Annotated in this window: 51 protein-coding genes (2 of these 51 cut by a window edge); 20 read left to right on the top strand and 31 right to left on the bottom strand. The window is 35.2% G+C overall.

All coding sequences use genetic code 11. From position 1 onward, the window contains the following. The 5 genes from BOQ64_RS18700 to BOQ64_RS18680 form a co-directional block, all read right to left on the bottom strand. Positions 1 to 442, bottom strand: partial view of a rhomboid family intramembrane serine protease gene (locus BOQ64_RS18700; protein WP_129057249.1) — the 5' portion only. Its footprint begins 200 nt before the window's first position; the window shows 442 of its 642 coding nt (coding positions 1-442); the start codon lies at positions 440 to 442; its stop codon lies off the left edge, out of view. 43 nt (positions 443 to 485) lie between these two features. Then, positions 486 to 3,077, bottom strand: coding sequence for a DNA gyrase/topoisomerase IV subunit A (locus tag BOQ64_RS18695; RefSeq protein ID WP_129057248.1), 2,592 nt, complete (start codon positions 3,075 to 3,077; stop codon positions 486 to 488). Between the two features lie 8 nt (positions 3,078 to 3,085). Further along, complete coding sequence (locus BOQ64_RS18690; protein WP_228448468.1) at positions 3,086 to 3,505, bottom strand: hypothetical protein; 420 nt, start codon at positions 3,503 to 3,505, stop codon at positions 3,086 to 3,088. Between the two features lie 85 nt (positions 3,506 to 3,590). Then, on the bottom strand, positions 3,591 to 5,477 hold the full coding sequence (locus BOQ64_RS18685) for a DNA topoisomerase IV subunit B (RefSeq protein WP_129057247.1): 1,887 nt from the start codon (positions 5,475 to 5,477) through the stop codon (positions 3,591 to 3,593). 171 nt (positions 5,478 to 5,648) lie between these two features. Then, on the bottom strand, positions 5,649 to 6,188 hold the full coding sequence (locus BOQ64_RS18680; RefSeq protein ID WP_129057246.1) for a DUF2867 domain-containing protein: 540 nt from the start codon (positions 6,186 to 6,188) through the stop codon (positions 5,649 to 5,651). A 371-nt stretch (positions 6,189 to 6,559) separates the two neighbouring features. On the opposite strand from BOQ64_RS18680, the gene BOQ64_RS18675 reads away from it, so the two are divergent. The 3 genes from BOQ64_RS18675 (at position 6,560) to BOQ64_RS23225 (ending at position 8,195) form a co-directional block, all read left to right on the top strand. Beyond that, positions 6,560 to 7,708 (top strand): methionine aminotransferase, encoded by a 1,149-nt coding sequence (locus BOQ64_RS18675; protein WP_129057245.1) that lies wholly within the window; start codon positions 6,560 to 6,562, stop codon positions 7,706 to 7,708. A gap of 111 nt (positions 7,709 to 7,819) precedes the next feature. Further along, positions 7,820 to 8,014, top strand: coding sequence for a bacteriocin (locus BOQ64_RS18670; RefSeq protein ID WP_129057244.1), 195 nt, complete (start codon positions 7,820 to 7,822; stop codon positions 8,012 to 8,014). 28 nt (positions 8,015 to 8,042) lie between these two features. Then, positions 8,043 to 8,195, top strand: a complete 153-nt coding sequence (locus BOQ64_RS23225) for a hypothetical protein (RefSeq protein WP_164975849.1) — start codon at positions 8,043 to 8,045, stop codon at positions 8,193 to 8,195. A gap of 77 nt (positions 8,196 to 8,272) precedes the next feature. On the opposite strand, the gene BOQ64_RS18665 is transcribed toward BOQ64_RS23225, so the two are convergent. Further along, positions 8,273 to 9,037, bottom strand: a complete 765-nt coding sequence (locus tag BOQ64_RS18665) for an SDR family NAD(P)-dependent oxidoreductase (protein ID WP_129057243.1) — start codon at positions 9,035 to 9,037, stop codon at positions 8,273 to 8,275. 87 nt (positions 9,038 to 9,124) lie between these two features. Then, entirely contained in the window at positions 9,125 to 10,063 is a 939-nt protein-coding gene (locus tag BOQ64_RS18660) for a helix-turn-helix domain-containing protein (RefSeq protein WP_129057242.1), read from the bottom strand. Between the two features lie 572 nt (positions 10,064 to 10,635). On the opposite strand from BOQ64_RS18660, the gene BOQ64_RS23220 reads away from it, so the two are divergent. Further along, positions 10,636 to 10,794, top strand: coding sequence for a hypothetical protein (locus tag BOQ64_RS23220; RefSeq protein ID WP_164975848.1), 159 nt, complete (start codon positions 10,636 to 10,638; stop codon positions 10,792 to 10,794). 36 nt (positions 10,795 to 10,830) lie between these two features. Beyond that, complete coding sequence (locus BOQ64_RS18650) at positions 10,831 to 10,995, top strand: bacteriocin (RefSeq protein WP_129057240.1); 165 nt, start codon at positions 10,831 to 10,833, stop codon at positions 10,993 to 10,995. A gap of 187 nt (positions 10,996 to 11,182) precedes the next feature. Here BOQ64_RS18650 and ychF read toward each other — a convergent pair whose 3' ends face one another. The 5 genes from ychF to BOQ64_RS18625 all read right to left on the bottom strand — a co-directional run bounded on the left by ychF (position 11,183) and on the right by BOQ64_RS18625 (position 16,915). Continuing rightward, positions 11,183 to 12,274, bottom strand: coding sequence for a redox-regulated ATPase YchF (gene ychF / locus BOQ64_RS18645; RefSeq protein ID WP_129057239.1), 1,092 nt, complete (start codon positions 12,272 to 12,274; stop codon positions 11,183 to 11,185). Positions 12,275 to 12,677: 403 nt separating this feature from the next. Then, the gene (locus tag BOQ64_RS18640) at positions 12,678 to 14,291 is read right to left on the bottom strand and encodes a glycoside hydrolase family 10 protein (protein WP_129057238.1); all 1,614 of its coding nucleotides are present in this window, start codon (positions 14,289 to 14,291) and stop codon (positions 12,678 to 12,680) included. Between the two features lie 141 nt (positions 14,292 to 14,432). Continuing rightward, positions 14,433 to 16,238, bottom strand: coding sequence for a translational GTPase TypA (gene typA / locus BOQ64_RS18635; protein ID WP_129057237.1), 1,806 nt, complete (start codon positions 16,236 to 16,238; stop codon positions 14,433 to 14,435). Positions 16,239 to 16,372: 134 nt separating this feature from the next. Continuing rightward, the gene (locus BOQ64_RS18630; protein ID WP_129057236.1) at positions 16,373 to 16,561 is read right to left on the bottom strand and encodes a hypothetical protein; all 189 of its coding nucleotides are present in this window, start codon (positions 16,559 to 16,561) and stop codon (positions 16,373 to 16,375) included. Between the two features lie 102 nt (positions 16,562 to 16,663). Continuing rightward, positions 16,664 to 16,915 carry a DUF1294 domain-containing protein gene (locus BOQ64_RS18625; protein WP_129057235.1) on the bottom strand — a complete coding sequence of 84 codons (252 nt, stop codon included), beginning with the start codon at positions 16,913 to 16,915 and terminating at the stop codon, positions 16,664 to 16,666. Between the two features lie 140 nt (positions 16,916 to 17,055). On the opposite strand from BOQ64_RS18625, the gene BOQ64_RS18620 reads away from it, so the two are divergent. Then, complete coding sequence (locus BOQ64_RS18620; protein WP_129057234.1) at positions 17,056 to 17,412, top strand: hypothetical protein; 357 nt, start codon at positions 17,056 to 17,058, stop codon at positions 17,410 to 17,412. Positions 17,413 to 17,525: 113 nt separating this feature from the next. On the opposite strand, the gene BOQ64_RS18615 is transcribed toward BOQ64_RS18620, so the two are convergent. Continuing rightward, positions 17,526 to 18,203, bottom strand: coding sequence for a YceI family protein (locus BOQ64_RS18615; RefSeq protein ID WP_129057233.1), 678 nt, complete (start codon positions 18,201 to 18,203; stop codon positions 17,526 to 17,528). 297 nt (positions 18,204 to 18,500) lie between these two features. Between BOQ64_RS18615 and BOQ64_RS18610 the strand changes: the two genes are divergently transcribed. The 5 genes from BOQ64_RS18610 to BOQ64_RS18595 all read left to right on the top strand — a co-directional run bounded on the left by BOQ64_RS18610 (position 18,501) and on the right by BOQ64_RS18595 (position 22,849). Next, the gene (locus BOQ64_RS18610) at positions 18,501 to 18,659 is read left to right on the top strand and encodes a bacteriocin-like protein (RefSeq protein WP_129057232.1); all 159 of its coding nucleotides are present in this window, start codon (positions 18,501 to 18,503) and stop codon (positions 18,657 to 18,659) included. A gap of 177 nt (positions 18,660 to 18,836) precedes the next feature. After that, positions 18,837 to 18,998 (top strand): bacteriocin-like protein, encoded by a 162-nt coding sequence (locus BOQ64_RS23215; RefSeq protein ID WP_164975847.1) that lies wholly within the window; start codon positions 18,837 to 18,839, stop codon positions 18,996 to 18,998. A gap of 96 nt (positions 18,999 to 19,094) precedes the next feature. Continuing rightward, positions 19,095 to 19,760, top strand: coding sequence for an O-methyltransferase (locus tag BOQ64_RS18605; RefSeq protein WP_129057231.1), 666 nt, complete (start codon positions 19,095 to 19,097; stop codon positions 19,758 to 19,760). A gap of 103 nt (positions 19,761 to 19,863) precedes the next feature. After that, the gene (locus BOQ64_RS18600) at positions 19,864 to 21,987 is read left to right on the top strand and encodes a Tex family protein (protein WP_129057230.1); all 2,124 of its coding nucleotides are present in this window, start codon (positions 19,864 to 19,866) and stop codon (positions 21,985 to 21,987) included. A 229-nt stretch (positions 21,988 to 22,216) separates the two neighbouring features. After that, complete coding sequence (locus tag BOQ64_RS18595; RefSeq protein ID WP_129057229.1) at positions 22,217 to 22,849, top strand: HAD family hydrolase; 633 nt, start codon at positions 22,217 to 22,219, stop codon at positions 22,847 to 22,849. Between the two features lie 135 nt (positions 22,850 to 22,984). Here BOQ64_RS18595 and BOQ64_RS18590 read toward each other — a convergent pair whose 3' ends face one another. Together BOQ64_RS18590 and BOQ64_RS18585 are read right to left on the bottom strand one after the other, a co-directional pair. Continuing rightward, a complete protein-coding gene (locus BOQ64_RS18590) occupies positions 22,985 to 24,556 on the bottom strand; it encodes a M20/M25/M40 family metallo-hydrolase (RefSeq protein ID WP_129057228.1) in 1,572 nt (523 codons plus the stop codon). Between the two features lie 353 nt (positions 24,557 to 24,909). After that, a complete protein-coding gene (locus tag BOQ64_RS18585) occupies positions 24,910 to 25,086 on the bottom strand; it encodes a histone H1 (protein WP_027381692.1) in 177 nt (58 codons plus the stop codon). A 343-nt stretch (positions 25,087 to 25,429) separates the two neighbouring features. Between BOQ64_RS18585 and BOQ64_RS18580 the strand changes: the two genes are divergently transcribed. Beyond that, the gene (locus BOQ64_RS18580; protein WP_228448467.1) at positions 25,430 to 26,890 is read left to right on the top strand and encodes a M1 family aminopeptidase; all 1,461 of its coding nucleotides are present in this window, start codon (positions 25,430 to 25,432) and stop codon (positions 26,888 to 26,890) included. A gap of 56 nt (positions 26,891 to 26,946) precedes the next feature. Here the strand turns inward: BOQ64_RS18580 and BOQ64_RS18575 are convergent, their stop codons facing one another. Further along, on the bottom strand, positions 26,947 to 28,359 hold the full coding sequence (locus BOQ64_RS18575; RefSeq protein WP_129057226.1) for a PLP-dependent aminotransferase family protein: 1,413 nt from the start codon (positions 28,357 to 28,359) through the stop codon (positions 26,947 to 26,949). Between the two features lie 116 nt (positions 28,360 to 28,475). Here BOQ64_RS18575 and BOQ64_RS18570 point away from each other — a divergent pair, with 116 nt between their 5' ends. From BOQ64_RS18570 to BOQ64_RS18560, 3 genes are all read left to right on the top strand, one after another. Continuing rightward, entirely contained in the window at positions 28,476 to 28,988 is a 513-nt protein-coding gene (locus tag BOQ64_RS18570; RefSeq protein WP_129057225.1) for a hypothetical protein, read from the top strand. Positions 28,989 to 29,082: 94 nt separating this feature from the next. Then, positions 29,083 to 29,994: a helix-turn-helix domain-containing protein gene (locus BOQ64_RS18565; RefSeq protein WP_129057224.1), complete on the top strand. Its 912-nt coding sequence runs from the start codon at positions 29,083 to 29,085 to the stop codon at positions 29,992 to 29,994. Between the two features lie 89 nt (positions 29,995 to 30,083). Further along, positions 30,084 to 31,289 carry an MFS transporter gene (locus BOQ64_RS18560; RefSeq protein ID WP_129057223.1) on the top strand — a complete coding sequence of 402 codons (1,206 nt, stop codon included), beginning with the start codon at positions 30,084 to 30,086 and terminating at the stop codon, positions 31,287 to 31,289. Between the two features lie 112 nt (positions 31,290 to 31,401). Here the strand turns inward: BOQ64_RS18560 and BOQ64_RS18555 are convergent, their stop codons facing one another. Further along, positions 31,402 to 32,523, bottom strand: a complete 1,122-nt coding sequence (locus BOQ64_RS18555; protein WP_228448466.1) for a lactonase family protein — start codon at positions 32,521 to 32,523, stop codon at positions 31,402 to 31,404. Positions 32,524 to 32,846: 323 nt separating this feature from the next. Between BOQ64_RS18555 and BOQ64_RS18550 the strand changes: the two genes are divergently transcribed. Then, complete coding sequence (locus tag BOQ64_RS18550; RefSeq protein ID WP_129057221.1) at positions 32,847 to 33,206, top strand: prevent-host-death protein; 360 nt, start codon at positions 32,847 to 32,849, stop codon at positions 33,204 to 33,206. 204 nt (positions 33,207 to 33,410) lie between these two features. On the opposite strand, the gene BOQ64_RS18545 is transcribed toward BOQ64_RS18550, so the two are convergent. Continuing rightward, complete coding sequence (locus BOQ64_RS18545; protein WP_129057220.1) at positions 33,411 to 34,295, bottom strand: heparin lyase I family protein; 885 nt, start codon at positions 34,293 to 34,295, stop codon at positions 33,411 to 33,413. Between the two features lie 286 nt (positions 34,296 to 34,581). Between BOQ64_RS18545 and BOQ64_RS18540 the strand changes: the two genes are divergently transcribed. Further along, a complete protein-coding gene (locus tag BOQ64_RS18540) occupies positions 34,582 to 35,817 on the top strand; it encodes a YaiO family outer membrane beta-barrel protein (protein WP_129057219.1) in 1,236 nt (411 codons plus the stop codon). 9 nt (positions 35,818 to 35,826) lie between these two features. On the opposite strand, the gene BOQ64_RS18535 is transcribed toward BOQ64_RS18540, so the two are convergent. The 9 genes from BOQ64_RS18535 to BOQ64_RS18495 all read right to left on the bottom strand — a co-directional run bounded on the left by BOQ64_RS18535 (position 35,827) and on the right by BOQ64_RS18495 (position 47,351). Beyond that, the gene (locus tag BOQ64_RS18535; RefSeq protein WP_129059793.1) at positions 35,827 to 39,261 is read right to left on the bottom strand and encodes a sulfatase-like hydrolase/transferase; all 3,435 of its coding nucleotides are present in this window, start codon (positions 39,259 to 39,261) and stop codon (positions 35,827 to 35,829) included. Next, complete coding sequence (locus BOQ64_RS18530) at positions 39,255 to 39,914, bottom strand: hypothetical protein (RefSeq protein ID WP_129059792.1); 660 nt, start codon at positions 39,912 to 39,914, stop codon at positions 39,255 to 39,257. The genes BOQ64_RS18535 and BOQ64_RS18530 overlap by 7 nt, the downstream gene beginning before the upstream one ends. Positions 39,915 to 40,099: 185 nt before the next feature. Further along, complete coding sequence (locus BOQ64_RS18525; RefSeq protein ID WP_129059790.1) at positions 40,100 to 40,321, bottom strand: hypothetical protein; 222 nt, start codon at positions 40,319 to 40,321, stop codon at positions 40,100 to 40,102. Between the two features lie 7 nt (positions 40,322 to 40,328). Continuing rightward, positions 40,329 to 40,685, bottom strand: coding sequence for a response regulator transcription factor (locus BOQ64_RS18520; protein WP_129057214.1), 357 nt, complete (start codon positions 40,683 to 40,685; stop codon positions 40,329 to 40,331). 14 nt (positions 40,686 to 40,699) lie between these two features. Next, positions 40,700 to 44,593 carry a response regulator gene (locus BOQ64_RS18515; RefSeq protein WP_129057213.1) on the bottom strand — a complete coding sequence of 1,298 codons (3,894 nt, stop codon included), beginning with the start codon at positions 44,591 to 44,593 and terminating at the stop codon, positions 40,700 to 40,702. A 530-nt stretch (positions 44,594 to 45,123) separates the two neighbouring features. Then, a complete protein-coding gene (locus tag BOQ64_RS18510; RefSeq protein WP_129057212.1) occupies positions 45,124 to 45,456 on the bottom strand; it encodes a helix-turn-helix domain-containing protein in 333 nt (110 codons plus the stop codon). Then, positions 45,432 to 45,851: a transposase gene (locus BOQ64_RS18505; RefSeq protein WP_129057211.1), complete on the bottom strand. Its 420-nt coding sequence runs from the start codon at positions 45,849 to 45,851 to the stop codon at positions 45,432 to 45,434. Before BOQ64_RS18505 ends, BOQ64_RS18510 begins: the two co-directional genes overlap by 25 nt. A 31-nt stretch (positions 45,852 to 45,882) precedes the next feature. Continuing rightward, the gene (locus BOQ64_RS18500) at positions 45,883 to 46,356 is read right to left on the bottom strand and encodes a hypothetical protein (RefSeq protein WP_129057210.1); all 474 of its coding nucleotides are present in this window, start codon (positions 46,354 to 46,356) and stop codon (positions 45,883 to 45,885) included. 101 nt (positions 46,357 to 46,457) lie between these two features. Next, the gene (locus tag BOQ64_RS18495) at positions 46,458 to 47,351 is read right to left on the bottom strand and encodes a hypothetical protein (RefSeq protein ID WP_129057209.1); all 894 of its coding nucleotides are present in this window, start codon (positions 47,349 to 47,351) and stop codon (positions 46,458 to 46,460) included. Positions 47,352 to 47,709: 358 nt separating this feature from the next. Here BOQ64_RS18495 and BOQ64_RS18490 point away from each other — a divergent pair, with 358 nt between their 5' ends. After that, entirely contained in the window at positions 47,710 to 50,694 is a 2,985-nt protein-coding gene (locus BOQ64_RS18490; RefSeq protein ID WP_129057208.1) for a two-component regulator propeller domain-containing protein, read from the top strand. Beyond that, on the top strand, positions 50,687 to 51,325 hold the full coding sequence (locus BOQ64_RS18485; protein ID WP_129057207.1) for a response regulator transcription factor: 639 nt from the start codon (positions 50,687 to 50,689) through the stop codon (positions 51,323 to 51,325). Before BOQ64_RS18490 ends, BOQ64_RS18485 begins: the two co-directional genes overlap by 8 nt. Before the next feature lie 115 nt (positions 51,326 to 51,440). On the opposite strand, the gene BOQ64_RS18480 is transcribed toward BOQ64_RS18485, so the two are convergent. From BOQ64_RS18480 to BOQ64_RS18465, 4 genes are all read right to left on the bottom strand, one after another. Next, on the bottom strand, positions 51,441 to 52,121 hold the full coding sequence (locus BOQ64_RS18480; protein ID WP_129057206.1) for a hypothetical protein: 681 nt from the start codon (positions 52,119 to 52,121) through the stop codon (positions 51,441 to 51,443). A 44-nt stretch (positions 52,122 to 52,165) separates the two neighbouring features. Continuing rightward, positions 52,166 to 52,576, bottom strand: a complete 411-nt coding sequence (locus BOQ64_RS18475; RefSeq protein WP_129057205.1) for a hypothetical protein — start codon at positions 52,574 to 52,576, stop codon at positions 52,166 to 52,168. Positions 52,577 to 53,162: 586 nt separating this feature from the next. Continuing rightward, complete coding sequence (locus BOQ64_RS18470; protein ID WP_129057204.1) at positions 53,163 to 53,666, bottom strand: ankyrin repeat domain-containing protein; 504 nt, start codon at positions 53,664 to 53,666, stop codon at positions 53,163 to 53,165. A gap of 5 nt (positions 53,667 to 53,671) precedes the next feature. Beyond that, positions 53,672 to 55,195 (bottom strand): catalase, encoded by a 1,524-nt coding sequence (locus BOQ64_RS18465; RefSeq protein WP_164975845.1) that lies wholly within the window; start codon positions 55,193 to 55,195, stop codon positions 53,672 to 53,674. Positions 55,196 to 56,018: 823 nt separating this feature from the next. Between BOQ64_RS18465 and BOQ64_RS18460 the strand changes: the two genes are divergently transcribed. Continuing rightward, positions 56,019 to 57,671, top strand: partial view of a two-component regulator propeller domain-containing protein gene (locus BOQ64_RS18460; RefSeq protein WP_129057202.1) — the 5' portion only. Its footprint extends 1,335 nt past the window's final position; only the first 1,653 of its 2,988 coding nucleotides appear in the window; the start codon lies at positions 56,019 to 56,021; its stop codon lies beyond the right edge, outside the window.

Here is a 57,671-nt window from a genome sequence, read left to right as displayed (position 1 = left end):
AATATCCGAAATACAGGGTTCCAAATAACCATCCCGGTAAAAAGTTTACACTGATTTCATTTGGGGCCATCGCTATGGAAGCAAAAATGATTCCCGAAACGGCTCCTGAAGCTCCAATTGCAGAGTACCAAGGCTGTTTCTGATAAATCTGTAAACTGAATAAGTTCCCAAGGATCATTGATCCGAAATAGATAATCAGAAATCCTATTTGTCCAAAGAAATGCACCACCACACCCTGAAAAAAGTACAGGGAAAGCATATTAAAAAACAGATGCATAAAATCTGCGTGTAAAAATGCAGAACTTATCAGTCTTATGTATTCTTTACGGTTTGCAATGGCACCTACATTGAATTTATATTTCTCAAATAAAACCGTATTGTTGAAACCCATATAACTAAAAATACAAGTGACCGCAATGATAATCAAAACAAATATATCCATCTGATGTTTGTTATTTTATTCTTAAATGTAAATTTATAAAAACCTATTCAGTTTCATTAGCTCCATCTTCCTGGAACAGATCTCCGATAATTCCACCCTCTTCATCCATATCTCCTGTTGGTTCCGGATCTTCATATACTTCCGGCTCCTCTTCTACAGGTTCAGGAATGGTAATATTGATGGCTTTTACTTTAAATTTTGTGAATTGGTTTCCAATGGCTTTTATTCCTTTTACGGTAATAAATTCGTCAATATTAATAGTTTCCGGATCACGCTCTTTCCCTTTATCCTTTGCAAAAATGATTTCTGCTGTAGCATCATTGGCTACAATTACATTTTCTATAAATGATTTCGGGTGTTCAGATGGCATGAAGGTCTGTATATTTACCGTATTTTCCAGCAAGAATCTCTTGATGAAATAAATATCTTTTTCCCCGTCATAGTAGATACACGTAATAGGCTGTTCAGGCTTCCATTTTTCCAATACCAGATATTCATCATCAAAACGGTTCCCTAAATCAAAGGAAACAAGTTTTACTTCTCCATTGGTATTGATGGTTAATATTTTATCATCTCCTTTGAAACTCCCTAATAAAGTACCTCTTACATCAGCATTCAGTCTTCTTACCGTATCATCAAACCAGATTCTTCTTGGAGCGAGTGTAGAAACACCTTCTTCTTTAAGGTCTACTTTCTTCACTGCATATTTGGTCACCAGATTTCCTTTGGAATCACGTCCTTTAATCGCAAGATCAGAGAAATTGATTTCCATTTTATTCTTTCTGATTCTAGGGTTTGGTTTTAAAAGAACCGTAACGGTTTCTGCTTCACCATTCGGGTTGGCTGAAAAATATAGGGTTTCTGAACCTTTTTTATCTGAAGCTAAAGGATAATCTGTATTCCTTGTTACTCCGGTTACAGAGAAACGCTTCATATAGTAAGGACCTTCCCTTCCTTCACGATAGATCATGTTATAAACCGTTCTCTTATCGTTTTTCTTCCATACGGCAACGTGCAGAATATCTTTTCCGATAAAAGTTTTGGCTTCCACTTTTACCACCTTCATGCTGCCATCTTTTCTGAAAGTAATGATGTCATCAATATCAGAACAGTCAAACATATACTGATCTTTCTTCAGTGATGTTCCGATGAAGCCTTCTTCAAAGTTGGCATAGAACTTCTCATTGGCTACTGCTACTTTGGTTGCATCAATGGTATCAAAGATTCTAAGTTCTGTTTTTCTCTGCCTGTCTTTTCCGTATTTCTTCTGGATATTCAGATAATATTCAATAGCATAGGCTGTCAGGTTGGCAAGGTTGTGTTTTACCTGCTCAATTTGACCTTCAAGAGAGGCAATATTTTCTTTAAATTTATCTAAATCGAATCTTGAAATTCTCTTGATTCTGATCTCTGTTAATTTTAAAATATCTTCTTCTGTTACCGCTCTTAAAAGATGTTTGGTATGAGGTTTTAATCCTTTATCAATGGTTTTCAGAACATCTTCCCAGCTCTTCACTTCTTCGATGTCGTGATAGATCCTGTTTTCGATGAAGATTCTTTCCAATGAGGAGAAATGCCAGCTTTCCTGTAATTCATGAAGCTCGATCTCAAGTTCTTTATTCAGTAATTCTTTGGTATGTTCTGTATTTCTTCTTAAGATCTCAGAAACATTCAGGAACATAGGCTTATCTCCAACAATTACACAGGCATTCGGAGAAATCGTAACCTGACAATCTGTAAATGCGTACAATGCATCGATCGTTTTATCAGGAGACATATCATTATGAAGATGGATCAGAATTTCTACTTTATCTGAAGTATTATCTTCAATTTTTTTAATCTTAATCTTTCCTTTTTCGTTGGCTTTTAACACAGAATCTATAAGATCGCTCGTCGTTTTTGAAAACGGAAGCTCGGTAATCATCAAAGTGTGTTTATCCACCTGATTGATTCTTGCTCTGGCTCTTACTTTTCCACCTCTATGACCGTCATTGTATTCAGAAACATCTAAGAAACCTGCTGTAAGGAAATCCGGATATAGCTCAAACTTTTTACCTTTTAAATGAGCAACAGAAGCATTAATTAATTCATTAAAGTTATGAGGAAGAATTTTTGTAGAAAGCCCTACTCCGATTCCTTCAACTCCCTGCGCCAAAAGCAACGGGAATTTCACAGGCAAATCTATCGGTTCGTTATTTCTTCCGTCATAAGATTTCGTCCATTCTGTCGTTTTAGGATTAAAGACTACTTCCAGAGCAAAAGGTGTTAATCTGGCTTCAATATATCTCGCCGCCGCTGCAGAGTCACCTGTATAGATATTTCCCCAGTTTCCTTGGGTGTCTATCAAAAGTTCTCTCTGCCCGATTCCTACCATGGCATCCGTAATAGAAGCATCACCATGTGGGTGATATTTCATCGTATTTCCTACGATATTGGCCACCTTATTGTAACGGCCGTCTTCCAGTTCCCGCATAGAGTGCATAATTCTTCTCTGAACGGGCTTTAGCCCATCAAATATTGAAGGAATGGCTCTATCCAAAATCACATAGGAAGCATAATCCAGAAACCAGTCTTTATAGAGACCGGAAACCTTCTTTAAGCTTTCACCCTCATGCGAATATTCTTCTGTCGTCATCTGTTATATTAATCTTTTTTCTCTTTATTAGCTTTTACAACTTTATTCAGAGAGAGTTTTAAATCATTTACTTCTTTTCCGCTCAAATAAGAGATCTGGTATTTCAGGATGGTAGATCCATTATTCTTACTTGAAACGGTAATGTATAGTCTTTTGATAAAGAGTATACTGATTACATCATATTTTACCAGCTTATACTTTGGAAACTCATCATGAAGAGGCTTGCTTAAAAAGGGAATAATATTCCTGTTTTTAAAATGCAGTGCTTCTCCATCACTGTCGTATTCAAAAATCTGTCGGCCGTTAAGATAAAAGATTATCAGCAATAATAGGGGAACAAGAACCATCAGATAGCTTTCGCTTCCTAGTATATGAAACCTGTACTTATTGACTAAAAATCCGGCTATTCCAAACACAACTATCATCATCAATAGCGTGTTTATAAAGTTGTAAACTGGTGCTTTACTACGGTTACTTAATCTCATTGTGATTCTTTGGTGTCATGAACAATGTTTAACTGTCTATTTCATCAAGAATGTGTTTTTTATCAATATCAGAATCATCTTCCACCACCAAGTTCTCAAGGATGAAAGTCTGTCTATCAGGTGTATTTTTTCCCATATAAAACTCCAGTAACTGGTCTATGGTCTGGTCTTTCCCCACTACCACAGGCTCTAAACGGATATCTTTACCAATGAAATGTTTAAATTCATCCGGTGAAATTTCACCCAGTCCTTTGAATCGTGTAATCTCAGGGTTTTTCCCAAGTTCATTCAATGCTTTTACTCTTTCTGTTTCTGAATAGCAGTATCGGGTCTCTTTTTTATTTCTCACCCTGAATAATGGAGTCTGAAGGATATAAAGGTGACCGTTTTTAATCAGATCCGGGAAGAACTGCAGGAAGAATGTAATCATCAACAGACGGATGTGCATACCATCCACATCGGCATCGGTTGCAATAATTACCTGATTGTATCTCAGGTCTTCCAAACTTTCTTCAATATTTAAAGCAGCCTGAAGAAGGTTGAATTCCTCATTTTCGTATACCACTTTTTTGGTCAGTCCGTAGCAGTTCAGAGGCTTTCCTTTTAACGAGAATACAGCCTGTGTTTCAACATCTCTTGACTTGGTGATAGACCCGGATGCGGAATCTCCCTCAGTAATAAAGATCTGTGTATCTCCTTTTCTTTCAGCTTTCTGATCGTTATAATGCTGTCTGCAGTCGCGCAGCTTTTTATTATGCAGAGATACTTTTTTAGCTCTTTCTCTGGCCAGTTTCTGAATTCCGGAAAGTTCTTTTCTCTCTCTCTCAGAGATCAGAATCTTTCTTTGAATGGCTTCAGCTATTTCAGGATTCTTATGTAAAAAATTATCCAGTTTACTTTTAAGGAAATCAATAATAAAAGTTCTTACGGTTGGTCCGTTAGGCCCCATATCATTGGATCCCAGTTTTGTTTTGGTCTGAGATTCGAAAACCGGCTCTTCTACATTGATGGAAATCGCTGCAATGATTGATTTTCTGATATCAGAAGCATCAAAACTTTTATTGAAAAACTCACGGATTGTTTTCACATATGCTTCACGGAAAGCATTCAGGTGAGTACCACCCTGTGTTGTATTCTGCCCATTAACGAATGAAAAGTAAGTTTCCGTCTGTGATTTATCAGAATGGGTAATGGCCACTTCAATATCTTCATCTTTTAAATGAACAATCGGATAAAGGATATCGCTTTCCAGTTCTTCTTCTAAAAGGTCTTTCAGACCGTTTTCAGAAAAGTAGGTTTCACCATTAAACAGTATTTTCAGTCCCGGATTCAGATACGCATAGTTGCGGAGCATTCTTTCGATATACTCTTTTCTGTATTTGAAATGCTGGAAGATTTCTCCATCGGGAATAAATGAAATTTCAGTTCCGTTTCTGTCTGAAGTTTCCTTTTCATCAAAGTCTTCTTTGATCATACCGCGAGAGAATTCTGCGGCCTTCATTTTCCCATCACGGAAAGAGCGTACTCTAAAATAGTCTGAAAGGGCATTTACAGCTTTTGTACCCACCCCGTTCAGTCCGACAGATTTTTTGAACGCTTTACTGTCGTATTTACCTCCGGTATTCATTTTGGAAACAGCATCGATCATCTTTCCCAATGGGATTCCACGACCAAAGTCACGGATGGTAACTTTGCCGTCATCCAGCTTTATTTCAATTCTTTTTCCGGCTCTCATCCTGAACTCATCAATGGAGTTATCCAGGATTTCTTTAAGTAAAATGTAAATACCGTCATCGGCAGATGAACCGTCACCCAGCTTCCCGATGTACATGCCGGGACGCAGACGGATATGTTCCTGCCAATCGAGGGTTCTGATATTCTCTTCGGAGTAGGTTGGATTTATTTCTTGTGACATATATGATTTCAGCAAACATACAAAAGTACGAAATTGTCCAAAATTATCCGAATTTTAATCTTCCTTTTTTATCAACTTTCTTCCTGAAATATGTATTTACATTACAAAAAAGTAGACTTAATTAAATAAAGGCTAAATGTCTGTATTTCGATATTTACCCTCTGAAAATTATTACTTGGCATTTTCCAGCTTACCGATTATATTTTTAAGCATAGCCGGAACAATAAGTTGATGAAAGGGGCGTACCGGTAAAAAATACAATACTCCCAACCAGTTATGGAACTTAACCGTGGTGGAAATGGTTAAAGAATTTTCATCCTGCCCACCCTGATTTTTATCAAATAAAAGAGAGACTCTAAAATCTAAATGTTTATCATCTTCACCCAGTATAATTTCATTATTGGTTTTATTAAATACCTTAAAAATTCCAATATGCTCTCCTACTTCCCCTGTAAAACTTTCGGCTTCTTTCACCGGATCAGTTTCAGCACCAGTTTTCAGTCCAAACCATTTAACTACCTTATTTCTGAAAGCAAACATTTTCTTTCCCCATGTTGGTCCGCATGTAAAAAAAGCTTTTCCAATTTGGGCAATATCGAAATTTTGTCCATTTCCTACCAATCCCCCCACAAAACTATCTGCATAATCAAACTTTTCTTTTCCCTGGAACAAAATGGATGTTGTAGGAAACTCAATCTTCTTAATTTTCATTGCTATTGGTTTTTAAATTATTTTCAGCATAACAAATGTAAGCATCTCTAAACATATTTAAAAGCAAATTGTTACATTTTCCAAACAAACGTTTAAATTTATTCTATACAGCAAAAAACCGAAGGAAATTGTTGGGAAAATACTAAGATTTCCACCCTAAATAATTCTCATTGATTTTACTGATTATGCAGATACCAGAAAAGCTTTTATAATGCCACGAATGCACGAATGATTTTTATTAATGCATAAATCTATAATGGCTATCTGGTTAAAGAAATCAAATTTCATTACATGGATTGCATAAATAAGATTTAAATAAGATCCGTTGTAAATAATTCATTAAATTCGGTATCAACAAAATCTGTTTTTTTATGATACAACTTCCTTTGTCGAAACTTTCCAATGTAGGAACTACTATTTTCAGTCAAATGACGCAGCTTGCCAATGAAAATGAAGCCATTAACCTGTCTCAGGGATTTCCTGATTTTATGCCGGATTCCGAATTATTAAATAATGTAGATCATTTTATAAAAAAAGGGTTTAATCAATATGCTCCGCTGGGTGGAATGATTGGCTTAAAGGAAGAAATTGCAAGAAAAATTGAAAACAGTCATCAAAGCGCTTATCATCCGGATTCAGAAATTACAGTAACTGCAGGCGGAACTCAGGCTATTTTTACAGCCATTGCTGCTTTTATAAAAAAAGATGATGAAGTAATTATTTTTGAGCCTGCTTATGATTGCTACGAACCTACGGTTGAACTTTTTGGAGGTATTGTAAAACGATTTGAAATGAAGGCTCCGGACTATCAAATCGACTGGATTGCTGTAAAAAATCTGATCAGTGATAAAACCAAGATGATTATCCTCAACAATCCGAACAATCCATCAGGGAAAATACTAAAAGAAGAGGATATCAATGAGCTGATTCAGTTGGTAAAAGGAACATCTATCCTTATTTTAAGTGATGAAGTATATGAAAATATTATTTTTGACGGAAAACAGCATTTAAGTATCTGTAAATATCCGGAACTGAAAGAAAGAAGTCTTCTTGTAGCTTCATTTGGAAAGCTTTTCCATGTTACAGGCTGGAAGGTAGGATATTGTGCTGCTCCAAAAGCTTTAACAGATGAGTTCAGAAAAGTACATCAGTTTAATGTTTTTTGTGTTAATACCCCTATGCAGCTTGCTTTGGCTGAGTATATGAAAGATGACGAACATTATCTTTATCTTAATCAATTCTTTCAGGAGAAAAGAGATTTCCTGAGAAAAGGACTTTCCGGAACTTCTTTTGAACTTTTGGATTGCGAAGGCACCTATTTCCAGGCTCTAAAATACTCTAAGATTTCAGATAAAAGTGATTTTGATTTTGCCAGTGAACTTACCATCAATCATAAGGTGGCAAGTGTTCCGTTTTCATCATTTTACAAAAACAAACTGAATGAAAATGTTATCAGACTGTGTTTTGCCAAGAAGCAGGAAACATTGGAAAGAGCTATTGAAAATCTTTCAAAAGTATAATCATTTTCAGAGACTAGCAGAAACATACCCTATCATTTTTTCTTCAACTGGTGATTTACTATTGAAACTTTTCATATATTCGTAATAACTAACTCATTAAAAATCAGAATTATGAAAACCCAAACAGCATTGAATGCAAAAAAACTAAGTAAAAAAGAATTAAAAACAATAGCAGGAGGTCTTATAGACTGTATGCCCGCTCAGGAGATTTGTCTTCCTCATATGGAACCATGCCATTCAAATGTTGACGAAAACGGCTGTGCTATGATTTCTCCTTATTGCGGACAAAAAATATGCAGACCTTAATAACACCCATTTATAAAAATCTAAAACTATGAAAAACAACATTGAACTTAACGGAAGAAAATTGAGCAAAAAACAATTGTGTGTCATCAAAGGTGGATTAAGAATCTGCAGACCGGAAGGCTACGCAGAATGTATACAATATGGGAGATTTTGTGGGGAACCGGAATGCAAGACACCTTAATTCAATACTCCTTACATTATATTTAAAAAGTCTATCTCTGGTTGAGATAGACTTTTTTATGAATACTATTTACGAATTTACAAAAATACCCCACCTGAGGCTTCAATTCTTTGCCCGTTAATCCAGCCTGCATCGTCAGTACAAAGGAATGCCACTATTCCACCGATATCATCCGGTAACCCTACTCTTCCCAACGCTGTAGCACTGGCAACTGCTTCATTAATTTCTTTGTTATCCCTTACTCTTCCGCCACCAAAATCTGTTTCAATAGCTCCCGGAGCTACTACATTGGCTTTAATTCTTCTGGAACCTAGTTCTTTGGCCATATATTTAGTAAGCATCTCTACACCTGCCTTTATTGATCCGTACACTGAAGAACCTGGTGTTGCAAATCTTGCCAACCCTGAAGAAATATTAACAATTCCTCCTCCATTATTAATGAAAGGCAATAGCTTTTGGGTTAAAAAGAATACTCCTTTAAAGTGAATATCTATAATATCATCCACCTGCTCTTCCGTAACTTCTGTAATAGGTGAATACAAAGCTGTTCCGGCATTATTGATGAGATAATCTATATTTGAGCTTCCGGTAGATTCTTCTAAATGGCTGGTAACATTCTTTATAAAAGTATCAAAGCTTTTACGGTCTTTTGTGTCCAGCTGAAACGCAACCGCATTTCTTCCCATAGCTTTTATCTCGTTAACAACGGCTTCTGCTTCTTCTATATTGCTTCTATACGTAATGATAACATCCAGGCCTTTTTGTGCAATCTTAAGTGCTGAATTTTTACCCAAGCCTCTGCTTCCTCCGGTTACCAATGCTATTTTTGTCTTTGTTTCCATATTTTTGGTTGTTTTAATGATACAAAGTTGACACATTTAGAGTAGAAAGAGTTTACCCGAATCAATCCGAAATTTGCAAAATTCAAATCATGACCGAAATTCTAAAGGGGTAAACGATGTTTTCTTTTTGAAAAAATTTGAAAAGTGAGCAATTTCCTCAAATCCAAGAGCAAAAGAAATTTCTGATACATTCCACTGGGTCTGCCTTAAAAGAATCTTTGCTTCTTGAATAATGCGGTCACCAATAAATTCTGTAGTTGTTTTCCCGGTACTTTCTTTCAGTCTTTTATTAAGATAATTAACATGTACAGACAATCTTTCTGCGTAGTCTTTTGCTGTTCTCAGCTGTAGCTTCTGCTCACGGGATTCAATAGGAAACTGTCTTTCCAATAATTCTATAAATAAAGATACCACTCTCATGGAAGCATCTTTTGATACTGATATTTTAGTTGCAGGCTGTAGCTTCTGCCCATAGTGAATCAGTTCCCATACGTAATTCCTTATCAGATCGTATTTAAATATATAATCTGAATCTATTTCTTTTTTTATTTTTTTAAAAAGAAGTTCTATCTCATCTGCCAGGTCATTATCAATTTCAAATACCGGAACGGCTCCCGGCTGAAAAATAGGTAGATTTTCTAAGGTATTGTAAGAGGTTTCTTTAACAAAAAAATCTTCGGTAAAGACACAAAAACTTCCGGACTGCTGGGCATCCTCAGGTACCCAATGATAAGGAACCTTGGGAGTGGCAAACAGCAGCGCGTTTTCTTCTATTGAAATAATCTTATCGGCATACTCAGCTCTGTTTTTCCCTCTGATCAGGCTTATTTTATAATATTTGCGTCTGTTATAGGGCATTTCAGAAGTGCTTTTTACTCTTTCAAGCGTTTGGGCTATATCAAACACATTAAAGTGTCCGATATCCTTATGGAGACCTTTGGGAAGAATTTCTTCCAGACTTTTCCCCAGTTTTTCAGTCATTTTTCTATAGAAATCTTCTAATGAGGAATGGACGATTTTCTCCATAAGCAATCAATTGTAAAATTCAAATATACAAAGTTGATTTTTAATATAATAAAAATGTTTATTTCATTTTTTTCTACAGAAAGTGATATACGAAAGATTATTTTTACTACTTTAGTATTTAACTAACTCACTAAAAATCAAACTAATGAAAAACAAATTCCTTCAGTCTGGTAAAAGACTGAACAAAAAGAGCTGAAATGCATTACTGGTGGATTATTAAACTGTATGGAACCGGTACTTTGCCCCACTCCCTATGAACCATGTGAATCTCCATATCCCAATGGCTGTACAATTATTTCTCCTGTGTGCGGACAAAAAGAATGCAGACCAGCCCCAATTATTATAGAATAATCATCAACCTTTACAAAATTAATACTATGAAAAATGCAAAAAAACTAAATAAGAAAGAACTAAAATCTATTAAAGGAGGATTACAGATGTGTCTTGATCATGAAACGGGGCGCTGCATAGATACCGGAATAAGATGCGCTGAAAGAGAGTGCAGATATGCACCAGAACCTCCATTTCCTTTTTAAAACAACTTTTAATTACATATTAAAAAATTAGAAATCATGGAAAAACAAAATCTAAACAACGGAAAAAGATTAAACAAAAAAGAATTAAGAGTAATTACGGGCGGAAAAGAAATGTGTCTCCTTGCGAATCTGACTTGTAAAAAAATTTCTTTTGCGTGTGCAGAGCTACAATGCCAGCCTGGAATTGAGATTTAACAACAATAGCAAATCCATTTTTAAAATAGAAAAACTATGGAGAATCTAAACAACGGCAAAAAGCTGAACAAAAAAGAATTACGATCAATCACTGGCGGGCTATTGCAGTGTATTGATCCTGCTACAGGTTTCTGTACAACTATTGGCGCAAAATGCTTTGAAAGAAAATGTCAAATCATCATTCATCCGCCATTAGATTAAAACATGAACCTCATGTTATTTTTTATAATTTGAGCACTTTCATTGTTTTGAAAGTGCTTTTTATTTTTTTAGTAGTTATTAAACTACAGTAGTATATTTCATGTTAAAAAGTTTTTCTCATGAATGCAAAAACGCTCCCAAACAATTATGGAAGCGTTTTTTTATAAACTAACTTTAATATTTTTTCTTATACGTTGAATCTGAAGTGCATGATGTCTCCATCCTGAACTATATATTCTTTACCTTCTACAGAAAGTTTTCCGGCTTCTTTTACTTTTGCTTCTGAACCGTAAGTCATATAATCATTATACTTGATTACTTCTGCACGGATGAATCCTTTTTCAAAGTCTGTGTGGATTACTCCAGCTGCTTGAGGAGCTGTCCATCCCTGTCCGATAGTCCATGCTCTTACCTCTTTAACTCCGGCAGTGAAATACGTCTGAAGTTTTAAAAGATCATAAGCTTTTCTGATCAAACGGTTTACCCCAGGTTCTGTAAGTCCAAGTTCATCAAGGAAAATTTCTCTTTCTTCAAAAGTCTCAAGTTCGTTGATGTCTGCTTCAATTTGAGCAGCTAATACTACTACTTCAGCACCTTCATTCTGAGCCATTTTCTCAATCTTTGCAATCCACTCGTTTCCGTTTTTGATAGAATTTTCATCTACGTTACAAACGTAAAGTACCGGTTTGTTTGTTAAAAGCTGAACATCTGCAATAATTGACTTTGTAAAGTCATCCATCGCAAATTCTCTTGCATTTTTTCCGTCTTCAAGGAATTTCTGTAAATTCTGAAGGGTTTCGTAAGTAAGGATATCTTCTTTCTTACCGGATTTGATGAATTTTTTAGCTTTTTCAACTGCTTTCCCTACTGTTTCAAGGTCTTTCAGCTGAAGCTCGATATCAATAATTTCTTTATCTCTTAACGGGTCTACTGAACCTTCTACGTGAACAATATTTCCGTTATCAAAACATCTTAAAACGTGGATGATTGCCTCACACTCACGGATATTTGCCAGGAACTGGTTCCCCAATCCTTCTCCTTTGCTGGCTCCTTTTACAAGACCTGCAATATCAACGATCTCAACTACAGCTGGTAAAACTCTCTCAGGTTTTACGATTTTCTCCAATTCAAATAGTCTCTGATCCGGTACTGAAACTGTTCCCAGGTTCGGTTCAATAGTACAGAAAGGATAGTTTGCTGATTGAGCTTTTGCATTGCTCAGACAGTTAAAAAGTGTTGATTTACCTACATTCGGAAGGCCTACAATTCCACATTTCATATTGTAAAATTCAAAGTTTAAGGTTTAGGGTCTGAAAGTTTGAAGTTTAAGATTCAAAGTTTCTCACTTTGTTTCCTGATTCCTGAACTTTCAGCGTGCAAAGATAGTGAAATTTAAGGGAGTTTCATAATAAAAAATACAGATCAATATTCCGGGGGATTTTCAAGTAGTTTTACTTCACCGATGATTTTTATGAATAAGATATTGTATTTTCCAGTAAAATTTCATTCAAAACAAGTACTATTTAGATGCTTACAGAATGACAAGGTATATAGATAGATCATCTGGCATAGATATGTTATTTCTCAAAGCGTCTTAATAACTCAATAAAAAAGGGTTCAACTTTAAGCTAAACCCTTTTATTTTTAAACTTTGATGGTTTTATAATACTACCATTGTTTTTTTATCTGATCTTTTTTGCGATATAATCACTTTCGTTTCCTAATCTGTCAATAGCTTTGATGGCAATTCCATTCAGTTTTTTACCATTTTTAAATTTAGGGACATCTTTGAAAAGAGTATCCAGTGGTAAAATTTCTGTTTGCCATACTCCGTCGTATTGAGTGAAAAGCACCCATTGGAAAACTTCTGAAGCGTTTTTTGAACTCCATCTTGTCTGTGCAAAGCTACCGTTATCTGAAATAAATAAGGTTGGCGTCTGTAATGGAACAGTTTTAATCCATGGAGATTTAGGAACTAGTGCTTTTTCACTGTAAGGTCCGTTTTTCAGTGTTGGAAGCATTCCAGGATTTTTAGTTAATCCAGCGATACTCCAGTGAATTTCTCCTGCGTCATTCTTTAATATTTGTCTGGAAATTTCAATCTGGTTCTTGATTTCTGTTGGACGGTCATAAGTTTTAATCTCAACAGTATTCAAACCTGGCCATAAGTGACGTTTCATTGTATTTTCTGACTGCCACCAGTTTAGTAATGCTTCAAAGCCCTGCCCTTTTGAATCAATCGGCCAGTATAATTGTGGAGAGAAATAATCTACCCAACCTTTATTCAACCATAATTTAGCATCTGCATACAGCTCGTCAAACTGGGAAGATCCTACAATCCCGGCCGGATATCCCGGTTTCCAGATTCCAAACGGACTGATTCCAAATCTTACATTATTTTTTTCTGCGTGAATTTCTTTATAGATACGCTCTACAAATTTATTTACATTATCTCTTCTCCAGTCTGCTCTTGATAAAGTTCCGCCACTATTCTGATAAGCACTCCATGTTGCATAATCCGGAAAGTCTGCTCCTTTATTGTAAGTAGCGTATGGATAGAAATAATCATCAAAGTGAATCGCATCAATATCGTATCGTTTCACAATATCTTTTACTACGTTGGATACGTGGTCCTGAGTTTTCGGATTAGCCGGATCAAACCAGTACATTCCGTTTTTTAATCTCACTACAATGTCAGACATTCTGTTGGCCATTGACATCTTATTTACTGTACCACCGTTAGTATGATGGGCACGATAAGGATTTAGCCAAACGTGTAATTCCAATCCTCTTTTATGGGCCTCTTCGATCCAGAATAATAACGGATCATAGTTTGGATAAGGTGCTGTACCTGTTTCACCGGTTAAGAAATAAGACCAGGGTTCAAGATTACTTGTATACAAAGCATCTGCAGAGGGTCTGATCTGAAAAATAGCAGCATTAAAATTATTGTCTTTCAGCATATCCAACATACTTATAGCTTCTGCTTTCTGCTGCTCTACAGTAAGATTGTTTTTGGATGGCCAGTTGATATTGGCAACACTGGCAATCCATGCACCACGAAATTCTCTTTTAATCTCTGGAAGACTGGTTCTGAATATTTCTTCCGTTGAAGTTCCTGGTGTAGGCTTTACTGCTACAGGAGGTTTTGGCTGGGTTGTAGTATTGCCGGTATTAGGTTTTGTTGTATTCTTAGCAGGAGGAGTCTTTGTAACATTGTTCTGAGTAGAACATGAAGTGCTGTAAGATGCAAGAACTCCCAATAAAACGATAAGTTTTAGTTTACTCATTTTCATAGCCGTAAAACTACTTTAAATTATATTTTGATATTTTGGATATTCTTTTGAAAAAATAAACATTTTTTTCGATTATTTAGAAAAAAAGCCTCGAAAAATTCGAGGCTTTTCTATATGATATTGATTATAAATCAGAGCTTATTAAGCTTTCGCTGATCTTTCAACTCTTTTTCTTTCTTCTTCTGAAAGGATTTTCTTTCTCATTCTGATGAAGTTTGGAGTTACCTCGATCGCTTCGTCAGCCTGGATATATTCCATACATTCTTCAAGAGAGAATAAAATTTTCGGTGCAACACCTGTATCTTTATCTTTTCCGGAAGCTCTCATGTTGTTCAGCTGTTTTGCTTCTACGATGTTTACCACAAGATCTCCAGGTTTGTTTTGCTCTCCAATAATCATCCCTGTGTAGATTTCCTCACCTGGATCAACGAAGAACTTACCTCTATCCTGTAGTTTAGCGATAGAATATTCAGTAGCTGGACCTGTAGTTTTGCTGATCAATACTCCATTGTTTCTTCCTGGAATAGCTCCTTTGAAAGGCTTATATTCTGTGAAACGGTGAGCCATAATAGCTTCCCCTGCAGTAGCTGTAAGCATTTGAGAACGTAATCCGATCAAACCTCTTGAAGGAATCTCGAATTCCATGTGCTGCATTTCACCTTTAGTTTCCATAATGTGAAGGTCACCTTTTCTCTGAGTAGCTAAGTCGATAACTCTTGAAGCATATTCTTCAGGAACGTCAACTACTAAAGATTCGTAAGGCTCACAGCTCACTCCGTCAATTTCTCTTAGGATAACCTGTGGCTGACCGATTGTCATTTCATATCCTTCTCTTCTCATTGTTTCAATTAAAACAGATAAGTGAAGAATACCTCTACCGAATACTAAGAAAGTGTTAGCATCATCAGTCTGCTGAACTCTTAATGCTAAGTTTTTCTCTAATTCTTTAGTTAATCTTTCTTTAAGGTGGTTAGAAGTAACATATTTACCGTCTTTACCGAAGAAAGGTGAATTGTTGATAGAGAACGTCATGTTCAATGTAGGCTCATCAATTGCAGTTCTTTCCAATGGTTCTGGATTTTCAAGATCTACGAAAGAGTCACCGATCTGGAATGAATCGAAACCTACTACAGCACAGATATCTCCAGCTTGTACTTCAGTTACTTTTTTCTTCCCTAGTCCTTCAAAAACGTAAAGTTCTTTTACTTTACCTTTCAAAACTTTACCATCTGCCTGAGCAAGACCAATCCATTGAGATTCTTTGATCTCTCCTCTTGTTACTTTTCCGATAGCAATTCTTCCTAAGAAAGAAGAGAAATCTAAAGAAGTAATCTGCATCTGAAGGTTACCTTCAGTTACTTTTGGAGCTGGTACGTGCTCTAAGATACCATCTAGTAATGGTAAAATATCTTCAGTTTGTTCTAATGAAGTGTTGAACCAACCTTGTTTAGAAGACCCGTAGAATGTTGGGAAATCTAATTGCTCTTCAGTTGCTTCAAGGTTGAAGAATAAATCAAATACCTGATCGTGAACTTCGTCCGGACGGCAGTTTGGTTTATCTACTTTATTGATAACCACTAATGGTCTCAATCCTAATTCTAAAGCTTTCTGAAGTACGAATCTTGTTTGTGGCATTGGTCCTTCGAACGCATCCACCAACAGGATAACTCCGTCAGCCATTTTTAATACTCTCTCTACTTCTCCACCGAAATCCGCGTGACCAGGAGTATCAATTACGTTAATTTTAGTGTCTTTATAAGTAACAGAAATATTCTTGGATAAGATGGTGATCCCTCTTTCTCTTTCAAGATCATTGTTATCCATAATTAATTCCCCACTCTCCTGATTTTCTCTGAAAATGTTGGTTGCGTGGATGATCTTGTCAACCAAAGTCGTCTTCCCGTGGTCAACGTGTGCGATAATCGCAATATTTCTAATGTTTTGCATATAGGATTTTTACGAGTGCAAAAATAGTGATTTTTAATGAAAAACAATTTTATTAGATAAATAATTAATATTCTGTTTAAAATACACGTTTACAGAGGCATAAAAAAGAGTGTCAGAAAACACTCTTGAATTGCTTATAGACATAAAGACGAATCACATGGATCAACTGCCGGTGCATCGCCACATATAATAGCAAAATCACCACAATTACTGGAATCTCCTGTAGCCCATCCCCATCTCACTGTACAAGTATCCGGATCCTTACATCTTACCATTCCTTTTGCAATTCCACCTGTAAGCATTTTCATTTCGCTTCTTCCCATTTTTTTAGATTTTTCATAGTTATAAAGTTTTTGATTGTTGAATGATAAATGTAAGAAAAAACTTAATTCAAAAAATACATTTTTCAAATTAAGTAATATCAATCAATGTCTTATCAAGCGGTATAACAATACAACATCAATTAAAACCACAATGAAAAATTTCACCAGGAAAGATTTTTTGGAAACTTTATGATGAAAAACAATCATTCCTGAAGCTGCACCTAGAATACCGATTAATGAAAGGCCTAAAAGAACGTTCTCGGAAATACGCCATTGATGTCTTTTGGCCTGCAGTTTATCAAATCCGAAAACACCAAAGGTAATAAGGTTTGCAATCAGCAGAAAAGGAATCATACTAAAATTAATTTGCTGCAAAAATAAAGCTTAGTTTCTATATTGGAAAGTTCTTTAATTCATCTTTAATTGTCACCAAAACATTTATAATATTTATCAGAATAAGATTTTTTAAATTTGCCACCCATAAAAATGAATCGATGACAGTACATGATTTAGCAGGAACCTATTCCATAAAAGGAAGCAATCAGGAAGAATCTGACCAGGCTTCTTATCAAGGGACATTAGTTTTATCCGTTGATGAAAATGCCCGCATTATTGCCCAATGGATTATTGGAGATCATATCCAGAACGGAACAGGATTTTATAAAGACCGTATTTTAGTACTGAACTTTAACTATAAAGGTGATGACAGCAAAATCTATAAAGGTGTTGCAGTATACCGTTGTCTGAGCCAGGATATTCTGGATGGATTCTGGTCTGAGAAACATGGCAACCCGCTCTATCTGGGAAGTGAGTACTGCGTACGTATTCAAAACTCATGGATTTTCAATTGATCCTAAATAATATATAAGCTGTAATAAGATCAACTAAAGGTTTTATCATATTTCTAAAATAAAAAAAGAGCTGTCTAAATTTAGACAGCTCTTGATATATAAAGTTTATTAACTTATTTTTTAGCTTTTACATCAATCGCAATTTCGATGTCTTTGCTAATCATCCATTCTGCAGGATCAGCTTCTGAAGTACCAAATTTAATTCCCCAATCTGCTCTGTTTACAGTAAATTTAGCCTGAATAGCCGCTGAATTTTCAGCTACGTCTACTTTAGCCGGGAAAGTAACATTCATTGTTTTTCCAGATAATGTAAGGTTTCCGCTTACTGTTTTATTAGCTCCTGCTACAGCATCTTTTGGTGCTTCTTTCAAATCAGCAACACTTGTAATTTTGAAATCTGAAGTAGGGTTTTTCGCTACATCAAAGAAATCAGGGTTTTTAAGGTGTGCCTCAAGATCTGCAGGTTTTTTATCTTTTTCTGTTACTGAAGCCGGATCTACTTTGATAGAGTTCATATCAATAACAAAGTTTCCTGCGGAAACCTGACCTCCGTCAACACTGATATCTCCAGACTTTACAGTAAGGGTTCCCCAACGAGGAGCCATACCTCCTTTATGGAAAGCTTTCCAGTTTACTACTGAACCTACTGTGTCTACTGCTAAAGTTTCACCTTTGCTTTCTGCTACGGTTTGCTCCTGAGCTGTTGCTGCAGTATCTGCAGATTTTCCTTTATCACATGATGCTAAAAGCAATCCTACTCCTACTAATGCAATTACACTAATTTTTTTCATATTATTGAACTGTTTAAAAAAGTTTGTTGTTTTCGGGTACAAAAATAGAAAAACCATATGGTCCCTCTCTTATCATACATCAAGAAATGTAATTTTTCTTACCAATGTTAGGAATGATAACATGGTAAGATACAAACGGGATTTGAATATTTATATTTTATCAGACCATCTTTAAATTATCTTTTTATACCTACATCTTTTTAAATTTTTCCCGTCAATTCGTTAAAAATACCTCTATATTAAATCCCCACATCAAGAATAATTTATATATTTAACGCTTACAAATAAAATTATACCATGAAAAATTTAAAGAAAATTTCAAAAAATCAGTTAAAACAAATAAATGGCGGTGTAAGAGCCTGCAGTCCCGGATATGTATACAGATGCCCATCAATAGATATCTGTTATCCTGAACATGGATTTGATAACTGCCCGTGTGGATGTTATCCTAAATAATTATACTTATTTATCCCTCAGTCTGAGGGATATTTTTTTCTCAACCCTTTCTCCTGAATTGTTTTCTTCTTACCCTTTTCATGCCTTTTGGGCAGGTTTTTATAAAAATTATTTTATGTTAAATCCCTAAACTAGGAATAATTTATATATTTACCCTTTACAAATTAAAATTATACCATGAAAAAATTAAAAAAAGTCACAAGAGAACATCTAAAATCTATTAAAGGCGGAATTGATTACTGCGCAGCCGGTTATTTATATACTTGTGATGACATGGCTATATGTGATGCAGAACTTGGTATCCCTTGCTCTTGCAGATGTATTCCATATGTACCATAAACAAGATCCCTCGGTTTGAGGGATTTTTTATTGCTTTTCGTACTTGTTGTACAATTCTTTTAAAGTTTTTATCTTCATTTCAATCAAATCAAAAATATGAATCAACAATTATTTGAAGAAGTAGATCAATATATCAGCAATCTGGTAGCCCCTGAAGATACAGTACTTCAGGAAACCATTCAATCTTTGGATGACGCTTCCATGCCTCAAATCAGTGTAACACCGGTGCAAGGGAAGTTTCTGCAACTGATGCTTCTTACCTGTAAGGCTAAACGTGTATTAGAATTAGGGACTTTAGGGGCTTACAGTACTATTTGGATGGCCAGAGCACTTCCTGCCGATGGTAAAGTGATTACCGTAGAATTTGATCCTCATCATGCCCATATTGCCAGCCAAAACATTGCAAAAGCAGGACTTTCTGATCAGATTGATTTAAGAATCGGTAAAGCAATGGACGTATTGAATGAACTCATTGCTTCAGGTGAAGAAGCTTTCGATTTTATTTTTATCGATGCAGATAAGCCTCCTTATGCCGAATATTTTGAACTGGCATTACAACTATCTCACCCAGGAACAATAATTATCTGTGATAATGTCATCCGTGAAGGACGGATTTTAGATGAAAATAGTAAAGATGAAAAAGTAAGAGGAGTTCAACGTTTTAATCAAATGCTGGCTGATCATCCAAAAGTTACTGCTACTATTATGCAAACCGTGGGAGCAAAAGAATATGATGGAATGGCAATAGCTATTGTCAATTAAATCTTAGCAATCCAATTTTAATTCAAAGGAAAAACTATTCAAGGCGGGGCAACTCGCCTTTTTTCGTTTTAAAACCCTATTTTAGCTTTCCGAAAACAGAACAATGACGACCGTAGAATTTATACAGAAACAGCTCGATATTTCTGAGAAGAGCATCAACAATACTTTACAATTATTAGCAGAAGACTGCACCATTCCTTTTATTTCCCGTTACCGGAAAGATAAAACCGGAAATCTGGATGAAGTTCAGATTGAACAGATCTCAAAGATCAGTAAACAGTTTGAAGAGATTATCAAAAGAAAAGAATCTATTTTAAAATCCATAGAAGAACAGAATTCTTTGACTCCTGAACTGAGACAAAGAATTGAAGATAGCTTTGATATTCAGGAACTGGAAGATTTATATCTGCCTTTTAAAAAACGTAAGAAGACCAAAGCTGATGCTGCAAAAGAAAAAGGGCTGGAACCTTTAGCTAAAATCATTATGAGCCAGAAAAATAATGAGGTTCAGTTTTTAGCGTCCAAATATCTGAATAATGAAGTTCCTTCTGAGGAAGCGGCTCTTCAGGGAGCCAGAGATATCATGGCTGAATGGATCAATGAGAACATGTATGTCCGTAAGAATCTTCGCCGTTTATTCCAACGTAAGGCTGTTGTTACTTCTAAAGTGGTGAAAGCTAAAAAGGATGAAGAGGATGCCCAAAAGTTCTCTCAATATTTTGAATGGGAAGAAAACCTCAGCAGAACTCCTTCTCACAGACTTTTGGCGATGCTGAGAGCAGAAGCAGAAGGTTTTGTGAAAACCAATGTGGGAATTGACAAGGAAGAAGCTGTTGACTTCATTGAAAAAGCGATTATTAAGTCTAATAATGAAAGTTCTGAACAAATTGCTTTAGCTATCAAAGACAGTTATAAACGACTTCTGGAACCAGCGATCTCCAACGAAGCCCTGCAGGAAGCCAAAGAAAAAGCTGATAAAAAAGCCATTGAAATTTTCTCTGAAAACCTGAGTCAGCTTCTTTTGGCACCTCCATTGGGAGAAAAAAGAATTCTGGCTATTGATCCGGGGTACAGAAGTGGCTGTAAAGTAGTTTGTTTAGATGAAAAAGGCGATCTTCTTCACAATGAAACCCTCTACCCTCACGCTCCACAGAATGAATCCGGAATGGCGATGAAAAAGATCCGTTCTATGGTGAACGCCTACAATATTGAAGCAATTTCTATCGGAAACGGAACAGCTAGTCGTGAAACTGAATTCTTTATCAAAAAGATTGCTTTTGACAAGCCTTTACAGGTTTTTGTGGTTTCGGAAGCGGGAGCCTCTGTGTATTCTGCCAGTAAAATTGCAAGGGATGAGTTTCCAAGCTATGATGTAACAGTTCGTGGTGCAGTATCTATCGGAAGAAGACTTTCTGATCCGTTGGCTGAACTGGTAAAAATTGATCCGAAGTCTATTGGTGTTGGCCAGTATCAGCATGATGTAGATCAGGCTCAATTGAAAAGCGAACTGGATTCCACCGTGATGAAATGTGTAAATTCCGTGGGAATCAATTTAAATACAGCCAGTAAGTCTTTATTAAGCTATGTTTCCGGAATTGGAGAGAAAATGGCTGAAAACATTGTGAATTACAGAGCAGAAAACGGAGCTTTTGAAGACAGAAAGCAACTTAAAAAAGTTCCGAGACTTGGAGAAAAAGCCTTCCAACAGGCGGCGGCGTTTGTTAGGATTTCCAATTCTAAAAATCCGCTGGATAATTCTGCTGTACATCCTGAAGCTTATGGAATTGTAGAAAAAATGGCAAAGGATTTAGGTATTAAAACGAATGAATTAATAGCCAATAAAGAAAAGATTGCTTTAATAAAGCCTGAAAATTATATCACGGGAGACATTGGAATTCTTGGAATCAAGGACATTGTAAAAGAGCTGGAAAAACCAGGACTGGATCCGAGAAAGGCAGCCAAAGTATTTGAATTTGATCCTAATGTAAAAAGCATTAGAGATCTGAAAGCAGGCATGATCCTACCGGGAATTGTGAACAATATTACAGCTTTCGGATGTTTTGTAGATCTTGGAATCAAAGAAAGCGGACTGGTTCATATTTCGCAGCTTAAAGATGGATTTGTATCGGATGTAAATGAAGTGGTAAAACTGCATCAGCATGTGAGAGTAAAGGTAACGGAAGTGGATGAGGCGAGAAAAAGAGTGCAGCTGAGTATGATTTTATAAGGATCAACCACGTATAATTTTACACAGTTGTCATTCCAATGAAGGAGGAATCTCATTTCTAGCTATTAAGATCTTTTTAAGGTTTTAAAAATATTAAGCTGAGCTTTGCTTTAAGCCGTTTTTACTTTTTTACTTAATGAAACTTAATATCAAAACTCCTCTTAATGGTTAAATAATTGCTTGATAAAATTTTAAAAAGTCATTATTCATTAATTAAACAGAAAACACGTTGAAATATAAAAATCTAATTTTCGACCTAGATGGAACCTTATGGGATTCCAGAGCAACGATCATCAAAATATGGAATGATGTTTTAAATAAACATCAATTGATACAACAGGAACTGAAACCTGAAGATATGAACCAATATATGGGTTTACTGGCTCATGATATTCTGAAGGATATGCTTCCCGGAGTGTCGGACCAACAGATTCAGGAGCTTCTTTCTGAAGTTGTAGCCCGGGAAAATGAGGTGTTAGGGATACAAGGTGGTATTCTTTATCCCGGTGTTGAAGAAGCTTTGAAAAGCCTTGCCAATACTCACAATCTTTTTATTGTAAGCAATTGTCAGGACGGCTATATTGAGTCTTTTTTAGAATATTACCAGTTCAATAGCCTCTTTGCAGATTTTGAATCTCATGGACGGACTCAGAAGCCTAAATCGGAAAACATAAAACTCCTTATGGAAAGAAATGGTTTGTCCACCGAAGATTCTGTATATGTTGGGGACACACAGACTGATTATGATTCTGCCACATCCAATAATTTACCGTTTATTTTCTGTGAATATGGTTTCGGAAAGCTCTCCAAGAAGCATGAAACTCAAATCGCAGTATTCTCTGATTTAGAAAAGTATATTTAGATAAAATCCGGCGAACAAAATTGTTCGCCGGATTTATTTTTATATTTCTAAGTAAAATTTATAAAAGAATCTATTTGCTATAAAAAAGGCTGCCTTTTCGGGCAACCTTTTAAAATTCTATTTAGTAATAAAATCTTATTTATAGTCTTTAGAACTTCTTTTAGGCTCTTTTAATTCCGGCCATTGTACAGTATTTCCTTTATCATCTTTAGGCATTACTCTTTTTTCTCTGTTCGTGAATTCAGGATCCTCAGAAGCCATATAAGCCAATGCTGCTGTTAAGATTACATTATTCTTTACCTCATCAAAAACAATTTTATCATACGTATCTTTTGTTGTATGCCAAGTGTAACCGAAATACCCCCAGTTCAAAGAACCTAACGAAAATCCAGGTACTCCCGCTGCCACAAATGAAGCATGGTCTGAACCACCACCGCCAGGCATTCCAGGGAAATCTGTCTTAATGTGACTTCTTACCGCTTTTGGAACACCATCCAGCCATTTTCCGATATAGTCATACGCTTTTACAAACCCCTGACCACTGATATTGACAACACGTCCGGTACCATTATCCTGATTGAATGCAGCCTGTGTTCCTTTTATAATTTGAGGATTATCTGCCACAAAACCTCTTGAACCGTTCAATCCCTGTTCTTCACTTCCCCAAAGCCCAATAACGATTGTTCTTTTATTGTTAGGATAGTATTTTTTAAGAATTCTCATGGTTTCAAGCATTGTAAGTGTACCTGTTCCATTATCTGTAGCTCCCTGAGCTCCATCCCATGAATCAAGGTGAGCAGAAAGAATAACGTACTCATCTGGCTTTTCCTTCCCTTTAATCATCCCAATTGTATTAAAGCTTTTTGCTTCAGGAAGTATTTTAGACTGAGCCTCAATCTTAATCTTAGGTTGTGCGCCTTTTTCGGCCATTCTGTAAAGCATTCCATAATCTTCCACATCAATGTCTATCATTGGAATTTTGGACGTTTTTGCTCCGAAGATTCTGTTTGCTCCCATAATTCCGGTCCAGTTTGAAATGGCAATTCCAGCTGCTCCTGCATTTTCCAGAGCTTCAGGAAGAGTATTATTGTCATACCCAATATTCTTTACATACGCTGTAAAATCTTTGGTTGCCTGTTCTTTTTCTGCTTTCAGTTTTTCATACAGTTCCGGAGTGGCAAACTCCTTGATTTGTTCATCAGAACGTCCAATTTTCTGATATTGAGCCATCAGCACAATCTTTCCTTTTACAGAAGGAAGCCATTTATCAAATTCAGCCTTGGATGATACTTTTGGAAGAACAATTACTTCTGTTTCTACTGCTTTTTTGGTAGCCGGGCTCCATGCCAGCTGAGTAGCTGATAAAGATTTCACTCTTGGAAATACCATATCAACGTGAGTAGTTCCTCTCTGCCACCCTTTCCATGTTCCGAACTGCTGAAGATTAGCTTCAACTCCCCATGAGCGAAGTTTCTCTGCACTCCATTCATTAGCAGCAAGCATCTCCGGAGTTCCCACAAGACGCGGTCCTATCCCATCCAAAAGTTCATAAGCCATTCCTTCAAGCTGGGAATTGTTATTTACCTCATCTACAAAACTTTTTATAATTGGGTGAAGGTTCTCTTTCGGGTCTACCTTTACCTGAGCCCATGAAAATTGGGCAGCCAACATGACAGCCGGTACTGCAAAAAATCTATTTATCCTCATAATGTATATTGATTGCATTAAAGATAAAGGAAATTATGGAGATGATAAAGAAATTAAAGTAAAAAAGTCTTTAATCATCAGTATTTAAGTCCATTTTTGAAAAAAAATGAAATTATTATTACAATCCGTTAATTTACTGAGATAACATTCTCTTTATACCTTAATCAGAAATCCGGCAATTTTTTGTCAACAAAAGCCTGCTCTTCCTTTGTAAGTAAGAATCTATTACCTGAATCTTTTGGGCCGAAAAAAATTAAAAAGCAGAATATTTTGAGACAGCTTCCTGAAGCCATTTATGGCAGGTTACATATGGGCATAAAAAAACCGGCTACAAAAGCCGGCTAAAGGTTGAATTACTTCTTAGATTCTTCTACAGAAACTTTTCTGAAATCCTTGAACAATTTGCTTAGTTCTAAAGCTGCTTTACGAGCTCTTGTACCAGCTGCCTTGTTTCCTTTTTCCGCTTGTTGGTTTGCCTCAGTAGTGAACGCTTCAAATTCTGCGTTGATTTTTTCAATTAGTTCTTTCATTATATTTAAAAATTTAGGCTGCAAATATAGGTTTTATGGTGATTCCAGCCTAGTAGCAAAGAAAAAAGTTTGGGCAAAATCACTGTTTTTATAACATATTTCTATCCTTGAACCGATTTTTATCGATTTTCAGCCTTCAATTTTGATAAAAAACCTGCTATAATCATTAGTAGGCTAAATTTTGCAAGCATTTTTATCTTTCTTTTTTCTTTCAAATTTATATTGTATTGACAGCAAGCTCTGAAAGCTTTCAAATTTCTATTTCTAAAACAGATCATGAATCACGATTATTATCTTACATTTGGAAAAAACAACTTAATCCATGTTCAAAAAATTACTTTTTATGGTACTTCTGTTACCATTTATTGCTTATTCTCAAAACAAGGTCAGTTATAAAGTATATTATGATGAAGATCTTGCAAAGAATGGCTTAAAAGTACAGGTAGATTATACATTGAGAAAGGCTACAGATACTTTATCTTTCTATTATGCCAATGAGAACTGGGGAGAGCATGATCTTTTTAGAAATCTCGTGCTATTAAAAAACGAAAACCCTGATATTAAATTTGAAATAAAGCCGGAAAGCAACAAAATAAAAATCCATCAGAAAAAAGGAACAAGATTCTCCCTGGTTTACCATATTAAACAGGATTTTACTGATCCTAATTATAAAATCTTCAACCGACCTAGAGTTAACAACACCTTCTTTCATATTTTGGGAAAGAATCTTTTCATGGTTCCGTTCCTGTTTACAAAAATGCCGGATGAGCAGGAGTTTGAATTCTCTGTTGAATGGTTGAACTTTCCTGAAAATTTCAAACTCCATAATAATTTTGCGACCCAGACATATAAACAGAAAATCAAGACCATCCTTTGGGAGGGCTTTTATAATTCTCTTTTTATTGGTGGAGATTACAGATTTTATTCTTTTACAATCAATAATAAACCTGTCTATTTTGCTTTGAGAGATGAATGGAATAATGGCCTCACTGATGATTTTTTATTTTCTAATCTGAAGAAAGCTGTTCAGTCTCAAAGAGATTTCTGGAAAGATTATGACCAGGATTATTTTACCATTACAATGACTCCTACTGTTTCTCAAAAAGACAGCTTATATAAAGGCTACAGCACGACAGGATCTGCCATTAAAAATGCATTTATAATCCAGGGAACCAATAATCCTTTTAATAACAAGAGTTCTTATCTGTATCTCTTTCATCATGAATTAATGCATGGGTGGATTGGAAATGTCATTCAAAATAAACATGAAGAACTGAACTATTGGTTCAGCGAAGGTTTTACGGATTATTATACTTACAAAAACAGAGTAAGAATAAAGGACATCTCAATGGATGAGTGGCAAAAACTGATTAACACTGAAGTTATTAAAGCTTATTGGAAAAATCCTGAGAAAAATATTCCTAATTATAAAATAAAGGATAACTTCTGGAAAAGCAGAAATGTAGAGAAAGTTCCTTACAGACGTGGAGCTATTTTTGCATTCTGGCTTGATAATCAAATTATGCTGAAAACCCGTTATAAAAAATCATTGGATGATTTGATGCGGGAATTATTGCAAACCTGTAAAGAGAAGAAGATAAAATTTACAGACGAACTTTTCCTTGAGCTTATTCAAAAGTATCTGGATCAGGACGTTTCTTATTTTTTCCAGAAACATATTCTAAATGGTGAAGATATTAATCTATCTGAGGAAAAATGGATAGAAGGATTTTCTTTCCGGATTATTGATGGAATCCCTCAATTGGAAATTGATAAAACTAAAAACATTAAATATCCTGAGTGAATACACTGGAATAGGCCACCTTATTAATTAACTTATAGATTGTCTTTTAAACTGTACTATAAAATAAACTCATGAGCCTTCGCTCCTGTCTCTTTTAATAAATGAAGACTTTCAGGAGTTATTCTTTCTGCAAAAACAACCCGAAAATGATGACTATATTTATCTGTTAAGGAAAACGTATCTCCCGGAGTGAATAAAACTTTATGTTTTTCACAATACTTATGAAATTTTTCCATATCCATAGCTTCTGGCATCTGCGCCCAAATACTATAGCCACCCTGAGGTTTATGAAAATAGGAACCCTGAGGAAAGCTTTTCCTTAAAACATCCAGCAACTGGTTAGCCTGTCGATTTAATTCTTTTCGGAATGACCGCAAATGTCTTTCATAGCTATTCCCCTGCAAAAGTCTCAGTATTAATTCCTGATAAAGCGGAGATACCGATCTGCCCAGTGCAAACTTTGTTCTTTCTGCCTTTGCAAACAATGATCCGGCATACAGCCACCCTAAACGAATTCCGGGAGCCAGGGTCTTAGAGAATGAGGAGTACATCATGACCACTCCTTTTTTATCAAAACTTTTAATGCTTGAAGGTCTTTTCTCTTCAAAATAGAGATCAGAATACATATCATTTTCGATAATACATACCTGATGATCTTCTGCAACTTCCAATACCTGTTTTTTTGTTCTATCACTCATCATGATTCCGGTCGGATTATGAAAATTCGGGGTAACAATAAGAGCACGGATATTATTTTCAGCACATACTTTTCGGAAATACTCCGTATCAAAACCAGTTCTGTAATGAACAGGAATCTCAATAACTTTCAGTCCAAGATTTCCAATAACTTCCAATATAGAAAATACACAGGGACTATCCACTGCAATAACATCACCAGCTTTTGTAACAGAGCTTAATGCAATAGTTAATGCCTGCAGAGCACCATCCGTAATAATCAGTTCATCAGGATTAAACCTGCAGCCATATATTCCCATTTGCTTTGCAATCTGTTTTCTCAGTGTCTCAAGCCCGTTGGATGGATAGTACCTCAGCAGAGCAGCTCCCTTTTCCCGGATGACTTCCTGCATGGTTCTTAAAATCAGCTTTTGTGGAATCAAAAGGTCTCCGGGCACAGCTGTATTGAAGGAACTGGATTCTGAAATTCTTTTAGAGGTTAAAAGGATATTCTTCATAAATTCTTCATCCCGAACAACTGGTGGCAGTTCCGTTTTCGCTTTTGGAATATTCTCTTCTCTTTGCTCAGCAACAAAATAACCTGAACGCGGGCTGCTTTCAACAATGCCTTTGATCATCAGATATTCAAATCCGCTCTGTACCGAGCTTATACTCAGATGATATCTTTTCTTTATTTCACGGATAGACGGCAACTTGTCACCACTCTGCAAAATCCCGCTGTGGATCTGTTCTTCAATAATTGCTGTAAAAATTTCGTATCTGTAAGTTTTCATCGGTTTACCTCAATCTGTACTGAACAAATTTACAAAATTAGAATCTGTACCGGTTATATTTTAATGAACTGTATCCTTTATGAATAGATTAAACTCATAATTTTGAAGAAAAAAGAATGGAAATCATTTCAAAATTCACCATAGGTTCAGATGAGGGCGTTGATGATCTTTTTACAGTAATTAAATCTTCTGTAAAAACTATGTATAAGGAACTTGTTTCAGAGGAAGAGATTACACAATATATAGAAAACTGGGACCCGAGGAAAATGATTAATGAACTGAATAACCTGTCTAATCAGCTTATTGTTACCTATGCAGGCCAAAAACCTGTTGGGTATGGCATTGTAAAAAGTGGCTCCGGATATCCCGGTTCACTGGAAGGGAAAAGATTCACAGAGCTTAACTTTGTTATTCTTAAGGAATACGACACTCCTGAAACCCGCAGTTCCTTATGGAAAAAATGTAAGACTGCTGCCTCGTTCACAGACATCATATGGACAAATATTCTTACAGAGGATCCTTTATTAGAATTCCTGAAAGAAACTGGTTTTGTGATTAAAGAAAATTCAAAAACAACTCCTTTTCAACTTCCGTCTTATATTGTAGAGATGCAGGTCAGTAAGAATTAATAAGATCTTCAATCAATATCAATCATAAAAACTATGGCAGGCAAATCTTAGAGTCCAAAGATTTGCCTATCTTGATTTTTATAATTCTGGAACAATGAGCGATCAACTGGAAACCATCAAAGATTACTACAAACGCACGCGCAGAAATATTCTCAAAATATCTGATGCAGATCTTGAAACGGGGAAAACCCACTTCAATATCATCCCGCGAAAATATTGCAGTTTTAAAAGTCCTTATAACCGACGTGATTATTACAAAATCTGTTTTATCATAGGAAAAGGAACGGCTCATTACGGATCTCACACCACGTATGTTGACCGTCCTGTACTCTTCTTGCCATCACCCAATATTCCTTATACATGGGAATGTGAGGATGATTTCCAGGAAGGTTTTTCATGTCTGTTCAATCAGGAGTTTTTTAATGTAAATTCAGAATTCAATCTGTTTAAAAAGACTTCATTATTTAAAGAGTGGAGTAAGCCGTTTATCTTTCTGGATGAGGAACAGATTCAACTGGCAACCATGTATTTTGAGCAGATGTACAAGCTGAATCATTCCACTTACCCTTTCCGTTGCAGCGGTATTAAAAGTAATCTTGCCTCTGTTTTACATCTTGCTCTTCAAAATCGTGTTGAGGATGTAAGTCTTAATGAACTTCCTGCCAATGTACGTCTTTACAGACTATTTGATGAGCTTCTGAACAAACAGTTCCCACTGGATTCTCCTGCTTATCCTTTAGCTTTAAAAACAGCTTCTGATTTTGCAGACCATCTGAATGTACACGTTAACCATCTGAATTCATCAGTAAAATCCGTTACAAACCTTACTACCACACACATTATTAAGGAAAAAATATTTGAGGAATCTAAAAATTTACTGAAATATACAAATTGGGACATTGCCCAGGTTGGCTACACTCTTGGCTTTGAGCAACCTTCCCACTTTAATAATTTCTTTAAAAAGCATGCTGAGACTTCTCCATTGAAGTTTAAGAATTCTTTCTAAATATTTGAATTTTGTAATTTTTGCTTTGTCTTTTAAAACTCAATTTTCTATTCTTGAAGTATTTTTGCATAGTAAAAAAATGAATGAATATGTTGAGAGAAGCATCTGAAAAACGTATCAGATTAATAACCATCATGGCCTTTGTGTCTATCCCTCTTTCGGGGTTTGTCACTGATATTTACCTGCCATCCTTCCCTTCTATGGCTAAGGAAATGATGGTTTCGGAAAAAGATATACAGATTACTTTAACGTCTTACCTGCTGAGTTATGGAATTTCTCAGCTGTTTGTGGGTGGAATCCTGGACAGCATTGGTCGTTACCGTCCTAAGTTGGTTGCTTTATTGGTTTTGATACTGAGTAGTCTTTTCATTACCATGACCAATAGTATTTTATTAATATGTCTGCTCCGCATTCTGCAGGGAATTGCCGTTTCAGTACTGGTTGTGGCTACCCGCGCCATCTTTGTAGATATTTATGATGCCGAAAGGGTAAAACACTACCTCAGTTATTTTACCATTGCATGGTCCTGCGGTCCTATCCTGGCTCCTTTTCTTGGCGGTTATCTTGAAAAGCTTTTTAACTGGCACGCTAACTTTTATTTTCTTGCCTTTTATGCAGGGTTTTTATTTTTGTTTGAATGGTTCTTCAGTGGAGAAAGCCTTCCGCAGAAAAAGAAACTGGATCTCTCAGAGAACATCAGCCTGTACTCTATGATGCTTAAAAATAAGATTTTCATGTTAGGAATCATCATTCTCGGATTGAGTTATTCTATTGTAATGCTTTTCAATATCACCGGACCTTTCATTATTGAAAACACCTTCCACTTTACTCCTGTAGTGATTGGATACTGTACGCTGATTTTAGGTTTTTCATGGATGATTGGTGGGTTTATAGGAAAACGCAGACTTGGGCTGGATTTTAAATCAAGAATTTTACTGCCTATTATCCTTCAATTAATACTGATTGCCGGATTAATCACCACCAGTTACTTTGCAGAAAGTCTCTATATTATGATTCCTTTTGCCTTTTTCATTCATATCTGTTCAGGAGTACTGTTTACTTCGTTCTTTACAACGAGTATGTTGTATTTTCCTAAAAACGCAGGAACAGCCGGCGGATTGATGGGTGGGCTGGTATATGTAATCACTTCAGTTACGAGTTTTATTATTTCCGTAAGTGGAACTGTGGCAGAACAAAAAGACCTTTCCTGGCGATACCTGATTATAGCAATTCTATTATTTGTAGTAATCCTTATTATGCATCAGGCCGTTAAAAAAGAAAAAGCAGAGAATTGATCTCTGCTTTTTTTTATTTATCTTTCTTGTTGTAACGCAAGGGCCACAAAGCTTTAATAACAAAAAACTTATAAAAGATCGAGGATATTTTACTCGGTGTTCATATCAGGCATTAATATTTTCTGATCTGCACGGTGGAAACTCCATCTAGCTTCACTTCTCTACCTACTTTTCTTAGCAATCCTGTTTCCGCGTTTCGTTTAAAAACAACAGCGGTTCCGCTTACCGGATGAGCTACAATTAAAAACTTTCCGGAGCTGTCTATCGTAAAAGTTCTTGGATGCTTTCCTTTTGTAGATTGATATCCTACAGTTTTCAAAGTCCCGTCATTTAAAATGGAAAATATGGCTATATTATTTTCACTACCTCGATTTGAAGCATACAGATAGCGCCCATCAGGAGAAATATGAACATCTGAGCTCTCAAAATCTCCTTTAAGCTCATCGGAATGGGTATTGATTCTCTGAATAGGCTTCAGTATTCCGCTATCATATTGATAAACACTTACAGCTCCGCCCATTTCTTCAATACAATAGGCAAATTTTCCATTGGGATGAAAGGTAAAATGTCTTGGTCCACTTCCTGGTGCAGTTGTTATAAAAGGTTTTTCAGCTTCTATTAATGGTTCTTTCTTATCAGTTTCAAATTTATATGCTCGAATTTTATCCGCTCCCAAGTCCGGTAAAAATACATAGTTAAAATCGGGAGAAAAAACAGTTGAGTGAATATGAGCATGATCCTGTCTATCGGGATTCACACTTCCTTCTGAAAACTGAAAGTTTTGAACTCCAGGTTCTATCATTCCGTTTTCTGAAATAGGATAAACAGAAACGCTTCCTTCTGTATAATTTCCGTTAACCAACCATTTTCCGTTTTTATGTGTAGTGAGATAAACCGGATTTTCTCCACCGCTTTTTTGGCTGTTGATGAAAGTAAGTGATCTTTTTTCTGGATTAAACCCGAAGCTGCTTACACTCCCGGCATTTTTCGTCTTACTTTCAGTACAGGCAAAAACATATTTACCATTCTGTGACAGGGTTAAAAATGATGGGTTCAGAACTCCTTTAACAGAAGTTACTTTCGAGAGATTTCCTTTGAGTGTGTCTAATTCGTAGACGTAGATTCCTTCGGTTTCTTTATCATGGTTAAATGAACCAAAAAATACATAGGTATGCTGCGCACATAATTTCAGGCCAGCTAAAATGACCAATATAGTGCTTAACGTTTTCTTCAATTTTTTTATTAGTTTTTTGAGTATTTTGAAAAGATAATAGCGAACTATAAATTTAGCCATTTTCCCAAAGTAAAATATTTAAATTCTGAAAATATTTTCAAATGCCCTTACAGCAAAGTATTTCACAACTTTATTGTATATCTCAAGTTGGTATTTATACATTATATTTACATTCTCCATACTTTTTTATCAAGAAAAAACTTTATCTTTACTCATTCATTTCAATAACAGATAATGTACTATCACAATTATTAGAATGATCTATTAACAAGGCATTATTATTTGGTATAATGAAGCCTATCTTTACTAAAATTTAAATTATAATGAATTATAAGCTCGAGCTCAATACTCAGGAGCCTAACTCTAAAATTGTTTTTCACAACATCATATTTGATACCTTCAAGATCAATATTGTTGAAAGATATATCGGGGCTATGAATTTCCGTCCAAAATTATCTAACGTTTTATTTAAAGTAAGAACCTTGGACAATGAACTTATTAACAGAAAAGACGGTAATATAAGGGTCAAAATTAAAGATGACAATTTTGAGACTTATCAGAAATTAACACAGGCATTAAATTCTTACGAATATAAAAACAAGCTGATCAACAGACAGGAAACGGATCAGAATTACGTACATTTTATATTGAGCCTGGTGATTGCAAATTATAATCTTAATTAGTTTTTTGCAATTAATTCTTTGATACCCTTTTGGGGATCAATTCATCAAAATCCATTTTCTTCATTGGACTGTTTACTATACCTACCAATGATTGTAAAATATTTTCACAGTAGAATTCACTGAATTTCACCACTGAGACCATTTATCAAAAAATAAGCCTGGAAGTTTTTACAACTTCCAGGCCCATATAACAGTTGAAATTATTTATCTCCGGGGCAAATTAGATTTGCTGGCATATACTATTTCATCAGTTTTCTGTTTAAAAGCCGGCACAACCGGTCCGCCCAAATAAATAACTTTTATATCATCATGATAAACAATACGTGTAATATCCGGAGGTGTTACATATACTCCCCATTTAATATATCCGTGATCTCCACCAACAGGGCCTTTATTATAAGTGGTATAATTTATTTTATCATCTACCAAGACATAGTTACTCTGGTTAGGTAATTTCATATAGGTCTTCATGTACCCTGTAGCGGTATCCGTCCACTTCACGTCAATTCTGAATTGGATCCATTGATTTACATAAGGTCTTACATCCGGGATAATATCTACGGGAGGAACGTTATTATCTACTGCAAATCTCAATCTCATGACATTTCGTTGCGTCCTTACCTGAAGCGGCACCCCTGCTCCACCGGACATTTTCAACTGAAATATATTGGTTTCATTAGTTGGATCTCCTATTTTCCAGGGTGTCCAGTCTTTCAGCAATACACTGAACTCATAACGCCGCTCATCACCAGGGTAAAAATTGGCAGGTTTATACTGATTGGTTGCGCTCTCACTTCTCCAGTTATCATTGGAATAATATCCAGGATCACCGTATACTACTTTATGGGCAATTGCGTAATTACCGGTTGCTCCTGGTTGCACCATATAAACAGCATCTGCTGCTGTAGCATTTGTGACGTTCATTTCTGTAATTCCGGAGTTGAGAGCACCATTTTCATAGTTTACATTCAGGAGTACATCTCCCACAGATTGGGCTTTGGAATAGCTTCCTGAGAGCATTGTGGCAAGAAGTAAAAAAAAACTCTTTCTGCCTGCTGCAGGCAAATTGAGGGTAATAGAGTTTATCATGTTTTAATAAAAATTATAAAATAGAAATGAAAAAAGCAGTATGTATTTTAAGATAGATAGAGTTTTGCGCTGAAAATCTAAATCTTTACAATCTATTGCTATCTCTTTTATCCACTAAGTATCATTCACAATAACACTTAATTATAAATTTAATACGAGTAATACATTATATTTAAATAAAAAAACGAATTTGACTTCCATATCACATTCCATATATATAAAAAGTTCAATATATTTGTTATAAAGATACAATTTACCGGTAAAATTAACTAACCATTTCACTTCAATGAGAATAAATTTTGGATATTTTGCTTTATTAATGCTACTTCCCTTAAGAATATACAGTCAGCAAAACCTATCTGCAGATGAGCTCTTTGTAAAGGCCAGAACTGCAGCATTTGACAACAAAGATTATCCAACTTCCATTGCACTGGCTAAACAGGCACTTGAAAAATCTCCTGATTATACGGATATTTCTATTTTTTTAGGAAGAATATACACATGGAACAAAGATCTGGAGTCGGCAAGATCTGTTTTTGATGCCCTTGGTAAAAGGGATGTAAAAGATGAAGATTATTTCATAGCCTATGCTTCTCTGGAATACTGGAATGACCAGTACTCAAAAGCTATTGAAATACTGGATAAAGGGTTATCCTACCATCCTCAATCTCAAGATCTCTGGTTATTAAAAGCAAAGGTATATTATGCAGATAAGCAATATACTGAATCTAAGAAAGCCATTAAAACTATTTTAGCTATCAATCCCAAAAATACTGAAGCAAACAGCCTTGCCGTTAAAATCAATGACCTCACGTCTAAAAATGCGGTAAGCATTACTTATAATTACTCACACTTTGATAAACAGTTTGATGATGACTGGCATATTGTAGGCGTAAGCTACAAAAGAGTTACTCCCATAGGTTCTGTAATCCTCAGAGGAAATTATGCCAATAAGTTTGCTCAGAACGGAACTCAGATTGAATTGGAGGCCTATCCAAGATTATCTAAAACTTTCTACCTGTATGTAGGCGGCGGTTACTCTAATGATGTTGGATTATTCCCCAAATACCGTACAGGGGTTTCTTTAAATGCCAATTTACCACATAGCTTTGAGGCTGAGATCGGTTACCGACAGCTTTATTTCAGTAACAACATTTGGATGTATACGGCTGCTGTAGGAAAATACTACAAAAATTTCTGGTTCAACCTGCGTACTTATATTACTCCGGACAACAAAAATATTTCACATTCCTATACTGCAACAGTAAGGTATTATACCAAAAGCGCCCAGGATTATTTTGCCTTCCAGATCGGTACGGGAATAAGCCCGGAGGAAAACCGAAATAACCTTTTAGAAAATGAAACATATAAACTGAAAACATTTAAGGTTGGTGCAGAATATAATTTCTCTGTAAAAAGAAATCTTTTTTCTCTGGGGACCATGTATTACAACCAGGAATATTTGCCCAATACCAAAGGAAGCCAGTTTGATGTTACCTTAGGCTACACCAGAAAGTTCTAGTCTGTTATGTTATCTCGATCTGCTTTTCTTCATAAAATTAATCATTACAGAATCCGGCATCAGTTTTTTAGAATTATAAAACCTTGAGTTCATGCTTTTAAACTGACTGAACTTTTTATTAACTGCTTTGAGTACTGCATCATCCTGATAGGGATCAGATCCTGAATTATCAATAACCAGCAACTGTCCATCATGAAGATAATATTTCCCGGAAACAAAGTCAACCATCATGTCTTTACTCTGCATCATTGGAATATCAGCCTTGTCGGTTTCTGAGTCAGCAGAAAGACCTCTTCCTACCCAGGTAACCGTTGAAGGAGTATGTAATTTATAATTATTCCTGTAATAAGCCAGAATAGAAGGTGCAACATCAAAATGACTGACCGTTTTCTGAAAATGCTTAGCTTCTTTAAGCAAAGGTGAATAGATCAACAATGGCACGTGGAATCTGTCAATATTAGACTCCAAGGTAATTTCCGGCATACTGTGATCTCCTGTAATCACAAAGATTGTATTTTCAAAATCCGGACGTTTGCGGTAGTCTTGAAAAAAGTTTTTTAACGCTTCATCAGCATTCACCACAGATATCAACTGATTCTTAAAACCTGCAGCCCATTTTTTCTGCTGAGGAGACAAAAACTTCGACTGTATCCTTTCATTATAAAGCTTTTCATAACGGTTTCGGTTATTAATCAAAAACGGATTATGAGTAGAAAGGGTTAGAATCATATCGAAATAGGGACGTTTCTGTGACGGTTTCCCTTCCAGCATTTTACTGAAAACCGCCTGATCTTCGTAGCCCCAGCTTTCACCATTGTTTGCTGGAAGTTTTTGGTAAGACCCTCCGAATGATGACTGATCTACTATATGATCCACTTTACTGTACTCTAAAAATCCCCTGTAACGGTCAAAAGATACATTACCACCATAATAGAATCCTGTTTCAAAATTATTAGCCTTCAGAATATTATAAAGATTAAAATTCTCAGGAGTTTTGTCTATTTCCAAAAACCCGTTTTTCCCGAAAGGTAATGATCCCGTAAGTGATGGCAGCGCTCCAAATGTTCTTCCTGCCGAACTCAAATTATTTTCCCAAAATAAACTTTTCTGTGATAAGGAGTCCAGAAATGGGGTAAAGTTCCCAATATAACCTTTGGGAGAGGTATATGCATGGCCAAACCCTTCCAGTACTACAAAAACAAGGTTAGGCGTTTCAGCAGAGGTATTGAAATAAGGTCCCAGAAAATCCGACGTATTTTCTTTTCTCCAGAAAGGGTACGCCTGATCCAATGCATCAGAATTCGCAGTAAAGCTATCTGCACTCCCTAATAATTCTGTAATTTCAGGATGGTCACTGATAAAATTATCTTCATTAGACACAAAAAAATAGGCCCATTTACTTTTTGCTGCCGTCTGGCTAAAGGTGTTGGCTTTATTCAATGCGTCAGACTGTAGAATATGATCAGGAATAAAGAACGCTGCAAAACCAATGCACAGCAAGGCAATTCCTATGTACATTGATTTAAAAGCTGATTTCCCGGCCATCCATAAAGGAATTACAGTCGCTCCCAACAGAATACCCAACAATGCAAAATTTTTGACATTAAGCATTCCACTAGCCTTCAGAATTTGCTCTATCTCATCTTTACTGTAGTATAAAAAGTCTGCACCAAGGGTATTCTGAGTCTCAGAAAAATACAGGAATAAGATATATTGCATAATGACTACAAAGCCCAATACAACCCAGGCCATCGTTTTGGCCCAGCTTTCTTTTATACAATTAATGATGAGATATATAATCCCCAAACCGAATAGCAACTTACAGGCAAATACAATATTCCTAAGGAAAAGACCTGTTAGAATTATATCTGTATTCAATCCTGGAAGAGCATATCTGTACCAAAACCATTCTGCAGTTATCCCTACTAAAAACAGCAGCAAAAAAACCACAGAGAGCATTCCCCATTTTTTGAGTCCATTTTTAAGAATAGCTGAAATTCTTTCTTTAAAAGGTAAGTTCTGAATATTCTGATTAAAGCCCTGCCTTTTCATTTCTCCCCATCCGTGGGATTTTTTAAAATAATCTATAAAACCATTTACTCCAGCTTTCACAACAATTGGGTGAAAATAAAATGGCTCTGAAAAGGCTGTTCCTATTAATGTAATAAAATCTTTTCTCTTGGTATAAACCTGATAGCTTACCAAATCTACCAATATCCCATAAATGGAATACAGAAACCCCATAGAAATCACTAAGGCAAATAAAATGGCAAAAAATGGCCAGTTTATAATCCCCAGCAAAAGGAAAACAATGAAAACAATATAGCCTAAAAACTCTACTAAAGGCCCTAAAAATTCAAAGAAAAACCAATACGGAAGACTTACCATTCCAAGCTTTCCATATTTAGGATTGAACATCAGTTTACGGTGCTTCCATAGGGTTTCCATGGTTCCCCGCATCCATCGGTTTCTCTGTTTTTTAAGAATATCTTTACTTTCCGGAACTTCCGTCCAGCACAATGGATCCGGGATGGTGCATACTTCATAAAGCTCTTTCTTTTCTTCCATATACTTTCTCATCCTCACCACCAGTTCCATATCCTCTCCTACCGTATTTTTATCATAACCACCGCATTCCAGTACTATTTTCCGGTCAAAAACGCCAAATGCCCCTGATATCAGGATTAATCCGGATGCCCGTGACCAAGCCATCCTTCCCAATACAAAAGCTCTTATATATTCTAAGGCTTGAGTTCTCCCCAGCAGTGTTCTGGGCATATTTACACTCACCACCTTTCCGTCTTCAATAACGCAGTTGTTTGCAAGGCGGATCACCCCACCGCAGGCAATAACTTTTTTGTCGGTTTGTTCTAAAAAAGGTTTTGCTAATTTCAGAATAGCATCCTGCTCAAGGATACAATCTACATCAATACAAACCAGGTATTCTCCGGAAGAAACATTAATTCCGACATTCAACGCATCGGCTTTCCCACCATTTTCTTTATCTACAATGATAAGTTTTTTAAAAGCCGGATTTTTACTTTTATAAACTCCTCTTACCTTATTGGTTTCTATCTTTCCCTGCACAAAAAAGGATATACATTCCAATTCATAGGCTTCTATAAGCTTCTGTAAAGAATCATCTTTACTTCCGTCATTCACAATAATGATCTCCAGATGATGGTAATAAAGAGATAATAAGGATCTTACATTTTCTACAATGGTCATCCCTTCATTATAAGCAGGAGCAATAAGACTGAACGTAGGAGCATTGGGATTAGCTGCTATGATGCTGTAATCTGTAAACGTATTTTCTTTTTTATACCGAAGTACAGCGCCAAGCGCATAAATTCCTATCCAGCCGTAAATAATTGTTACAGCAGTTCCATACAGCAGAAACAGCCATATGACAATTTCATAAATGATATGTGAAAACTCTAACATATTTTTTCCTGAAGTGCGTATTTAATGATTTGAATTAACTCTTCTGATGATGTTTCATCCTTCGTCAACTGTTGTAAATATTCCTGCTCTCCCAACAAAAAAAGAGCTTCCGCAGCCAACGCTTTAATTCCTGATATATTGCTATTCTTAAGTTCTTCTTTAAGTAAACCATTACAAGCCTTATCTTTTGAAGATTTCATAACACGAAGAATCTCCAGCTGAACTTCAACAGGCTGATCCGGATATATTTCAATAAACTGAAGAATGGTTAAAGAATTTTCCAGCGATAAAAGAGTCTGTACAGCCTGTACTCTAACCTCAACGGATGAATGATCCATCAAAGAAAACACCATTGGATAAAAAGAAAGCAACTGAAACTTTCTCAATAGTTTAAGGGTAAAAATAACAACAGAAGCGTTGGTGCTTTTTAGCCAGCTTTCAATAGTTGCTTCAGAATTCTCCGGTATTTTTGTAACAGACAGAAGAAGTCTCAGCTGCTGCCATTCTGATATTTTACCTGTTGCCGTATTCAAAAACCCAAGCCCTTCAAATCCTTTCAGGCTTACCATCGCATATTGTGCTTCCTGATACACCTGTTCGGAAGGATGTGATAAAAAAGAGGCTATTTTAGGAACAGCATCCTTTGAATCCATTACTGTAAGCTCCTGTATTCCTCCCGCAATCAGATATGTTTTCTTCTGCTCCAGTTTATTTAAAGCTTCACGATGAAGCCCATACTGCTTAAACAGGTCTTTGATTCTTTCTTTAGCTGATCCGGAAAATTTCTTTTCAGAATCTACTAATTTATTCAGAAACAGATTCCTGAACGACGAATGATCTACCAGTTTTTTGAATGATCATCAGAACTAAGCTCCTGTTCATCATATACAATAGCTTCTGATATCCTGGCATCGATGATCTTTAACCAACCAGATACCCGCATACTTTCCTTATACTGTAAAAGGCTGTAAAAAAGCACGATAATAATTAATACCAGCACTAATGACAGCATTCCAAGGAATACCAGAAACAGAAAATGTACAGATGTGGTAAGCAGCATATTTATTTTATTTAGGTATAAATCTTTTGATTCTTAACATCAGTTCGTTAGGACTGAAAGGTTTCACAATAAAATCCGAAGCCCCCAGGTCAAAAGCATTAAGCACCACTTCTTCCTGTCCCATACCAGACAGCATAATCACAGGAAGCTGTTTTCCCATCGCCTGAATAGCAGTCAGGATTTCAATGCCTGAGGCGAAAGGCATCATAATATCCGTAATTGCCAGATCAACATCCTTTTCTTTCAGTGTTTCAATGGCTTCTTTTCCGTTGCGGGTAAGAATTACTTCATGTCCTTCTTTCAGTAATTTGTGTTCAATGGTTTTGAGAATCAATTCATCATCTTCTGCAATCAGAATCAACATAGTTTTTTGTTTTTTTATATTAACGCTTTTAGTAAATTCAATCCTACGGATATTTCATCAAGAACTTCCTTTTGCATGGAAGAAAAATTCATATGGTCCTCTGTTTTACACTCCCAGTACAAGACCTTTTCTGAGAGTTTAACTAATCCGGCGGTTCCGGAAGTTCCTTTGAGCTTATGAAGAATCTTTTTCAGATCATCCGTATTTTTTTCTGATACGGCAGATTTTATATTATTTTCTGCCTGTTCAAGTTCATTGATCACCAGATCTAAAAACACCTTTTTAAAATCTTCATCACCTCCGGTCTGTTCATTCAACAGATCCATATCAAGGTGATGCCCGGATTCCCATTCCTTTTCAGGCTCTTCCTTGCTATTGGGTATATATTTTTTCAACATCTCTAAAAGATCTGCTCTTCTCAGAGGTTTAGGAAGGAAATCATTCATCCCGGATTCCAGACATTTTTCTTTTTCCCCCAATATAGTTCCGGCTGTAACTCCAATAATAGGAATATTGAGATATTCCGGCAGTAAACGAATCTGTGTTGTTGCTTCAATACCATCCATCACAGGCATCTGCACATCCATTAATATGAGTGAAAAATGATTGTTTTTGCACTGTTCCAAAGCTTCCAATCCATTTACAGCTTCTGTTAACTGTACATCAGGAATAATAGACTTCATCATTTTATGATTAAGAACCATGTTTACCGGATTATCATCTACCAATAATACTTTAAGACCAGGCATGGATAAAGAAGACGGTACTTCCTGTGGGACTATAATCATTTCTTTATCATTATTGTCCATTGCCCGTTTCAAGGTTTTGTACAAATCTTCTGACCGGATGGGCTTCAATAAAAAATATGAATTTTCTTCCTGACGGAAAGCGTTGATAACATCATGCTCTTCCGAAGAAGTATGCAGAATAACCAATGGAGAAGCTTCATTCTGATTATTGAATAATGTTTTAATTTTTTCTATGGTTTCAAGCCCTGAAATAACAGGCATATGATAATCCATTAAAATAACGTCAAAACGCTCTCCCGACAATAAGATCTGAAGGGCTTCCATCCCATTAGCTGCCAGCTTTGATTCAATATTTTTATAAGCCAGCATATGCTGAAGGATAATTCTATTGGCTTCGTTATCGTCAACAATGAGTACTTTTTCTATTTTCAGTTCTTCATCTTCGTTTGTTTCAGACATTTCATAAGGGACTTCTATATCAAAGAAAAATACAGATCCTTTTTGCAATATACTTTTCAGCTGGAGATGGCTTCCCATATACCCCAGAATATTATTGGAAATGGTGAGCCCAAGGCCAGTTCCGCCATAACGTTTGCTAATGGAGCTGTTCTCCTGTGTAAAGGCATCAAAGATATGCTGCTGTTTTTCTTCAGGAATTCCAATGCCGGTATCCCGTACAGAAAATCGCAAAGATATATTCCCCTCTTTCATCCACAGCTTTTCTACTTTCAGCTCTATTTCTCCCTGCTCTGTAAATTTCACGGCATTTCCCAGAAGGTTAATGAGAATCTGCTTCAGTCTGGATTCATCAAGCCATAAGTTTTTGGGTAATCCCTGTTCAATATTCAGAAGCAGTTCAATATTCTTCTTTTGAGACTGATACAGGATCACATTGATAACCTGGCTTACGAGATCATAAACATTTGATTTTTCAATAAGAAGTTCCATTTTACCGGATTCTATTTTAGAAAAATCAAGAATATCATTAATGATGGTGAGTAAATTTTCTCCTGATTCATTAATATAATTGAGATATTGATTTTGTATTTCATTCAAAGGAGTCTTCAGCAGAAGTTCTGAAAAACCGATTACTCCATTCAAAGGAGTCCGGATTTCATGGCTCATATTCGCTAAGAACTCGGATTTTGCTTTACTGGCAATATCTGCCATTTTCTTAGCATTTTTAAGCTCTTCATTAGTTTTTACCGCCTGGGTAATATTCTGAGCAGATACAATTACACCTGCAACAACTCCATCAGATAAAAACCATGGCCTTACTTCCAGATCATAATGCTGAGGTTCTTCTTTAAACCCTGTTTCTACTATAAAATTTTCATTTTTATAAGCATTTCCTTTTAAGGCATTGAGATAGATGTCTTTTCTTTCTTTCGGAACATTGGGAGAGATTTCAAAAATATTTTTTCCTATCAGTTCTCTGTCGTTCATATGAAATTCTTCCTTCCAGCTGCTGCTTACCGACAAGTAATTAAGCTCCCTGTCAAACATTGCCACAGCAACAGGAACATAGGTAGCAAAAGACTGCATCATCGTCTCCTTCTTAGCCAGTTCCAAATAAATATTTTTAAAAGCATCAATATCCTGAATAATTCCAAATACTCTGATACAAACCCCATCTTCAAATTCCGGGATTCCTTTTACTCTTACCCAAACTGGAGTTCCATCATTGCATACCAGCTGAAATTCATCATCATAAGGTATTCCTTCAGATACTGCTCTATTGAATAAGTATTCTACTTTTCCCCGGTCTTCATCTTTATAAAAATCCAAAGCACTGTTAAAATCAGGCTGAAGTTCTGGATCTATTTTATGAATCTCTTTGGTTGTTTTTGACCAGAACACAGCGTTATTTTTCAGATCAACTTCCCAGCCTCCTACCTGTGCAACCGAACTGGTTTGTTCAAGCATTTTTTTTGCATAAACCAGATCTCTTTCCAACTTCACTCTTTCTGTTACATTCAAAGCTGTACTCACTACATAAGGCTCACCATATTTATTGATTTCTACAAGGTTATGATACATCCAGATCAGTTCATCACCTTCTTTGGTCTTCAGGATCATTGTTCCTGAAACTTCTTTGTTTTGATTGATACTTTGTAAATAATCCTTAAGTAATGGCCAGTTTTTTTCCGGAACCAGATCTTTCAAATTCAATCCGTTAACTTCTTCTGCAGAATAATGGAGGATTTCTCTCCCTTTCTCGTTAACTTCAAGAATATTGCCTTCCATATCATGCATACTCATCAACCCGATAGCATTCTCGAAAAAGCCTCTGAAACGACGTTCTGAACTTTCCAGATGAAGTTTTTCTTCAATATGCTGGGTAATATTGATTCCAAAGCAAAAGATCTCAGACTGATCCTGATTTTTCTTCAGATACCACTCTATGATGATATGACCCAGGTCACCAATCTTTGTAGAGGTTGTAAAAACGATATCTTCTTCTGCCTGAAGAAAATCTTGTTGTATTTTCAGCTCCTGATCCTGTTTTCCTAAAAGCGTTAAAAAATTCAGATCAACGGCTTTGTTTCTATTCAGATTAAAAGCTTTTTCAAAAGCAGGGTTGATATCTTTAAGAATAAACTGATTATCCATAACACAGATCAGATTATTGGAAATATCAAAGATCTGCTGGAAATACTCTGCCTGAATATTCCTTCTCCGCCCCATTAAAATTTTGGTAACAGCATCTCCTATTTTTATAAGAGTAGAAACCTGATCCTCAGATAAAGATTTTGGTTCATAATCGAAAACACAGAGTGTTCCTAATGTAAATCCTTCATCATCAATAAGCGGCACTCCTGCATAGAAACGGATTCCACCCGCCAGGATGAGCGGATTAGCGGATGATCTTTCATCCAGAAGTGTATCATTAATCACTACAGCTTCACCACTTGCAACGGAATACTGACAAACTGTGTTTTTACGTTCTACAGAATCCAGAGAAATCCCAATACAACTCTGTATGATCTGAGTTTCACTTTCCATAATGGCAATAAGTGCATTAGAACAACCGGTAATCAGGCCAGCTGTTTCTGCAAAAACATCCAATTGCGGATCTTTTGGTAAATTCAGAAGATCAAACAGTTCCAGTTTTTTAATTCTGCCTTTTTCATTATCAGGAACTGGATAATTATTCATATTATTAACAATATTTCATTATTAGGTTAAATATACTTAGAATATTGTTATTATGAATGATTTTTAAAAATAATAATTCACATATCCCTATTTAGGGATTATTCATTATTATAAAATTTCTATTTTAAAGGCAATTCATAACAAAACCTAGTGTTAATGGGGGCATCCATTCATTTTTATTATTAAAAATGATACCCTTGACATACTATTTAAAAAAGCAAATGAAATTCACAATATAACTCATTGATAACTACAATTGCCCATTAAAATAATTTGTATTAAATTTGCACCCGATTCTCATGTTTAATTTGAGTTTTCATGGTTATTAGTTTTTATCCTCGAAGTCATTCGGGGATTTTGTGTTTTTATAAGTCTTGTGTGGTAAATGAAGAAAAACAACGTTCATAAAATTTCCATTGTACATCCGATAAGCATCAAAAAAAAGTATATCTGAATCCAGATATACTCATAAAAACTTAGAAAAAAATAAAGTAACATATACCATTACTTTAACAGGAAAAGCATTTCACTTATATTAAAAACATACGCTTCCATTTAGAAACTGTATTTCTGCTTAATTTAAAATGAAGAGCTAATTGACGATTATTTAATTGATGTTTTTTCTGATAATTCAGGATTTCAAAAATAGCCTGCTTATCATATGCTTTAAACTTTTGATTTTCAAATGAGCCATCAAAAAATATAATCCGGTTGATTTTCAGTACATCCGATAGAGACAAACTGTCTTGAGATAAAAATACTTTTACAGATTCTTTTTTATCAGGGCATTTAGCTGCAATAAAATCTTGATAAATTCTTTTGTAATCAGGTCCTGTATTTAAGGTTTGTACTTGCTTAGCCATTTGTGTAAGGTTGTTTTCGGAATTCTATATTGATCAATGACTTCTAAAGTTGTCTTCTGTTTGCTTTCTATAAGCTCCAGTATATAATCTATAATTTCTTTTGTATATAAACTCTTTCTGAACTGGGGCAGTTTAGATTCCTTCTTTTTCTTATGTACACCGGCCACAGGAGCAAACAAAATCAAATGGCTGGAATACAGCCTGAAAAAATCATATTCCAATAACTTAGACCATTTTAAAAGAATCTCTGTATCCAGTGATTTCATAGAATACATTTCTACAATCTCTTTTTCTGTTGCTTTAAAAAAATTGCATATTCTGCTTATATCCACTGCCAGCTCCTGTACCCGTTGATCCACCAAAGTCCCCATGTGAATATCTTTTAAATTCTCCATCCTATTATTTATTTACAATTCAACAACCTAATCATCTATCCTCAGAAATAGATTCAGTCTTATTTCCTGTCAGATTTTTTGTGATATCTCCAAAAAGAATTTTCACCTGCTCTGCAGAACAAAAGGTAATATCCACATTCATCTTCAATACCTTACCTGAAGAATTTGAAAAAAGAATAATCAGGTACTTCTGAAATAAAATATTCCTGATCTTAACATCTAAGATCTTTTTTTGAGGCATTTCAAAAACCGGATATTTTTTTCCTCTGGAAGGCCATTGATAACTTTTAATGGATAAAACTTCTCCAGAGTTCTCATACTCGAATACAAACCTGTTCTTTACTACAACATAGCATAATATCAGTAAAACAGCCGCAAAACACCCTATGGAATACTGATGACAATTGAAATACCTGAGAACAGCAATCGTCAGCAAAAGCAATGCAATTCCTCCCCATTGTAACACCATATGATTCATTACTTTTTTCTTGTTGCTTATTTTCACTGAAGTCTTATTAAAAGAGTTATTATATCTATTGTTTTATTGATTTTCATTCAAATGGCGGAATATTTCTACCCCGCACATTCAAAAATGTAATAAAAACCTTAATTTTTATAAAAACTATAGGCAACCGATTGTACTCCCCAGTTCTGTAAAAAGTTAGGGTTAGTAACCGGAGTTCTTGGGGAATAATTTTCTATCCCATATAGCAGTTCTACTTTATATTCCGTGTCAGCCTGTACAGTAACATCCGTACCGTCACCTATACTGTAAAAGGCCGAAAGAGAGTATCTGAAGTTTAAATTACTGTTAGCAGTCACAGCATGTAAATTTCCATTCTCATCTCTTTTTGCAGCATCATCAAGGTATGGAGAAACCTGAGTGGTCTGCATAGTGACTGTAACAACATCTGCCAGCTCCCACGCAGTCCCTACTTTTTTATATAGTCTTGCATATGCTCTGCTATGGAAAAAGGCTGGAACCTTGATTCTTCCTGTTCCACCAATTATGTTCACTTGCGTCCAGGGTCCTAATCCGTAAGACATTTCAAACCATGTATTCCAAGAGGCAGTACCTCTTTTTACAGATCCTTTAGGGAACTTAAATATTACTTCTGAGTTTGGAACTACCCAACAATTCTCAGACTGGATTGTAGTTCCACCACCGCCATCCTGGGCATTGGTTTGTACCGGATTTAAAATAGAAGTCGTAGGAACACTTATACTCTCATTCTGTCTTACATTGCTGTCTATATTATACAGCACAAAATCATTGGGATTCACAGGTTTATAAATCCCGACATTACCATTTCCATCAGCAACCATAGGGGTTCCGGCTGGAATAACAGGTAAATCCCTGACCCGTAATTGCCCATTGATATCCAATGTTTTTGTAGGAACTGTTGTGTTAATTCCGACATTTCCGGTTTGAGCAAACACAGCATTAGACAGCCCCAACATGATTACGGCTAAAGATCTAATTTTTTGAAATTTCATCATTCTTAGGTTTAATTTTTTGACATTCATTTGCTTTCTATTTCCTGATATTTTTAAACAGAGGAGACAGTACGCTCCTCTGTATAAATGACCCTGAAGTTTTATTTAAAATGTTTGGGAACATATTTAACTTTCATCGTTAAATCAGGTAATAAATTGATACTGCAAAGATCTGACAACCTCTATAAATTATAAAATAAACACTGTAAAAATAGCTTGCTGCTGTTGTAATTTTACATCTAAACAGATGTAGTTTATAAACGACATATCACCCTTTTAACAATTGTTCATTTTTATTATATTTATAATAATAATTAAATACATTAATCATAAAGTTAAAAATCAATTACAATCTATAACAATGTATTTTAAAGCACTTCTATTCCTGATGTTAGTCTGGTTACAATTCTGTTATAGCCAACAAACCGCTTCTGTATGGTATGACACCGATAACGGACTTCCTCAAAACAGTGTAAAAGATATCGTTAAAGATAAATACGGGTTTATATGGCTGAGTACAGAAAACGGATTAGTACGTTATGATGGAAATAATTTTGTAAGCTACAATCAACTTAATCTTAAAAATAACAGGTTCTCAGTATTTTTTGGGAGCATAGAAAAGGACTCTATTTATAATTTCACAGCCTATTCTGAAAATATTGTTCTATTATCCAAAAGAAACGTAAGCGTTTTAAGCAAGCAAGCCAATTACGCCAAAAAGGTATTAAAAGAAAACCAATCCTATGAATTATTCGTAAAAAATGAAACCCCGGAAAAGATGGATCGTAAAAACTTCTTTCTTTATTTTAATAAGAATAATTTTTATCATCTTTTTAATACCGGAACAATACAATATAATGGCAAAAAAACGATACCAGTACATGACGATTATGATATTTCGAATACATTCTGCCTGGAACAGAATATTTTTATTGTCTCAAAAGCATTAAAGAAGATCATCAAAATCTCATCTGGAAACGTTAGCTATGTAGATGCCCCTGAAGCTTTCTTCCAAAAGAATATTAAAATATACTGGAGCCAAATTAACAATCAATGCTTTATCATTCATAATAATACGCTATATAAAGTTTCTTTTCAGCATAATACCATTGGCTTGAAAAAACTGATCAATTATGACCTTAATGAGAACTCTCTGGCTTCCATTTACCATGATGAAGCAAATAATAAACTATATCTGGGAACTTTATCTGATGGATTGAATGTCATCAAATTTAATAATTTTCATATCGTTAACAAGTCTGATAAATCTTATGAAAATATTTTTTATGCTCAGCTCCCTTTTGAAAACAATAACGTAATCACCTCTTCAGGAGATGTTTATAATGATAACGAACTTATAAAACAATATCATTTCAATACTTCCAGCAAATATTTTCTCATATATGATGATCAGAAAAATATTATTGTTCAGAATGACCGTTCACTACTTCGGTTCTTCAGTAATTCCGGGTATACGAAAAAAGAACATTTATATTTCAAAAAAACACCGTCTTATGCATGGAATCTGAATGGCCATTATATTATTGTTTTTCACGGACCTTCGCTAAGATCTCAACTTGTTTTCTATCAAGATGACAGCTTTACCACTCCTCTCTTCCAGTTCGCTATTCCCAATATTGTAACTACTGTACATCAATATGATCATGATAAATGGATGGTAGGAACAAGGGATGCTTTATACATCATAGAAACCTCTTCCCACACACTCAGAAAGATATCCAACAAACCCATCAATATCAGAGAAATTCTAAAAACAAAAGATGGAAATTTCTGGATCATGACTCAGGGAAACGGTTTTTTTCTTTATAAAAATGGACAACTGATCAAAATGCCTGAAGACAAAGATGGCTATCTTTTATTTTCTCATACCATTCGGGAAGATCAGAACGGATTTTTCTGGATCAGCACCAATAATGGTTTATTCAAAGTACTGAAAAATAATCTTCTCAGCTACTCCAAAGATCAAAAATCTCCGGTCTATTATTACAGATACAGTAAAGAAGATGGTTTTAATACCAATGAGTTCAATGGCGGATGTTCTCCCAGTACTTCTATTCTTCCAAACGGAGATTTTGTTTTCCCATCCATGAAAGGAATGGTATTTTTTAATCCTTTAAAAATAAGAAGCTATTATCCCAAAGACTTCTTTATGGAAAGGGTTGTATTTTATGATTCCAAAAGTAATATAAAAGGAAATACCATCAATCTGGAAAATAACTTCTATAAAGCATTGATTCTAATAGATGTACCCTACTATGCCAACAGAGCCAATCTTGTGATTGAAGCCCAACTGAAAGGCTCCAACAATGAAAAATGGGAAAAAGTAAACAGTGATGGCAAATATTATATATCAAACCTGGAACCGGGACAGTATCAGCTTCTGGTAAGAGTATTAACTTCTCCAAAAGGAGATTATACTTACAGAACACTCAATATCAATGTAAAACACCTGTTCTACCAGACCCTTTTATTTAATTTTTTTATAGCCTTAATCCTGTTTATCACCATATTAAAATTAGTCAAGTTAAGGATAAAAAGACAGGAGATGAAAAAGAGAGAGCTTGAAAAGATCATTGAAATAAGGACTCAGAAATTATTAAAAACCGTTTCAAAACTTGAATACACCAAAGAACAGTTACGAAAAGAAAGTGTACAGCAGAAAAAACTATTAGAAACCATAAGCCATGACATCATCACTCCTGTAAAGTTCTTGTCGATTACCGCTAAGAAACTATATGAAACCGATGAACACGATCATTATATACAAAAAAAATACTTTGAAAGCTTTTATAAATCTTCTATAGAGTTCTACAACTTTGTTAAAACCTTAAAAGAGTATGCCGAAATCTATAATATTCCAGAAAAAAATGAAGTTTACAATCTTTTTGAAGTTGTTGAAAATAAAAGAATACTTTTTGAAGTAGCAGCCAGGGAACAAAACACACGCATTATCAATAATGTGAAAGACCCTACTGAGTCTAATATCAATCAGAATGTTATAGCAGTTATCATCCATAACTTAATAGACAATGCAATAAAGAATACCACCGATGGGATCATAGAACTTTCTACCATTGAAGATGAGCATATCTTTTTCCTCGAAGTAAGAGATACGGGACAAGGCATGAGCCAGGAACAGATGAAATATTATGAAAAGCTTCAGGATAATATAGAAAATGAAAAACTCGTCCTCCAAAAATACAGCCTAGGATTACACCTTATTCTTCAGTTACTCATGATGATTAACGGAAAAATAGAATTTAAAAATAATACGCCTAAAGGAACCATTGTTTCCATTAAAATAAAAAAACAAAAATATGGATAGAAAAATCATTATTGCAGATGATCATTTTGTAGTAAGATTAGGAACTACTCTTATCCTGGAATCTCATTACAAAGATGTAAAAATCTCATGTGCAGAATCTTATACAGATCTCACCAATCAGCTTCATGCAGAACAATTTGATTTGTTGATTCTGGATATCAATATGCCGGAAAGCAAGTATCTGAGCATGATTGGTGAATTAAAAGAAATACAGCCAAGCCTTAAAATCTTAGTATTTTCAGTGTATGATAATGATATTGCCGCACAATACATTATTGAAGGAGCAGACGGATACATCAATAAACTATCGGATGAAAACAATATTCTGGAAGCGGTACAGCAAATCCTGGAAACAGGAACCTATTATTCCCAAGAGATTGTAAAAAAACTGGTTTCTTCAGCTAAAAAGGATACTCCTATTAATCCTCTTGAAATTTTATCGGAAAGGGAAAAAGAAATATTCGACTTACTGGTTAAAGGCTATGGAAATATTGAGATTTCAAATGAACTCAACCTTCATCTGTCAACAGTGAGCACCTACAAAGCAAGAGTTTATAAAAAACTGAATATTAAGAATGCGGTTGATCTTGTGAGACTGGCAGATAAAAATCAGGGGTATCCGAAGAGTTAATAAAAATGATGTAAAAATGACCAATCATTATCCATATTTTCAACTTTTAAAACATAAAAAAAACGGAATAATATATTCCGTTTTCAATCATCTGTATTCTATAAGAATCGTAAAGTTATTTATACCTTTTTGATTTATTCTTTTTCTGTAATTGATCAGTTAGCTTAAGAAGCGTATCAATTTGTTTCTTTTGCAGATCAATCTGCTTTTGTTGCTCTATAATATGCAGATACAATTCTTCTACTTTTTCCAACGTTTGGGTAGATAATTTGGTAAGGTCAAAAGAATATCCATTTTCTGTTTTTTCCAATTCCTTAATAGAAGTTACTCCAGGCAAGTGTTTATTTTGCTGAATAAACTTCTCTGTATCATATATACTGGAAAATGTGTAGTTGGAATTAATATCTGATGTTCCATCAAAATACTGATCAAATACGTAATCCGGATAAGTAGCCGCAGCCGTTTTAATACTTCCGTTCACGCTTAATTTTTCAGAGCCAAAAGTAGGTTCAGTACTATATCCTACTGCTAGATTTTTTATAGTCGTCACGTTCCCTGCTGGAGAAATCTTCATTTGTGTCTGTCCTAAAGCACCAGCACTGGGTGTTGTTGTAAATTCAATTCCGGTAGGAGCAACTGTATTCGCCGTTCCTAAAGAAAGAAAAGTACTGTTTCCTGCAGCCTTAATCTGTGCAGCAGAGTTGGTATCACAAAATATAAATAAGGAATATCCTCCTCCATTAGAAAACCCCATTGATGTTCTTGTTCCTGTACCAGAATCCTGAACAATACCCAAACCACTGCTATTATTAATGGTTGTAGTCTGCTGATTTATAAATTTTAAATCTTTACCATTTGAGTAACAGTTCTGGTACTGGTAAGCGTACCATCTGCATTATAAAGATTATTATAGATCAGTTTTTGCCATACCGCACCATCGAAATAATAATATCCAATACCATCAATATTAAGCCTTGGTCCTGCATTATCACCTGCTGATATATCAGTAATATATATCAGTGCTCCCTTCTGATTAGTTCCATACAGCCCATTTCCTTTAGCAGAAAGTTCAGCTCTGGTAAGTCTTGGTGCTTGAAGTCCATCAATGTCGGTAGCTCCAAGTTTTCCATGAACATCCAATGTAGAATTAGGGGTTGTAGTATCAATCCCAACTCCAGCGGTCTGTGCAAAAACACTTGCAGAGGCAATCAAAAAAACTGCTGTTAGTAAAGTTGTTAAATTTTTTCTCATTGTCTTAAATTTTAGTATTTTAAAAGTGAAAAATATTAGAAGAGAAATAGATATGATTTACAGATCCTATCTGTACCTGATAATATTAAGCAAGGCAAAAACACCCTCCTTACCGAAGGAGACTCAACGAAAAATATAGAAAATATGGTTTAAGAATAAACAATTAAGCAGAATCTAATTCTTTACAAAAGGCAATTATGCCCAGTATAAAAACAGGTTCTATCAAATTAATTTTTGTTACTCCTTATAGGATTTAAATAATTTTTTTATCTGTATTTTTATCATTGCCGGCTAGATAATTCTTCTATTTCTTACGTATTGAATTAATTAACTTTTAACGGTACAAATTTAGAACATGAAATGTGAAAATTAAATTTATACCTGTAAAAACAAACCGTCATTCATATAGTATTTTGTCCTGCTGATGTAGTTAAAAAATTACAAGAAATATTGTTGCTAATAGAAAAAAAATAACTAAGTCCTGACGTTTTACTTCTAGAAAACAGAAAATCCCTCTTGTCAAATTGGTAAGAGGGATTATTATTGAAAATCGGAAAACAATCTAATTATTCATGATGATGAATCATCATTGAAGTAGTTTTACCGCTTCTTCATTATTCTGCATCTGAGCATGCTGCAAGGCTGTATTTCCTCTATTATCCTTAGCATTCTTATCGGCTCCATTTTGTAAGAGCAATTCGATGATTTCCGTTTTACCGAAAACAGCAGCATAAATGAGAGCAGTGGCATCATTATAATTCTTTGTATTAACATCCGCTTTATAGGAAATCAATAATGGGATCATTTCTTTATATCCTTTAAATGTAGCTCCCATTAATGCGGTATTACCACTCTGATCCTGCAGATCAGGCTGAGCTCCATTTTCGAGCAGCCATTTTGCTACTGTATAATGATTATGATATACAGCGAGAATAAGAGGAGTATATCCTTCGGTATTTTTAGAATTAATCTCTTTTTTAAACTTAGAAATTTCTTCTATATTTCCTGTCTTTGCATAAGAAAACACATCCTGTGCATTCGTCTTACAGATGGCCAAAAATATAATGATGGCAGAGATGAAGTATTTCATGATTCTTATTTTGAGGACAATAAAGATTCCAGTTGCTGACGGTCCATTTTAACATATTGAGCCAGTCGTTTTCCATACTCAGCATCTGCCTGATAGAAGTAAGAAATCATTTTAGCCACTACTTTTTTATTCTCTACGCTATTTAAAGCACTTCCCAGATTCTTAATCAGATTATCCTGATCTTTTTTAGAGAAGGATCTGTAAAGTTCTCCGGCTTGTTTAAAGTTATTTTCCTTATCTATTTTAGCCTGTACGGTAGATGTACCTGCAGGAAAAACAGTTTGAGAATATTTGAATTTTTTATTATCAGTTACCTCAGGTTTTGCTGCTGACGGCTGATAGTTCACCTCTCCATTTTGAGTTCTCATAGACATGTAGCCGTTTTGGTTGTAGGTCATTACATCATTTTTTGATGCATTAACCGGTAACTGCTGGAAGTTTCCACCAATTCTGTGTCTCTGAGTATCAAAATAAGAGAAAAGTCTTCCCTGTAATAACTTATCTTCTGATGGCTCAATTCCCGGAACAAGAGTACCTGGCGAGAAAGCAGCCTGTTCAATCTGCTGGAAATAATTTGTTGGGTTTTGATTAAGAGTCATCGTTCCCACCTTAACAGATTTTGCAATAGATTCCGGCCATACTTTAGTTACGTCAACAGGATTGAAATCAAGTTTTTCAAAATCATCTTTTTTCAGCATCTGTACATATAAATCCCATTTTGGAAAGTTTTTAGTCTGGATAGAAGTATACAGATCTCTGGTAGCATGCTCAATTTGTGTGGATTGAATTTTATCTGCTTCTTCCTGGGTAAGATTTCTCTCTCCCTGTTTGGGTACCCATTTATATTTCACATAAGTAACTTCTCCTTTGGCATTAACCCATTTAAAGGCATGAACTCCATTCCCCTGCATTTCCCTGTAATTGGCAGGAATTCCGTAATCAGAAAACAACCAGGTCAACATATGAGTAGATTCCGGAATATTGGACATAAAATCAAATACACGGTTATTATCGGATGCATTATTAGTAACCGGAGAAGGTTTAAATGCATGTACCATATCCGGAAACTTGATTGCATCTCTAATGAAAAACACTGGCAGATTGTTTCCTACCAAATCATAATTTCCCTGGTCCGTATAAAACTTAACAGCAAAACCTCTTGGATCTCTAAAAGTCTCCGGAGATCCCTGCTGATGCACTACTGTAGAAAACCTTACTAATAAAGGAGTCTTTTTTCCCGCTTTTGATAGAAAATCGGCCATTGTAACATCAGAAAAATCAGCATCCGCAACAAATTCCCCGAAAGCTCCAGCCCCTCTGGCATGTACTACCCTTTCCGGAATTCTCTCCCTGTCAAATGCCGCCAACTTTTCAATCAAATGAATATCTTCTAATAAAACCGGACCGTTATTCCCTACTGTTTTAGAATTCTGATTATCCCCAACAGGACTTCCTGTGTTAGTTGTCAGTTGTTGCGAAAAGACTGTAGAAGTAATAAGAACCCCAGCTAAAAACACACTTTTTTTCATAATTTTTTATTTATAGTGGGGCAAATATAGAAAGATGACCTCTGGGTTCCATGGCAATAGATTCAATCCTGAAAATTTACAAAATCTATCAATAAAAATTTATCAATAGATTCCATCTACTATATTTTTAATAATAAGAATTCTAAAACAGTCAACCAAAAATAAACATGACAATTAAAATTGCCATTGATGTAGTTTTATAACTACAGCTTTAATCCTTCATTTTACTTAAGATTTATATAATTTTACCGAATTAAAACATGAAGGAAAAAAACAGGCAATAACCCTAATAATTAAAAAAACACACTAGAATAATTTCGTTTAAGAGAATAATCATCATTAATATTTCATATTAACATAACCGCTAAAAGTAGAGAAATCGAATATAAATAGTAGTTATTAAAGATAGGTCTACCCGGCTTATCTTTTTTTGAAATATAACAATCAGATGATATAAAAAACGGATATTTCAAAACAAAAAACACTCCATATACTCTTTGTATGAAACAAAAAGCTATTTCACCCATTGTCCTTGATATTTTGACTGTGTACAACCCATCTTTCCAATCACCTTAAGATCAAGCAATAACAAAAACCTCGCAGTCATTAAGTACTATTGGCTTTGGAGCATGTTCAACAATAACATTGCTTCTCTTCTATATTCTGAAGCAGATAACAAGTAGGTAAAGAAACCTTCAATCATTTACATAGATGGTCATTCTCAATCCAACTTCCTTCAGTTCAAAATGATATCTGACAATCCAGCCGGCTGTCAGATACGGTGACTTTAATCTATTATCTGATAAGCATATTTATTATTAAAATGTTTTATAAAACACTTCTAATTTTATTCTTCATAAACATTCAATTTTTTAATAGCCAGCAAGCTGCTGTATGGTATGATACCAATAACGGACTTCCACAAAACAGTGTAAAAGACATCATTAAAGATAACTACGGATTTATCTGGCTGAGTACAGAAAATGGATTGGTACGTTATGATGGATATAATTTTGTAACCTATAATCACCTCAAACTCAAAAACAACAGGTTTACTTCTTTTTTTGGAAACAGGAAGAAAGACTCTATTTATAATATCACTGCTTATAATGAAAATACAGTATTAATTTCCAAGAGAAATATAAGCAGCTTAAACCGACCAACAAACTGTTTACGAAAAGTGCTGCATGAAAGTAAATCACATGCCATTTTTACAAAAAACGGAATACTGGAGAGCCTTGATAACAAAGATTTTTTCATCTATTTCGATAAGAATAATTATTATCATTTACTGAACGATGCCACCGTCCAGTACAAGGATCATAAAATTGAAACCCTGAAGAACCTCCGTAAAGATTATATATTAGATACTTTTTGCTTTGATCAGAATATTTTCATTATTTCCAGGGTGCTGAAAAAAGTTATTAAAATCAGCAATGCAAAAATAACGTACCTGGATGCTCCTGACATTTTCTTTAACAAAGATATTACGGTGTATTGGAGCCAGATCAATAATCAGTCTTTTATTATCCGGGATCATAGCTTGTATAAAATATTTTACGAGCATAATACCCTTAGCATCAAAAAAATAGCAGAATATGATTTTAACAGAAATTCTCTCTCTTCTATTTATCATGATGAGACCAATAATAAACTATATCTGGGAACTTTATCTGATGGATTGAATATTATCAAGTTTAATAATTTCCATATTGTTAACAAGTCTGATAAATCTTATGAAAATATCTTTTATGCTCAGCTTCCTTTTGAAAACAACAGCGTAATTACTCCTTCAGGAGATGTTTACAATGACAGTAAACTGATAAAACAATATCATTTCAATACCTCTAATAAGTACTTCCTGTTATATGATAATCAGAAAAATATCATTGTTCAGGATGACCGTTCACTGCTTCGGTTCTTCAGCAATTCCGGGTATACGAAAAAAGAACATTTATATTTCAAAAAAACACCGTCTTATGCATGGAATCTTAATGGACATTATATTATTGTTTTTCATGATCCTTCGCTAAAATCTCAGCTTGTTTTCTATCAAGATGACAGCTTTACTACTCCTATTTCCCAGTTTGCAATCCCTAACGTTGTAACTACTGTACACCAATATGATCATGATAAATGGATGGTAGGAACAAGGGATGCTTTATATATCATAGAAACCTCTTCCCATATACTCAGAAAGATCTCAATCAAGTCTGTAAATATCAGAGAAATTCTAAAAACAAAAGATGGAAATTTCTGGATCATGACTCAGGGAAACGGTTTTTTTCTTTATAAAAATGGACAGCTCATCAAAATGCCTGAAGACAAAGATGGTTATCTTTTATTTTCTCACACCATACGGGAAGATCAAAACGGATTTTTCTGGATCAGCACCAATAATGGCTTATTCAAAGTACTGAAAAACAACCTCCTCAGCTATTCCAAAAATCAAAAATCCCCGGTTTATTATTACAGA

Origin of the sequence: Chryseobacterium sp. CH25 (genome assembly GCF_004119455.1) — a bacterium.
Lineage (GTDB): Bacteria > Bacteroidota > Bacteroidia > Flavobacteriales > Weeksellaceae > Chryseobacterium.
This window is presented reverse-complemented; position numbering and strand designations above follow the sequence as displayed.

Bases quoted from the DNA above. Each gene is read 5' to 3' on its own strand.
- BOQ64_RS18695 (WP_129057248.1), bottom strand. From the start codon at position 3,077: ATGACGACAGAAGAATATTCGCATGAGGGTGAAAGCTTAAAGAAGGTT.
- BOQ64_RS18690 (WP_228448468.1), bottom strand. From the start codon at position 3,505: ATGATGATAGTTGTGTTTGGAATAGCCGGATTTTTAGTCAATAAGTAC.
- BOQ64_RS18685 (WP_129057247.1), bottom strand. From the start codon at position 5,477: ATGTCACAAGAAATAAATCCAACCTACTCCGAAGAGAATATCAGAACC.
- BOQ64_RS18680 (WP_129057246.1), bottom strand. From the start codon at position 6,188: ATGAAAATTAAGAAGATTGAGTTTCCTACAACATCCATTTTGTTCCAG.
- BOQ64_RS18675 (WP_129057245.1), top strand. From the start codon at position 6,560: ATGATACAACTTCCTTTGTCGAAACTTTCCAATGTAGGAACTACTATT.
- BOQ64_RS18670 (WP_129057244.1), top strand. From the start codon at position 7,820: ATGAAAACCCAAACAGCATTGAATGCAAAAAAACTAAGTAAAAAAGAA.
- BOQ64_RS23225 (WP_164975849.1), top strand. From the start codon at position 8,043: ATGAAAAACAACATTGAACTTAACGGAAGAAAATTGAGCAAAAAACAA.
- BOQ64_RS18665 (WP_129057243.1), bottom strand. From the start codon at position 9,037: ATGGAAACAAAGACAAAAATAGCATTGGTAACCGGAGGAAGCAGAGGC.
- BOQ64_RS18660 (WP_129057242.1), bottom strand. From the start codon at position 10,063: ATGGAGAAAATCGTCCATTCCTCATTAGAAGATTTCTATAGAAAAATG.
- BOQ64_RS23220 (WP_164975848.1), top strand. From the start codon at position 10,636: ATGGAAAAACAAAATCTAAACAACGGAAAAAGATTAAACAAAAAAGAA.
- BOQ64_RS18650 (WP_129057240.1), top strand. From the start codon at position 10,831: ATGGAGAATCTAAACAACGGCAAAAAGCTGAACAAAAAAGAATTACGA.
- ychF (WP_129057239.1), bottom strand. From the start codon at position 12,274: ATGAAATGTGGAATTGTAGGCCTTCCGAATGTAGGTAAATCAACACTT.
- BOQ64_RS18640 (WP_129057238.1), bottom strand. From the start codon at position 14,291: ATGAAAATGAGTAAACTAAAACTTATCGTTTTATTGGGAGTTCTTGCA.
- typA (WP_129057237.1), bottom strand. From the start codon at position 16,238: ATGCAAAACATTAGAAATATTGCGATTATCGCACACGTTGACCACGGG.
- BOQ64_RS18630 (WP_129057236.1), bottom strand. From the start codon at position 16,561: ATGGGAAGAAGCGAAATGAAAATGCTTACAGGTGGAATTGCAAAAGGA.
- BOQ64_RS18625 (WP_129057235.1), bottom strand. From the start codon at position 16,915: ATGATTCCTTTTCTGCTGATTGCAAACCTTATTACCTTTGGTGTTTTC.
- BOQ64_RS18620 (WP_129057234.1), top strand. From the start codon at position 17,056: ATGACAGTACATGATTTAGCAGGAACCTATTCCATAAAAGGAAGCAAT.
- BOQ64_RS18615 (WP_129057233.1), bottom strand. From the start codon at position 18,203: ATGAAAAAAATTAGTGTAATTGCATTAGTAGGAGTAGGATTGCTTTTA.
- BOQ64_RS18610 (WP_129057232.1), top strand. From the start codon at position 18,501: ATGAAAAATTTAAAGAAAATTTCAAAAAATCAGTTAAAACAAATAAAT.
- BOQ64_RS23215 (WP_164975847.1), top strand. From the start codon at position 18,837: ATGAAAAAATTAAAAAAAGTCACAAGAGAACATCTAAAATCTATTAAA.
- BOQ64_RS18605 (WP_129057231.1), top strand. From the start codon at position 19,095: ATGAATCAACAATTATTTGAAGAAGTAGATCAATATATCAGCAATCTG.
- BOQ64_RS18600 (WP_129057230.1), top strand. From the start codon at position 19,864: ATGACGACCGTAGAATTTATACAGAAACAGCTCGATATTTCTGAGAAG.
- BOQ64_RS18590 (WP_129057228.1), bottom strand. From the start codon at position 24,556: ATGAGGATAAATAGATTTTTTGCAGTACCGGCTGTCATGTTGGCTGCC.
- BOQ64_RS18585 (WP_027381692.1), bottom strand. From the start codon at position 25,086: ATGAAAGAACTAATTGAAAAAATCAACGCAGAATTTGAAGCGTTCACT.
- BOQ64_RS18580 (WP_228448467.1), top strand. From the start codon at position 25,430: ATGGTACTTCTGTTACCATTTATTGCTTATTCTCAAAACAAGGTCAGT.
- BOQ64_RS18575 (WP_129057226.1), bottom strand. From the start codon at position 28,359: ATGAAAACTTACAGATACGAAATTTTTACAGCAATTATTGAAGAACAG.
- BOQ64_RS18570 (WP_129057225.1), top strand. From the start codon at position 28,476: ATGGAAATCATTTCAAAATTCACCATAGGTTCAGATGAGGGCGTTGAT.
- BOQ64_RS18565 (WP_129057224.1), top strand. From the start codon at position 29,083: ATGAGCGATCAACTGGAAACCATCAAAGATTACTACAAACGCACGCGC.
- BOQ64_RS18560 (WP_129057223.1), top strand. From the start codon at position 30,084: ATGTTGAGAGAAGCATCTGAAAAACGTATCAGATTAATAACCATCATG.
- BOQ64_RS18550 (WP_129057221.1), top strand. From the start codon at position 32,847: ATGAATTATAAGCTCGAGCTCAATACTCAGGAGCCTAACTCTAAAATT.
- BOQ64_RS18545 (WP_129057220.1), bottom strand. From the start codon at position 34,295: ATGATAAACTCTATTACCCTCAATTTGCCTGCAGCAGGCAGAAAGAGT.
- BOQ64_RS18540 (WP_129057219.1), top strand. From the start codon at position 34,582: ATGAGAATAAATTTTGGATATTTTGCTTTATTAATGCTACTTCCCTTA.
- BOQ64_RS18535 (WP_129059793.1), bottom strand. From the start codon at position 39,261: ATGTTAGAGTTTTCACATATCATTTATGAAATTGTCATATGGCTGTTT.
- BOQ64_RS18530 (WP_129059792.1), bottom strand. From the start codon at position 39,914: ATGGATTCAAAGGATGCTGTTCCTAAAATAGCCTCTTTTTTATCACAT.
- BOQ64_RS18525 (WP_129059790.1), bottom strand. From the start codon at position 40,321: ATGCTGCTTACCACATCTGTACATTTTCTGTTTCTGGTATTCCTTGGA.
- BOQ64_RS18520 (WP_129057214.1), bottom strand. From the start codon at position 40,685: ATGTTGATTCTGATTGCAGAAGATGATGAATTGATTCTCAAAACCATT.
- BOQ64_RS18515 (WP_129057213.1), bottom strand. From the start codon at position 44,593: ATGAATAATTATCCAGTTCCTGATAATGAAAAAGGCAGAATTAAAAAA.
- BOQ64_RS18510 (WP_129057212.1), bottom strand. From the start codon at position 45,456: ATGGCTAAGCAAGTACAAACCTTAAATACAGGACCTGATTACAAAAGA.
- BOQ64_RS18505 (WP_129057211.1), bottom strand. From the start codon at position 45,851: ATGGAGAATTTAAAAGATATTCACATGGGGACTTTGGTGGATCAACGG.
- BOQ64_RS18495 (WP_129057209.1), bottom strand. From the start codon at position 47,351: ATGATGAAATTTCAAAAAATTAGATCTTTAGCCGTAATCATGTTGGGG.
- BOQ64_RS18490 (WP_129057208.1), top strand. From the start codon at position 47,710: ATGTATTTTAAAGCACTTCTATTCCTGATGTTAGTCTGGTTACAATTC.
- BOQ64_RS18485 (WP_129057207.1), top strand. From the start codon at position 50,687: ATGGATAGAAAAATCATTATTGCAGATGATCATTTTGTAGTAAGATTA.
- BOQ64_RS18475 (WP_129057205.1), bottom strand. From the start codon at position 52,576: ATGAGAAAAAATTTAACAACTTTACTAACAGCAGTTTTTTTGATTGCC.
- BOQ64_RS18470 (WP_129057204.1), bottom strand. From the start codon at position 53,666: ATGAAATACTTCATCTCTGCCATCATTATATTTTTGGCCATCTGTAAG.
- BOQ64_RS18465 (WP_164975845.1), bottom strand. From the start codon at position 55,195: ATGAAAAAAAGTGTGTTTTTAGCTGGGGTTCTTATTACTTCTACAGTC.